Origin of the sequence: Lentibacillus halodurans (genome assembly GCF_900112045.1) — a bacterium.
GTDB classification, from domain to species: domain Bacteria; phylum Bacillota; class Bacilli; order Bacillales; family Amphibacillaceae; genus Lentibacillus; species Lentibacillus halodurans.
The window spans coordinates 436,405-494,075 of record NZ_FOJW01000001.1 but is presented as its reverse complement, the minus strand read 5'-3'; the positions used below and the strand labels follow the sequence as shown (position 1 = coordinate 494,075).

The following is a 57,671-nucleotide window of genomic DNA, read 5'->3' as shown; positions in this document are numbered from 1 at the left end:
TCGTCTTTGTCAGGATAGCAGCATTCTTTGTTACACTGCCATTGTTTTCATATACAACAATCCCGACACCATTCAAGATTGGCTTTACTTTTTTTCTGGCGTTTATCATGTATTATACGGTGGATGGCTCCGCTGTCCCTGTTGATGATACTTACTTATTTTTGCTGATCAAAGAAGCCATGGTTGGTTTGCTGATTGGTTTGCTTGCTTATATTATCCTTTCGGCAGTCCAAGTTGCAGGCGGTTTTATCGACTTTCAGATGGGTTTTGCAATTGCCAATGTCATGGATCCGCAAACAGGTGCCCAAAGCCCGTTAACCGGTCAATATTTTTATATTATAGCCCTGTTGTTTCTATTATCGGTCAATGGTCATCATTTATTAATAGATGGCATTTTCAACAGCTATCAGCTAATCCCGCTGGAAGCTTTTATACCGTTTCAGGATGGTAAGATTGCTGAATTTATTATTCAAATGTTTAATGAAATGTTTTTAATAGCCTTCCAAATGGCTATTCCGATTGTCGGCTGCTTGTTCCTTGTCGATGTGGCACTGGGGATTATAGCCAGGACTGTTCCACAGCTGAATGTATTTGTGGTAGGTCTGCCGCTGAAGATTTTCGTAAGCTTTGTCGTCATTTTGATTTTTCTTAGTCTGTACATGATGCTGGTCGAAAATCTTTTCGAAACGATATTTATAGCGATGCGTGACTTGATGCGTTTGTTCGGAGGTGCTTGAATGCGGTTAAAACTGGATTTGCAATTTTTTGCCGGCGCTGAAGAGAAAACCGAAAAAGCGACTCCGAAAAAACGTCAGGACGAGCGGGAAAAGGGTAAGGTCGCCAAAAGTCAGGATGTCAATACAGCGTTTCTGTTGTTTTTTTGTTTCATGATTTTATTTGTATATGGAAGTTTTATGAAAGATCATATGACTGCCTTGTATCAGCATACATTTACGGAATATATTCATTGGGAAGTCACGATCGATTCGGTAAATCAAGTGATGATGGAAGTGTTCATTGAGGTGGCCACCATATTGGCTCCAGTTATGATTACTGCCATTATTGCCGGACTGGCTGCCAATTTTACACAAATCGGTTTTTTATTTACAACTGAACCCTTGAAATTCGACCTGAAAAAAATTGATCCGATTCAAGGAACGAAGAAGGTTTTTTCTATCAGAGCGCTGGTCGAGCTGTTGAAGTCATTATTGAAAATTGTACTGATTGGGGTCATTACATTTTTTGTCATATGGATCTATAAAGATGACATGATGATGCTGGCTTTTAAAAATGCTGAGAACGCGATTGGCTTTTTTGGAGAAGTTACCATTATGATGGGAATTGCAGCAGCCATTGCGTTACTATTTCTTTCTGTATTTGATTATGTTTATCAAAAATATGACTTTGAAAAGAACATTAAGATGTCCAAAAAAGATATCAAAGATGAGCACAAAAATATGGAAGGGGATCCGCTGATCAAATCCAAAAGAAAAGAAAGACAGCGTGAAATGGCTACAAGGCGTATGATGAGTGAAGTGCCCTCAGCAGATGTTGTTATCACCAACCCGACACATTATGCGATAGCTGTCAAGTATGATGAAGCCGAAGCAACGGCACCATTTATTGTTGCAAAAGGGGCTGATCAGATCGCTCTGAAAATAAAAGATACAGCGAAAGCGAACGATGTCGTTACTGTGGAAAACAAATCACTGGCACGAGCGTTATACGACACTATCGAGATCGGCGATGTAATACCCGAGGCGTTTTATAAGGCAGTCGCAGAGATATTGGCTTATGTATACAGGCTGGAGAAAAAAATTTAAGAGCAGGTTGCTTCTATGCAACGATCAGAACAGTGTATTCATGCTGCGGATTAAATACAACAATCTATACGAAAAAAGACCAAAAAGTAACAATCCGAAGTTTAATAGAATAAGGGGAGTCACCATTCATGAAAGCACGCGATTTATCAGTATTATTAGGCGTCATTTTAATTATTATTATGCTTGTTGTCCCATTGCCGGGATGGCTGTTAAGTGTTCTTATTTTATGTAATATATCGCTGGCGCTTGTTGTAATACTGGTGTCGATGAACACACAGGAAGCATTGCAATTTTCCATATTTCCTTCACTTTTATTACTGCTGACTTTATTTCGGCTCGGATTGAATGTATCCACCACCAGATCCATTCTATCGGAAGCTAATGGCGGCGGTGTGATTGATACGTTTGGTTCATTTGTCATTGGCAACAATCCGCTAGTCGGTTTTGTTGTGTTTGTGATTCTGGTTATTATTCAATTTCTCGTTATTACAAAAGGTGCCGAGCGGGTATCCGAGGTTGCTGCACGTTTTACACTTGATGCGATGCCTGGTAAACAGATGAGTATTGATGCGGATTTGAATGCGGGTCTCATTTCTGAACAACAAGCAAAAGAACGCCGCGAAAAGGTGGAAAATGAAGCTGACTTTCATGGTGCAATGGATGGTGCCAGCAAATTTGTGAAAGGTGATGCGATAGCAGGTATTGTCATTGTTTTAATTAATATTATTTTTGGTCTGGTCATTGGTATGGTTCAAATGGGTTTCACCTTTACCGAGGCTGTCAATACATATATGCGTCTTACAGTCGGTGACGGGCTTGTCAGTCAGATTCCTGCTTTACTGATAGCTACTGCCACAGGGATCGTTGTTACCAAAACGACCACAACAGGTAATTTGGGAACTGACGTATCCAGACAGCTCCTGCAATATCCAAAATTACTGTTTATCGCAGCAGGAACTATTTTCCTGATTGGATTAACACCCATCAATTTTATGCTAACTGCTATAATCGCTTTCTCTTTAGCATTGGGCGGTTATGTATTATTGAAGCAAACGGATGAAACAGAGGAACCTGATATGGAGGAAGAGGAGCAGGCAGAATCATCCTCTATGAATTCACCAGAAAATGTTGTTAATTTACTAAACATGGATCCGATCGAATTTGAATTTGGCTATGCACTCATTCCGCTCGCTGACGCAGACCAGGGTGGCGATTTGCTTGATCGGGTTGTCATGATTAGGAGGCAGCTGGCGATTGAACTTGGTATTGTCGTTCCTGTCGTTCGGATTCGTGATAATATCCAGCTTGAACCGAACGGATATCGGCTGAAAATCAAAGGTAATGAAGTGGCGGCCGGGGAATTATTGCTGAATCATTATTTAGCCATGACCCCTGAAATGGATGACGATGAAATAGAGGGCATTAGTACGAAGGAACCTGCATTCGGATTGCCGGCTAAATGGATTGGTGAAGAACATAAAGATGAAGCAGAACTTTCTGGTTATACAGTCGTTGATCCACCGTCTGTCGTGTCCACACATATTACAGAAGTGATCAAACGACACGCCCATTCACTGTTAGGACGACAGGAGACGAAGCAGCTAATTGATCATTTGAAAGAAAGCTATCCGATTTTAGTTGATGAAGTCACACCTGACCCTTTATCAGTCGGTGATATACAAAAAGTTCTTGCCAAATTGCTGCGGGAAAATGTTTCGGTCCGTAATTTACCGATCATATTCGAGACGCTGGCAGACTTCGGGAAAATGACAAATGATACCGACTTACTTGCTGAATATGTCCGCCAGGCCTTAGCACCGCAAATTACCAGACAGTATGCCGGTGACGATATGGCACTAAACGTGATAACCGTATCAGGGCAAGTTGAAAAAATGATTGCGGAAAACATACAGCAGACAGAACATGGCAATTATTTAGCGTTGGATCCGGAATCACAGGAACAAATTATTAAAACAATTCATGAAGAAGTCGAAAAAATGACATTACAGGAGGAAACAGCAATTGTATTATGTTCTCCGGCTGTCAGGATGTATTTGAAACAGCTCCTGGAACGTTTTCTGCCGCAAGTTGTCGTGTTGTCGTATAACGATCTGGAACCTGGTGTGAATGTACAAAGTGTCGGGGTGGTGAATGTAGCATGAAGGTAAAAAAGTTTGTAGCGCCAACGATGCCAGAAGCGATGAATCATGTCCGGAAAGAACTTGGCCTGGAAGCTGTCATTTTAAATTCAAAAGTGGTTTTCAAAGGTGGTTTTCTGGGGCTTTTCAAAAAAAGGAATATTGAAGTTGTTGCTGCACTGGATCCGCAGCCTAAACCGGTTAAGCGAGAGAAGGAGCCAGTAAAACAAACACCGAGTCATAAAATGCCGGTTATAGATAGTCCTGTGTTAAATGAAATTAAACAGCTGAGAAAAATGGTTGAAGTGCAGACTGTAAACAATGCTGACTACCCCGTCGATTATCAGATCATCTATCACGATTTGCTCGATCAGGAGGTAGATGAAGATCTCGCCAAAAGTCTATTGGATGATGTTGGCCGCAACCATGAAAATACAGATGGTGTCATGCCCGACCGGGATACGATTCTGCAGGATGTGAAGCACGAAATAGAAAATAGATTAAGCGCATTAAATTTTGAAGGTTTGCCCGCAAATAACAAGCTTATCCAGTTTGTCGGTCCAACAGGTGCAGGGAAAACAACGACGATTGCTAAAGTCGCCGCATCAAGCATGATGAACGATGGTAAGCAAGTCGCCCTCATTACGGCTGATACATACCGAATTGCAGCGGTCGAACAATTAAAAACATACGCGAATATACTCAATATTCCGCTGGAAGTTGTTTATAATCCATCAGATTACAAAGCAGCGGTCGACAAGTTTGCATCCTATGATTTAATTCTTGTCGATACCGCTGGGAGAAATTTCCGCGATGAAAAATATGTACGGGACCTGGAAAAAACCATTACCTTTAATCGGAATGTTGAAACCTGTCTTGTTCTCTCTCTGACAGCAAAAACAAGTGATATAATGAAAATATATGATCAATTTCAGCATTTACCAATACAGAACGTTATTTTCACGAAGGTTGATGAGACACGACAATATGGAAGCATTTTGAATATCGCATTAAAGCATAAGTTAGGCATTGCTTTTCTGACAAATGGCCAGGATGTTCCTGACGATATTATGAAACCTAATGCGCAAATGATCAGTGAATTGATAGCAGGTGAACAGAATGATTCATGATCAGGCAGCAAAACTGAGAAGGAAGCTGGGCATGACACAGCGTTTGCGGGAAGCTAAAACCATCTCGGTTGTGAGCGGGAAAGGTGGCGTTGGCAAATCAAACGTCGCACTTAATTTTTCACTGGAACTGTTGCGGCATGGGAAGAAGGTGCTGTTGTTCGATCTTGATATCGGGATGGGAAATGTTGATGTTTTGCTCGGTTTAGACACACATACGACGATTGCAGATATGTTTGCAGAGCAATTATCTGTTCATGAAATTATCAAAACCGGTCCCCGTGGACTCGCATATGTCTCAGGCGGCTCAGGGTTGAATGATCTCCTTACACTCGATCGTACAATGCAGAACTATTTTTTTCAGCAATTTGAAGAACTGATCTACATATACGATTATATTATTTTTGACATGGGGGCAGGAGCAACACATGATTCGCTTTCAATCGTGGCCGCATCTGATGAAGGAATTGTCCTGACGACCCCTGAACCTACAGCCATCACTGACGCATATGGGATGATCAAACATATTGTAAATCATAAGCCTGACCTGCCGCTATCTGTCATCATGAATCGTACTGCCTCTGCTAAAAATGGTCAGCAAGCTCTTGAAAGGTTTCATCGAGTGATTCAGCAATTTTTGAACAAAGAGGTCCGAAAATTGGGGATACTTCCTGATGATAAAACCGTATCTACCGCTGTTATACGCCAAATACCATTTGTGTTGTTAAATGAAAAAGCTGCAGTCTCAAAGGGGATTAAAAAAATTGTCGCCAGTTACCTGGAAGATAAGCCAGAAGCAGATGATAACGCATCTATTTCCTTTATACAAAAGATCAAACAGCTTATGGGGAGATAATTTATGGAACCTTTATATGAAGCAGTTATAGGAATTGGTACTTCAACCGGCGGCCCAAAAGCACTGCAGCGCGTTCTGGCTGATTTACCTGCTAATTTGTCTGCACCTGTTTTAATAGTACAACATATGCCGGCGGGATTTACGCAATCGCTCGCCAAACGCCTGAATCAAACAGCACACATATATGTTAAAGAGGCCGCCCACGGGGAGATTATTGAACATAACACAGCCTACATAGCACCTGGCGATTACCATATGAAAATAAGCGCTGCAGGGAAAAAACATACGATTAAGCTGAATAAAGAAAAACACAGGTTTGGACAAAGACCTTCCGTTGATGTACTTTTTGAATCAATGGCATATTTGCAGCATGTTCATAAAATTGCTGCTGTACTGACTGGAATGGGAGCAGATGGGGCTGAAGGTATCCGCCTGTTAAAAAAATTCAATGTGGATGCTACGGTCATTGCGGAGTCAGAACAGACTTCAGTCGTGTACGGCATGCCCAAAGCAGCAATGGGAACAAATCTAGTGAATCACTGTGCGCCTATACAACAAATCGGGGGTATGATTAACAGGCTGGTGAAGGTGCGTTCATGATCAGTATAAACGCACTAGTCAAATAAAAGTGATTAATGGAGGAATCAAAATGAGTGATGAAACAGTTGCAAACCGCAAAGTAATTGTTTTTCAGCTGAATAATGAAGATTATGCTGTTTCTGTACAACAGGTGAGATCCATTGAGCGAATACAGCTCATTACAAGAGTTCCGCAAACGTCTGATTTTATAAAAGGTGTCATTAACTTACGAGGTGTTGTGACACCAGTTATTGATTTAAGAACCCGTTTTGGTATGGAAAAAATCGACTTTACACCTTCGAGCCGTATCATCATCGTATTTTGGGGTGATATGGAGGTTGGTCTGATTGCAGATGCGGCAAACGATGTTATGGATATCCCTGAAAGTGCGATTGAACCTGCACCGGAAACAGCGGGTGCGGCAAGTGCTGACTATATTGAAGGTGTTGCGAAAACCGATGATCGGCTGTTAATCTTGCTTCATTTAAAACGTGTTCTGTCAGCAGACGAAATAAAGGAATTAGAATTGACGGGGGATTCAGGACATGATAGAACCTAACCGTTTGTCGGATATTCAGTTGGATGTATTGCGGGAAGCAGGGAATATTGGTGCAGGCAATGCAGCCACTTCAATGTCAAAATTAATGGATCATAAGGTTGATATGCAAGTGCCCTCTGTTCATATTGTTCCATTTGATGAAGTTTTGGAATGGATAGGCGGTCCGGACGTTCCTGTTGCAAGTATTATGATTCATATATTTGGAGATGCTCCGGGAAATGTATACTTTTTTCTCAAGGTTAACGAGGCAGAGTCATTGGCAAAAAGTGTTACCAAACAACCACACGTTCAATTAGACAACAGAGGTACCGATCATTTTGCAGCCTCTGCTATTAAAGAAACCGGCAATATCCTTACAAGCTCTTATTTGTCTGCACTTTCTGATTTCACTGGTCTTCACATGCAGCCATCTGTTCCGGCCATGCACATTGATATGGCTGGTGCCATATTGTCCCATGCACTAATTGAAGTATCACAAATGACCGATTACGTGCTGATCATTGATACCGAAATAAGCTATAGCGGGTTTGATCAGCGCATCCAAGGAAATTTTTTATTCCTGCCTGACCCGAAATCGTTTTCCGAATTATTTAAATCATTGGGAATTGAAGAAAATGAGTAAGCTGCAATCGATTGTAAAAGTAGGAATTGCTGATGTGAAAACTGTAAAAGCGCCGGATAAAATCAGAACGTCCGGACTCGGATCTTGTGTTGGTGTCATTTTATACGATTTGGACAAACAAGTTGCCGGTTTGGCACATATCATGCTTCCGAATTCCAGACTGGCCAAACAAGCCAATAAAAATGTTTATAAATATGCAGATACAGCAATTGATATATTAATAGAAATGCTGCATTCAGTCGGTGCTCGGAAATATGCTTTAAAGGCTAAATTAGCCGGTGGTGCACAAATGTTTGAATTTGAATCAGCTCACGATTTGATCCGGATTGGACCTAAAAATGTACAGGCCGTTCGGGAAAAATTGCACGACTATCATATAACACCTGAGGCGATGGATGTAGGAGGAAACTGCGGCAGAACAATTGAATTTGATCCGGCGGCAGGTACCTTGAAGGTTCGTACGATCCATAAAGGTGAGTCAATTATTTAGGAACAATAGCGGATCCACTTTTTTAGAAAGCTAAAGAGGGAGGAGCTGAGCGTATGAGTACAAATGAATCTCCTCTGGTGCAGTCATTGTGGAAACGATGGCTGGAAGATAACGATCAGTCAGCTGCCAATGAATTAATTGACAACTATATGTATCTTGTCAGTTACCATGTCGAAAGAGTTTCCATTAATCTCCCTTCTAATGTGAGCAAGGATGATTTAAAAAGTTTTGGCATGATGGGACTGTTTGATGCGTTAACCAAATTTCAGCATAGCCGCGAATTAAAGTTTGATACATATGCATCCTTTCGTATACGCGGTGCAATTATTGATGGGCTGAGAAAAGAAGATTGGCTGCCAAGATCCATTCGGGAGAAAGCAAAGAAAGTGGAGCAAGCATCACAGGAACTGGAACAAATTTATCAGCGGGACCCGACATCAGAAGAAATTGCCAAAAAACTGCAAATGTCAGCAGAGGAAGTAGAAGAACTCGCACGGGACTCATTGGTTGCTAACATTCTGTCGATTGAGGAGAAGCCGAATAAGGAAAACGAACATAAAGAGGGGATTGGTTATACGATACCGGATCAATCCTCGGTACAGCCGGATGATCATATGCTTCAATCAGAATTAAAAGATGAGCTGATTGAAAGTATGCAGTCACTTAATCAAAACGAACAAATGGTAGTCAGCTTATTCTATCATGAGGAGCTGACATTGACGGAAATAGGTCATATTCTGGAACTGACAACATCCAGAATATCACAAATACATCGGAAGGCGATATTCAAACTGCGTAAATCACTTCAAAAAATACAAGCCAATTTATGAGAGGATTGAAAAAAGACGCTTTTTGTAAATTTTGATCATCGCAGTTGATATAAACTGCGACGCATTAGATGATGGTTCGACTGCCGTTCCGGAAAAATACTGGGTGTTCGTCGTGTTGCAATTTCTTTTTAGTGAAGCAGCACTCCTCGCAACTCGCAGCTTACTTGATGGATATTTCGCTCGTCGCTTTCACTGGTTTGCGATGAGCCTCCTCGTGAGAAAACCGCCCACTGCGATGTCTCATCGTTTTCGCTTTTCCGCAGGAGTCTCCGTGTTTTTCCTCCACTGAGGCTGTGCTTTATAATCATTACTTTTCTGTTGCTTCATTAAATCTCTCTTGTGATTGTTGATTGGAGTGGAGGCCGGTCGGACTCCTGCGGGAAAAGCAACGGCTGAAGACCCCGAAGGAAGTGCTTTTCTACCAAGAGGCTGAAGTGTTGTCCGCGGAAAGCGACTAGCCGGAACGGAAATCAACATAGCACTTACGTCGCTTTTTATAGATTTTGTGGCAAAAGCAACAAACTTTTAGAAAACAGCCAGTAGAAAAAGGAAATAGAACAGTTTTGGCGAAAGTATTACGATGAGTCATTAATCTTATCGTATGAAAGAAGTGATTCTGCATGGGCTGGAAATCAATTGAAATGCAAGTGGCTCTTCCAAGAACACAGGATGCTGGAAAGCTTCAGGATCAAATGTCAAAACAAAACCAGCACTTTCAAGCGTCACTTGCCCAAAGTCAGTTGAAGGAAGCTGAGCAAAAGAGAAATCGTGTACAGGAATTTGAAAAGATTCAAGATGTTAACGAAAATGCCAGGGATCACCATAGACATTCATTGGATGATCAGAAGGGCGAATCTGATGGAGAACAGGATGAATTCGACATAGAGCATCCCTACCTTGGTAAAAAAATTGATTTTAGTGGATAGAGGGATATGATGACTTCAATGTTGCTATTCTTAAGTATGTTACTACACCTCATTACATTAACGGCCATTTTTCAACTGTTTAAACAGTTACAATCGCTGAAACAAAATCATACCGGAGAAATGGCGGAATTGATGGAAGCGTATTTGGAAGATATAAAAGAAGAAAACCGTCTGCTGAAAGATGCTATACCTCAAAAAGACCTGTCGCCTGAAACGGCTGCTGCACAAAAAGCGTCGGATAGTCAGCTGGAAACAAATATCAAAAATGAAAACGGCTATTCTCCCGAAACGGCACATGTGGCAGATGAATCCGAATTGTCACTCGAAGCTCAAATACTGCAGCTTCATGATAAAGGAATCACAGTGGACGAAATTGCACGTCAGTTAAACTGCGGCAAAACTGAAGCCGAACTGATTATAAAAATGAAAAAGAAAGCTCATCATAATGCTTGATTGGTCATGATTGTTATGATATATTTATTTTTGGTGTAAAACTGTGTTTGCAACAAATGTAAGCATGAATACACACGTTTCGTGATTTGTATATTCGGTGCCAAATGGCATTCTTGGTATTCAAAAGATTGGAAACCAGAATGATGGTCTTTATACAAAGATGATCGGAAACGGAGGAAAAAACCATTAGGAGGAATTTTTCATGTCAGTCATTTCAATGAAACAATTACTGGAAGCTGGTGTGCATTTTGGACATCAGACCCGCCGCTGGAATCCGAAGATGAAGAAATATATCTTCACAGAACGGAACGGCATTTATATCATCGACTTGCAAAAAACCGTCAAAAAAGTTGATGAAGCATACAATTATGTGAAAGATATTGCAGCAAACGGCGGTTCGGTTCTTTTTGTAGGTACGAAAAAACAGGCACAGGATTCTGTTCGCGATGAAGCAACCCGTTCTGGAATGTTTTATGTTAACCAGCGCTGGCTGGGCGGAACATTGACAAACTTCCAGACGATCCGTAAACGTATCAATCGCCTGAAGGACATTGAACGTATGGAAGAGGATGGAACGTTTGATGTGCTGCCGAAAAAAGAGGTTGTCGGTCTGTTAAAGGAAAAAGACCGTCTTGTTAAGTTTCTTGGCGGAATTAAAGAAATGAACAATCTGCCTGATGCTTTGTTTGTGATTGATCCACGCAAGGAGCGGATTGCAATTGCTGAGGCGCATAAACTGAATATCCCGATTATCGCTATGGTTGATACAAATTGCGATCCGGATGAAATTGATTATGTCATTCCGGCAAATGATGATGCGATCCGCGCTGTAAAACTGTTAACATCCAAAATGGCAGACGCTATTCTGGAAGTGAAACAAGGCGAAGAAACAGAAGAAGTACAGGCTGAAGAAGTACAACCTGAAGAAGAAGCGGTTGCCGCGGAAACTGAAACAAATAACGAGTAGATTTTAAAAGGACAGGTGATAAGGGGAATAAGAGCCTTTTATCACCTTTTTTAAAAGGAAAAAAACGAATCAATTATTTAAGGAGGATTCATAATGGCGATCACGGCTAAATTAGTTAAAGAACTACGTGAACAAACGGGTGCCGGGATGATGGATTGTAAAAAAGCTCTCCAGGAGACTGAAGGAGATATGGATAAAGCAATCGAGTTCCTGCGTGAAAAAGGAATGGCGAAAGCTGCGAAAAAGGCAGATCGTGTTGCTGCTGAAGGTTTAGCCCATATTGAAATAGACGGGAATTCAGCAGTACTGCTGGAAGTGAATTGTGAAACAGACTTTGTCACGAAAAACGATCAGTTTAAGCAATTGCTCTCGGACTTGGGTAAACATATTGTCAAACAAAAGCCTGAAACAGTTGAAGAAGCACTGCAGCAACAACTGCATGGAGATGGCGAAACAGTTGAAAAATATATCAACGCAACAGTCGGAAAAATCGGCGAAAAAATTTCACTTCGTCGTTTTGCATTGCTGAATAAGACAGATAATGATGCATTTGGCGCATATCTTCATATGGGCGGTTCGATTGGTGTACTGACACTGCTCGAAAGCACTACAGATGAGGATTTGGCAAAAGATATTGCCATGCATGCTGCTGCAGTAAACCCTCGTTACGTTTCCAGAGATGAAGTTCCGGAAGCGGAAGTGAGCAGCGAGCGTGAAGTGCTGAAGACACAGGCACTGAATGAAGGAAAACCTGAACATATCGTTGAGAAAATGGTCGAGGGTCGTCTTGGCAAATTCTTTGAAGAAATCTGCCTGCTGGAACAAGACTTTGTTAAAGATCCTGATCAGAAAGTGAAAAAATATGTTGCCGGCAAAGGTGCATCTGTCAATACCTTTATCCGCTATGCAGTAGGTGAGGGAATGGAAAAACGCGAAGAAAACTTTGCTGAAGAGGTTATGAACCAAATCAATCAATAGCAACAGGGACGGAATGGGGAACGCAGCTGGTGGTTCCCTATTTCGCTAATACATGATAACTATGAAGCAAAAGACCTTTATTGAAGATTAAACCAACATAAAATTCCGATGGAGGTAAACATGACAACAGCTCGATACCGTAGAATTGTGTTAAAATTAAGTGGCGAAGCATTAAGCGGCAAACAAGGCTATGGCATTGAACCGCAAGTAATTCAGTCAATCGCATCCCAGATAAAAGAAGTTGCCGAATTGGGTGTGGAAGTGGCTGTCGTAGTGGGTGGCGGAAATATCTGGCGCGGTAAAGTCGGAAGTGAAATGGGCATGGATCGTGCGACGGCTGACTACATGGGAATGCTGGCAACGATTATGAACTCTCTGGCACTTCAGGACAGTCTGGAGAACAACGGTATCCCGACTCGTGTACAGACTTCGATTGAAATGCGTCAGGTTGCTGAACCTTACATAAGGAGAAAGGCAATACGCCATCTCGAAAAAAAACGTGTTGTCATTTTTGCTGCAGGAACCGGAAATCCTTATTTTTCAACAGATACAACGGCAGCATTAAGGGCTGCTGAAATTGAGGCAGAAGTTATTTTAATGGCGAAAAATAATGTAGATGGTGTCTATTCCGATGATCCGAAAGTAAACACGAAAGCGGAAAAATATACGGAAATTTCCTATATGGAAATGCTGAATGAAGGTCTGGGCGTTATGGATTCTACTGCATCTTCATTATGTATGGATAATGATATCCGGTTAATTGTATTTTCCATAACGGAAGAAGGCAATATTAAACGAGTTGTTCAAGGCGAACCAATTGGTACAACAATAAAGGGGGACTGATCATGTCCGATCAAAGGATAAAGGAAACACGAAGTAAAATGGAACAGGCAGTTCAGGCTTTTTCCAAAAGCTTGGCGACAATACGTGCTGGCCGTGCGAATCCGTCAATTCTGGATAGTGTCGTTGTCGATTATTATGGTGCAGCTACACCATTAAACCAACTGTCGACAATTTCCGCACCGGAGGCAAGACTCTTGGTCATTACGCCTTTTGACAAATCATCGGTGAGTAATATTGAAAAAGCCATTCAAAAGGCTGATTTGGGATTATCTCCGTCAAGTGACGGCAATGTCATTCGGATTAATATTCCTGCATTAACGGAAGAACGCCGCAAGGAATTGGTGAAAGTTGTCGGCAAATATGCGGAAGAAGCACGTGTCCAGGTAAGAAACATCCGGCGCGAATCGAACGATCAGCTGAAGAAAGCCGAGAAAAATGGCGATTTGACGGAAGACGACCTTAAGAAAGAACAGGAAAATGTCCAAAAGGAAACAGATAAACATATCGACAAAATCGATCAGCTCGTTAGGGACAAGGAAAAGGAAATATTGGAAGTTTAAGGATGAAGGTTTAAGTCACATAAGATGCTGCAGCCCTCTTGTTTAAGAGGGCTTTTGTTTCCATCAATGAAAAGTTCTTCAATTGGAAAACGTTACTTTAAGCTATAAGAAAAGCAGAGGCTTATCATGATTAAGCCTGGTTTTTCTTATATTTTAAGGAATTTATCATAAAAAGATTGACTGACAGTGATATAATGGTAATTCATCCTAATAGGATAATAATATCGTATTGTGTTTTGGTCGTCTGCACCAGCATGAAGGATGTAAAATGATATATAAGCTTCATCAATGATATCGGAGGACAAACTATGTCAATGAAACTTCCCTTTTTTAAAAATAGAAAAACGAAGGTAACAAAAGAAGAACGGGAATTGGATAATATCCCGAAGCATGTGGCCATTATTATGGATGGGAATGGCCGCTGGGCAAAAAAACGAGGTCTTCCTCGCATTGCCGGACATAAAGAGGGGATGGATGTTGTAAAAAGAGTAGCTAAAACAGCAGCAAATTGCCATGTTGAAATTCTGACACTTTACGCTTTCTCAACAGAAAACTGGCAAAGGCCGAAATCAGAAGTTGATTACATTTTGGGACTTCCGAAAGAGTTTTTACATATTTATTTGCCCGAACTGATCGATAACAATGTAAAAATTGAAACCATTGGTAACTTCGATGTTCTTCCGGATCATACGAAAGAAGCAATCAATTATGCTAAAGAAAAGACAAAAGATAATGATGGATTATTATTAAATTTTGCTTTAAACTATGGTAGTAGATTTGAAATCATTCAAGCAATCAGGCAAGTTATAACAGATATGGACAGTTCCGGACTGTCACTTGATAAACTGGATGAGCACTTATTTTCGCAATATCTTTATACGACCGGATTAACGGATCCCGATCTCTTAATCCGAACGAGCGGTGAACAGCGGTTAAGCAATTTTTTATTATGGCAGAGTGCTTATTCCGAATTTTGGTTTACAGATGTATTATGGCCCGATTTCACAGAAGAAACGTTTATGAACGCTCTCCATGATTACCAGCAGCGAAAACGGCGATATGGAGGCATTTAAGGTGTTGAATGACGTATGAAACAGCGAATCCAAACAGCAATTATGGCATTTCTTATATTTATACCTGTGGTTGTAATCGGCGGAATGATTTTTAATGTGTTCGTCTACTTGTTGGCAGCTATAGCCTTGCTTGAGTTAATCCGAATGCGGAAAATAGGTCATTATTATATCCCTGTTATGATTGCGGTTATATTATTATGGTTATTATTGGTGCCTGAGTCTGCTGGTATTTTTCAAGGCTTCGAAAAATCAGAACTGATTATGGCATTTGTCTTATTTCTGTTGTCATATACCGTGATGGCGAAGAATAAATTTACATTTGACGACGCAGGTTTTATACTGCTGACGATCATTTATGTAGGAATGGGATTTTTTTACCTGATTGAAACACGGGATGGCAGCAATGCCGCTGCTTTAGCGAATATATTTTATGTTTTAGTCGTGATCTGGGCAACGGATACTGGGGCCTATTTCTGTGGCCGTGCCCTTGGCAAACGTAAATTATGGCCGGAAATAAGCCCGAATAAAACGATTGAAGGGGCAATCGGGGGCGTTGTACTGGCCACAGCAGCCGGAATTATTTTTCATATTGCCTATCCGTTTCCATATGATATGATTATCGTAATAGCGGTGACAGTATTGGTGTCGATTTTCGGTCAAATAGGGGATTTGGTGGAATCGGCTTTTAAGCGTCACTATGGTGTGAAAGACTCCGGTAATTTATTGCCGGGGCATGGCGGAATTCTCGATCGGCTGGACAGCCTTTTATTCGTTTTGCCATTGTTGCATTTTATCAATTTCTTTATGTAATCAGACAGTTTGGAATAGGAACGAATAGATCAGAAGATAATATTTCTTGTATAACCTCTATTATTTAAAGGACGGTGTTGCTATTGACCACAGTTATAGCTTTTATATTCATGTTTGGTCTACTTGTGTTCATTCATGAATTTGGTCATTTAATTTTTGCAAAACGGGCTGGTATGCTGGCCCGTGAATTTGCGATCGGGTTTGGTCCAAAGGTGTTTTCCTTTACGAAAAACGAAACAGTTTATACAATCCGTCTTCTTCCAATAGGAGGTTATGTACGAGTGGCCGGTGAAGACCCGGAAATTATTGAATTAAAAGCCGGACAGCATATTGGTCTGGAATTCAATCAGGATGAAAAAGTGAGCAAAATTATTGTAAACCATAAATCAAAACATCCGGATGCCCGCGTCATTGAGGTGGAACGTGCTGATTTGGATCACGAATTGCTGATTGAAGGGTACGAACCTGATGAAGAGGATGAAAAATTAAACTTTCAGGTTGATCGTAAGGCATTCTTTGTTATGGATGAGGAAGAGACCCAAATTGCCCCGTATGACCGGCAGTTTGCTTCAAAAAGTGTTGGTAAACGGGCCATGCAGTTATTTGCGGGTCCGATGATGAATTTTCTGCTCGCGATTGTCATTTTCTTTATCGTCGGACTCATTCAGGGGGTGCCTGTTGACGAAGCTGAGGTCGCTGGTGTACAACCCGATAGTCCTGCTGATGAAGCAGGTTTTCAGGTAGGCGATGAAGTTGTGCAAATCGATGGGAATTCCATTTCCACCTGGGAGGAATTTACCCAGATCGTCCAGGATCATCCGGAAGAGGAGCTGACCATGACAGTGCAGCGTGATGACGGGACGGAAACGTTAACCATTACACCAGCCAAAGTTGAAGGTCAAGGCATCACGGTCGGACAGGCAGGCGTTCAGCGGGCATTTGAACAGTCATTCAGCGGGACGTTTCAGTATGGTTTTGAACAGACGTATGACACGACAACATTAATCCTGACCAATTTGGGCAAGCTCATCACCGGACAGTACTCGATTGATGCGCTGTCGGGTCCCGTGGGAATTTATGATTATACAGACCAGGTTGTTCAGTCCGGTTTCATGACCTTTCTGATGTGGACGGCTATCTTAAGTGTTAATTTGGGAATCGTCAACTTAGTGCCAATTCCCGCACTTGACGGTGGACGGTTATTGTTCGTTGGGATTGAGGCCATCCGGGGCAAACCGGTTGACCCGCAAAAAGAAGGGATCGTCCACTTTGTCGGTTTTGCATTGCTGATGTTATTAATGATTGTTGTCACATGGAACGATATTCAGCGGTTATTTTTGTAACATCATAAAGCATCCATTATGATTGACTTATCCGGAAGATTTCGGCCCCGCTGTAGGCGAATGCCGTGTTTTTCAATAAGGATTTGATCAGGCTTTACATGTCAAAACCCTTGTCTGCAGTTTTTCGGCAAGGGTTTTCCATCATTATTTTTTTCCAATGATCGGGAGGAAAACGAAATGGGTATCTCAAAACAGGAGAAAATGGATCTGCTGCTGGAACACCTGGCAATTCCCCAAGATTACATCAATACTTATTTTAAAGATAGTCAATTAATCAAGCTGGCAGTTCATAAGCCAACTCAAACCTGGCATTTTCACATCCGTGTCAGCCATTTGCTGCCGACAGAGACCTATGCATTGCTGACGTCCAAACTACAGGAAACGTTTCAGCAATTTGCCCAGGTTGAACTGACCCTATACACAGATAGCAAGCAATATGACAATGAGACAATTGGAGCCTATTGGCAGCATTTCCTCCAGTCAGTATCCAACTTGTCCCCTGCCTATAAAGATCTTGTATTCGATCAGACGCCTCGTATTAACAATAATAAAATTATGTTAACTGCAAGGAATGAAGCGGAAGGAAATGCACTTAAAAAAAGGCTGGAGAAACCATTCCAGGATTTTTGCCAAAAAATTGGTGCTCCATCTTTTTCACTTGAAATTGAAGTGAAAACAGAAATGGCAGAGCTAAAGAAATTCAGGGAACAAAAAGCACTTGAGGATCAAGAACTGGTTTTAAAAACAGTTCAGGAAAAAGAAAAGCGTGACAGGGAAAAACAAAATCATGAACAAAATAAACCGGTTATGCTTGGTTACAAAATTCAGGATGAACCGATTCAGATGGAAGAAATTCAGGATGAGGAGCGGCGCTTAACCATACAGGGGTATGTGTTCTCAGCGGAAATACGACAGCTGCGTTCGGGAAGAAGTCTATTAATTGTTAAAGCGACCGATTATACCGATTCACTGCAAATCAAAATGTTTTCAAAAGGTGATGAGGATGCTGAAAAATTCGAACAGTTAAAAGAAGGCATGTGGGTTAAGGCAAGAGGAAGCATTCAGACCGACATGTATACGAATGAGCTTGCCATGATGGCAAATGATATTCATGAAGTTAAAGTAGAGATTCGCGAGGATACAGCACCCGAAGACGAAAAACGTGTTGAATTTCATGCACATACGACCATGAGCCAGCTGGATGCGGTTGTTTCACCATCAGCACTCATTGAGCAGGCGGCAAATTGGGGGCATAAAGCGATCGCAATTACCGACCATGGCGGTGTGCAAGGTTTTCCGGAGGCACATGCGGCTGCTGAAAAGCACGGCCTTAAAGTGGTCTACGGCGTAGAGGCCAATTTGGTTGATGACGGTGTACCGATTGCGTATAACGAAAGTAATGCCGGCTTGAAAGATGGCACCTATGTCGTATTTGACGTTGAAACGACAGGGCTTTCAGCGGTTTATGATACAATTATCGAGCTTGCAGCAGTGAAAATTCACAATGGGGAAATCATAGATCGCTTTGAATCATTCGCTAATCCGCATCATCCTTTGTCACAAACGACAACTGACTTGACTGGAATAACAGATGATATGGTTAAAGATGCACCTGAAGTTGATGATGTTTTAAAAGATTTTCATGAATGGATGGAAGAAAGTATTCTGGTTGCGCACAATGCAAGTTTTGACATCGGTTTTTTAAATCAGGGATTCCAAAAAGTCGGATACGATAAAACGGACAACCCTGTCATTGATACTCTGGAATTGTCACGGTTTTTATATCCAGAATTGAAAAATCACAGGCTAAACACGATGTGCAAGCATTTGGATATCGAGCTTACCCAGCATCACCGTGCCATATATGATGCCGAAGCAACAGGCTATCTATTATGGAAGCTGGTGGAAGGTTTGCTGGCCAAAGAAATTACCAATCATAATCAATTAAACAATCATATGGGAGAAGGAGATGCCTATAAACGCTCTCGCCCGTCACATTGCATATTGCTCGCCCAGACACAGGAAGGTCTGAAAAATCTTTATAAGCTTGTCTCTTATGCTCATGTGAATTATTTTTATAGAGTTCCGCGCATCCCGAGATCACTCCTGCAAAAACTGCGAAAAGGTATTCTGGTAGGGTCTGCATGTGATCAGGGAGAGGTATTTGAGGCGATGATGCAAAAGTCAGCTGATGAGGCGGAGAAAGCTGCTGAGTTCTATGATTATATTGAAGTGCAGCCGCCTTCCAACTACGCCCATTTAATTGAAAAAGAACTTGTTCAGAATGAAGCACAAATCCTTGATATTATTTCGAAATTGGCAGATATGGGCGCGCGCATGAACAAGCCCGTTATAGTTACGGGAAATGCTCATTATATTGAGGAACATGATAAAATTTACCGGCAAATTTTAATTGCATCGCAATCTGGTAATCCATTAAACCGGCAAACACTGCCTGATACACCATTCCGGACGACCAATGAAATGATTGATAGTTTTGATTTCCTGGGTGAAAATAAAGCAAAGGAAATCGTTGTGGGCAACACCAATGCATTGGCAGATAAAATTGAAGACATTTCACCTGTCAAGGATGGGCTGTTCACACCAACGATTGAAGGAGCCGATCAGGAGATGCGTGATCTCTGTTATAATCGTGCGAAACATATTTATGGTGATCCGGTTCCGGAAATTGTCACCGACCGTCTTGAAAAAGAGCTCTCCAGTATTATTGGGCATGGATTCTCGGTTATCTATCTCATTTCGCATAAACTTGTTAAGAAGTCACTCGATGACGGTTATTTAGTAGGTTCACGGGGTTCAGTCGGATCTTCACTTGTTGCAACCATGTCGGAAATAACTGAGGTCAATCCATTGCCGCCACATTATGTTTGTATGGCATGCCATTATCATGAGTTTATTACGGATGGATCTATCGGCAGCGGCTTTGATTTGAAGGATAAAGCTTGTCCGGACTGTGGCACATCTTTAACAAAAGATGGACAGGATATTCCGTTTGAAACGTTCCTAGGTTTCAAAGGAGATAAAGTTCCGGATATCGATTTGAATTTCTCCGGGGAATACCAGCCAAGAGCTCATAACTATACAAAGGTTCTGTTTGGCGAAGAGAATGTTTATCGCGCTGGAACGATTGGAACGATTGCTGAGAAAACGGCATACGGCTATGTGAAAGGCTATGCATCAGATAAGCAGCTTGTCTATAAAAATGCAGAAGTTGACCGGCTTGTTCAGGGGTGTACCGGGGTGAAACGGACCACCGGACAACACCCGGGCGGCATTATCGTTGTACCAGAAGATAAGGAAATATTTGATTTCACACCGATACAATTTCCTGCAGACGACAGGAACAGTGAATGGCAGACAACTCATTTTGATTTTCATTCCATTCATGATAATTTATTGAAACTGGATATACTCGGACACGATGATCCAACCGTGATCCGAATGCTGCAGGATTTAAGCGGGATTGATCCAAAAACAATTCCGACCGATGATGAAGAAGTGATGAAAATATTTTCCGGAACAGAATCACTTGGTGTAACACCTGAGCAGATAAACTGTAAAACAGGAACACTGGGGGTTCCGGAGTTTGGAACCAGGTTCGTCCGTCAAATGCTTGAAGATACCAAACCGAATACATTTGCCGAACTTGTCATTATTTCAGGCCTGTCACACGGCACAGATGTATGGCTCGGAAATGCCGAGGAACTGATTAATGACGGTATTTGCGAATTGCCGGATGTTATCGGCTGCCGTGACGATATTATGGTTTATCTGCTGCATAAGGGTCTGGAAGCATCACTGGCCTTTACCATTATGGAATATGTCCGGAAAGGCAGAGGGCTGAAAGATGAATGGATCGATGAAATGAAAAAGCATGGTGTACCGGACTGGTATATTGAATCATGTAAAAAGATTAAATATATGTTCCCGAAAGCACACGCTGCCGCTTATGTGTTAATGGCAGTAAGAATCGCCTATTTTAAAGTGCACTATCCGATATACTTTTATGCTGCTTACTTCTCAGTCCGGGCGGGAGATTTTGAACTGGATACAATGGTTAAAGGTTCCAGTGCAATCAGACAGCGTATTGAAGGTATTATGGCCAAGGGAAATGATGCTCCGCCAAAGGAAAAGAGTCTTCTGACTGTATTGGAAGTGGCACTTGAAATGTGTGAAAGGGGCTACTCGTTCCAGAAGGTCGATTTATATCAATCAAAGGCATCGGAATTTATCGTAGACGGTGAAACATTGATCCCGCCATTTGATGCTGTCGATGGTCTTGGGACAAATGCCGCTATTAATATTGTAAAAGCCCGGGAAGATGGCGAATTTCTTTCTAAAGAGGATCTTCGCAAGCGCAGTAAAATATCAAAAACGGTATTGGAGTATCTGGACACTCATGGCTGTCTGGAAGGAATGGCTGAACAAAATCAGTTATCATTGTTTTAATGAAAGAATCATGCTGATCAATTAAAATGTACAAGTCAATATTCTTGCAACTTGATTATACGTATGCTATAGTTTTAAAGGTATGATAAGATCCGGACTGTTAAAGAGTGGGCGCCCCCCACTCTTTATTCATACAGCCATTTTCCGCACGCAGCTTCCCTTGCCAAATCGTCCGGCAGGGGTTTTTATTAAGAAAAAATGCTGTCCGAGTCTTTTCAGAGATGCCAGAGGTCATAGAAGAATAAATCGGTGAGATTACTCATTGCAGTATTTAAATGTGCAAATGAAATGGTGTATGATGGTTCATACTAAGTTAAAACGACAACTGAATAAAGGAGGATATGTTTTGAGCTCTGAAATTGTGAACATAACAGAAAAAATAGCAGAACCGATTCTGCAGGAAAAAGGATTGGAACTGGTTGACGTTGAATATGTAAAAGAAGGCAAGAATTGGTTTCTTCGGGTTTTTATTGATAAGGAAGGCGGTGTCGATATTGACGAGTGTGGCACCGTATCAGAACAATTAGGCGAAAGACTGGACCAGGCAGATCCGATCAAAGGAGCTTATTTCTTGGAAGTTTCATCACCAGGTGTTGAACGTCCGCTTAAGTCTAAGGAGGATTTTAAAAACCATTTGGGAAGTAATGTTTATGTAAAACTTTATGAACCGATTGACGGTAAAAAAGAGTATGAAGGGACATTGCTTGATTTTGCAGATGAAACGGCCGTTATTGCGTATAAAATAAAAACCCGTGAAAAGCAGGCAAAAATACCATATCAAAAAATAGCTAAAGCCCGATTAGCGGTATCATTGTAAAGGGGGAAACGAAAAAGTGAGCAATCAGTTGTTCGATGCGATTGATTACCTGGAAAAAGAAAAAGGAATTGATAAGGATGTGCTGATGGAGGCATTGGAAGCTGCTCTAATCTCTGCCTATAAAAAGAATTTTAAATCAGCAACGAATGTCCGGGTAGATATTGATGAAGAGACGGCATCAATGCGCGTTTTTTCAAGGAAAGTGATTGTAGAGGAAGTTGAAAATACTCAAGAAGAAATCTCATTGCAGGAAGCGAGAGAAATTGACCCGAAATATGAGGTGGAAGACGTTGTTGAAGTTGAGGTAACACCAAAAGATTTCGGCCGAATTGCTGCCCAGGCTGCAAAACAGGTTGTTACGCAGCGAGTCAGGGAAGCAGAGCGCGGCGTCATTTTCAGTGAATATGTCGATCGAGAAGAAGATGTCATGACCGGGATTATTTCACGGAAAGATTCACGTTTCGTTTATGTAAATCTTGGTAAAATCGAAGCAAAATTGGCTGAATCGGAACAGATGCCTACAGAGGATTACTATGTGCACGATCGCCTGAAAGTATTTGTCAATAAAGTGGAAAACACGAGTAAAGGACCACAGATTTATATATCACGTTCACACCCGGGATTGCTGAAACGGTTGTTTGAAATGGAAGTGCCCGAAATATATGATGGTACCGTTGAAATCAAATCGGTTGCAAGGGAAGCGGGCGACCGTTCCAAGATATCCGTTCATGCTGATGATCCGGAAATCGATGCCGTCGGTTCCTGCGTCGGGCAGAAAGGGCAGCGGATTCAAGTGGTTGTCGATGAATTGAAGGGTGAAAAAATTGATGTCGTCGAATGGTCAGACGATCCTGTTGTTTATGTGTCGAATGCACTGAGCCCGTCAAAAGTAGTAGACGTACTGGTTGATGAGGCAGATAAAGCAACGACGGTCATCGTACCGGACTATCAATTGTCTCTGGCAATTGGCAAACGTGGACAAAATGCCCGGTTAGCAGCAAAATTAACAGGGTGGAAAATCGATATAAAAAGTGAAACAGAAGCGCGTGAACAAGGGCTTTTGGATGATCACGATGATCAGGCTGATGAGGATTCCTATTCTGACATTGATGAAGACCTGTTTGAATAAGGGGGCAAACTGATGGCCAAAAAAAGAAAAATACCACAGCGTAAATGTGTTGTAACGAATGAAATGAAACCAAAAAAAGAACTGATTCGCATTGTCCGTAACAAAGAAGGAGAGGTTTTTGTCGATCCGACCGGTAAGAAGAATGGTCGCGGGGCATACCTGTCCAACGATATAGCTGTGATAGAAAAAGCAGAAAAAACCGGTATATTAAACCGGCAGCTGGATGCAGAAATTGGCCCATCCGTTTACGAGGAATTAAAACGATTCGTCGAAGGTCATACTGATGAACAATAGTTATTTAAATATAGTTGGTTTAGCCTACCGGGCAAGAAAGTGTTCGCTTGGGGAAGAAACAATTGTAAAAGATATTCAGCAGAAAAAAGCAAAACTTATATTGCTGGCCAACGATATCGGACCCCAAACACGAAAAAAAATTATAAACAAATGTAAAACCTATGAAATACCATTTGAAATAGTTGATGATAGAGAAACATTATCAAATGCTATTGGAAAGTCCCAAAAAGTAGCTATCGCTATTTTGGATGCGGGATTCGCCGCCAAAATAAAATCGCTGCTGGGATAATTAATCTTGGGGGTGGACTTATGAGCAAAATGCGTATATATGAATATGCAAAACAAAATAATACGACGAGTAAAGAAGTCATTCAGCATCTGAAAGACTTGAATATTGACGTCAAGAATCACATGTCAACGGTTTCGATTGAAACGATTGTTGAACTTGATAAAAAGTTTGGATCAAAACAGCCTAATCAAAATACAAAACCTGAAAATAATCAGCACAACAGAAATACATCCAATCAACCAGGAAAAAACGCAAATCAGCAAAGGAAAAATAACTCAAACAAAAAACCAAAAGGCCAGGATCAGCAACGTAAGGTGCAGCAGCAAAATAAGAATAAAAAGCCAAAAAACAGTAAAAAAAGGAACCATAACCATTCTGCATCAAAGTCGCAGCAACAGAGACATCAGCAAAAGCCTGCTAAAGAAATACCAGGAAAAATCACATATAGTGAAACATTGACCGTTCATGACTTGGCTGAAAAATTAAACAAAGATACATCCGAAATCATCAAAAAATTGATGTTTTTGGGCGTAATGGCCAACAAAAACCAGGATCTTGATGATGATACGGTTGAATTATTATGTGATGAATTCGGTGTCGAAGTTGAAAAAGAAATCATTTTGGAAGATACCGATTTTGACAAGTATCTTGAGCAAGATGACCAGGCTGATTTAGTTGAACGTCCTGCAGTTGTCACCATTATGGGACACGTTGATCATGGTAAAACAACGTTACTGGACGCAATCCGTCATACGAAGGTGACAGAAGGGGAAGCTGGAGGCATTACCCAGCATATCGGTGCCTATCAGGTTGAAAATGACGGAAGAAGAATAACATTTCTTGATACACCTGGCCATGCTGCATTTACCAGCATGCGTTCTCGTGGAGCTCAGGTGACGGATATTGCGGTGTTAGTCGTTGCAGCAGATGATGGTGTCATGCCGCAGACAGTGGAAGCAATCAACCATGCCAAAGCTGCAGAAGTCCCGATTATTGTAGCAGTAAACAAAATGGATAAGGAAGGAGCTAACCCCGATCGTGTGATGCAGGAATTGACGGAATATGAATTGATTCCCGAAGATTGGGGAGGCAAAACCATTTTCGTTAACCTGTCAGCAATCAAGCAGGACGGTATAGATGATCTGCTGGAAATGTTGGTGCTTGTATCCGAAATGGAAGAATTGAAGGCAAATCCGAATGCCAATGCATTTGGTACTGTTATCGAAGCTCAGCTTGATAAGGGCAGAGGGTCTGTCGCAACCCTATTAATTCAGAATGGCACATTGCATGTTGGTGATTCAGTTGTTGTTGGTAACACATTTGGCCGTGTTCGTGCCATGGTAAACGATGAGGGAGTACGTGTTAAAACTGCTGAGCCATCTACACCTGTAGAAATCACGGGTTTAAACGATGTCCCGCAGGCAGGTGATCAGTTCCTTGTGTTCTCAGACGAGAAAAAAGCACGTCAGATTGGTGAAGCACGCCAGCAAAAGCATATTCAGGAAAATCGGGCAGAATCATCGAAAGTGAGTCTGGATGATTTGTTTGAACAAATTAAACAGGGTGATATGAAAGAAATTAATGTTGTCATTAAAGCAGATGTTCAAGGTTCAGCGGAAGCCCTGGCATCCTCACTTGAAAAAATTGATGTAGAAGGCGTTAATATTAAGATTATTCATACCGGAGTAGGTGCCATTAAAGAATCAGACATCATTCTGGCATCAGCATCGAATGCTATTGTAATCGGATTTAATGTTCGGCCTGATGCCAATGCGAAAAAAGCTGCTGAATCTGAAAAAGTCGATGTACGTCTGCATCGTGTCATTTACAAAGTAATGGAGGAAATAGAATTTGCCATGAAAGGGATGCTTGATCCGGAATATGAAGAAAAAGTTATCGGGCAGGCAGAAGTCCGGGAAACGTTTAAAGTATCCAAAATCGGAACCATTGCCGGCAGCTACGTAACTGATGGCAAATTGACACGTGATTCCGGAGTACGGCTGATCCGTGATGGTGTTGTTCAATTTGAAGGTGAAATTGACTCTTTGAAACGCTATAAAGATGATGTGAAAGAAGTCGCACAAAACTACGAATGCGGTATAACAATCAAAAACTTTAACGATATTAAAGAAGGAGATATACTTGAAGCATTCGTGATGGAGGAAATTGAGCGTACATGATAACGTATGCTGAAGTGGAATGCATGCTGTATGAAAGTCATTCACTGAAACAGAAACGTTCCGTCATCAAACGCATCATGGCAAAATTGCGGAACGATTTAAATGTAGCCGTCACAGAATTGGACTATCACGATTTGTGGCAGCGGACAAAACTTGGAATCGTTACGCTTTCCAATGAACAAAAACATGCCGAACAGGTGATACAGGCAGCACTGAAAATCATAGACACATTTACCGAATTAGAACGTACGATCACAGAGGTTGAGTCTCTGTAGCTTGGAGGCAGGAAGACCGTCCCATTGATTGAGGTGATTCAAAATGAGTGATATTCGTGCAAATCGTGTAGCAGAACAAATGAAAAAAGAACTGGGTGAGCTGATCGGTCAAAAAATAAAAGATCCGCGCATTGGATTTGTGACGGTTACAGATGTGGAAGTTACCGGTGACCTGCAGCAGGCAAAAGTATTTATTTCCGTACTTGGAAATGAAGACGAAAAGCATGACACGCTGGTCGGTCTTGCAAAAGCAAAAGGGTTTATCCGTTCGGAAATTGGTAAACGTATACGATTAAGAAAAACACCTGAAATAACATTTGAATTTGACGAAGCCTATGAATACGGCAATCGTATTGAAGAAATATTGCGTGATTTGAACAAATGAACAGTATAATAAGCTGGTTAATCTGACTCGCCAATGAGTCAGATTTTTCCATGCGTACTGTTTAACTATGGGAGCTGGTGAGATGAATGGTATTTTACCTTTATGGAAACCAAAAGGAATGACTTCACACGACTGTGTCATGAAAGTACGTCAATTGTTTCGTATTAAAAAGGTCGGTCACACAGGCACGCTTGATCCGGAAGCAGAAGGGGTTTTGCCGATTTGTATTGGCCAGGCGACTAAAATTGCACCCTTCCTGACGGATACAAAAAAAACATACATAGCAGAAGTTAAGCTCGGTATTGCAACAGAAACTGAAGACAGCCACGGAAAAGTGATCAAAACCAGGCAAGTGACAACACCTCCATCTCAACAGGCAGTCGAAAACGTGTTACAATTGTTTCGGGGACAAATAACTCAAGTTCCTCCTATGTACTCTGCCATAAAAGTTCATGGAAAGAAATTGTATGAATATGCTAGGAATAATGAGCAAGTAGAACGTCCGAAACGGCAGGTTGTCATCTATCAGCTGCAATTGGCAGACCACGATCATCATGACCGTTTTTGGTTTAAAGTCGTTTGTTCGAAGGGAACTTATATTCGAACGCTATGTGTCGATATCGGAAACCGTCTTGGATACCCGGCACATATGTCTGCTCTTTACAGAACAGAAACAGGTGCCATCCATAAAGAAGACACTGTAAATTTCACTGATATCGAACAAGCAGTGAAACGAAACAGACAGGATCAATTATTGCTGTCAATCAGCAGCTGTCTGACACACATGGAGCGAACTTACGTTGATGAACATACAAGAAAACGGGTTCTTCATGGGCAAAAACTGGCAAAACACGATAATCTCCCCGATACAGAGCCCTTTCTGGTTATGTTTGAAAACCGGGTCCTTGCTGTTTATGAAACACATCCGGAAAATAATACGGTCATAAAACCGGTGCGTGTATTTAGTGATGAATAAGAAAAGTGCAGGTGACATAATGTGCGGACAATCAGATTAACATATCCACATTCATTATTATTGGAGGAATTGCCGGAAACAATTGCTGCCATCGGATTCTTTGATGGTATTCATAAAGGACATCAAAAGGTCATTCAAACAGCTGTCAACAAGGCAGATGATGAAAATATGGAAAGTGCTGTCATTACCTTTCACCCGCATCCGTCAGTCGTATTGAAAAAAGATGTACAGCATGTTCAATATATTACACCATTGCAGGAGAAACAGAAAATAATGCAGCAGATCGGTGTTGACCGGCTTTATATCATTACATTTGATAAAACATTATCTTCCCTTGAGCCGCAAGCATTCATTGATCATTTTATCATTCATTTAAACATTAAACACCTCGTTTCCGGGTTTGACTTTTCCTACGGGTATAAAGGCAAGGGAAATGTACAAACGATCCAGGAACATTCGAGAGGTATTTTTGACTTTACGGTGATTGATCAAGTTCAGTCCGGTCATCAAAAAATAAGTTCTACAAGAATCAGAAAACTGCTGCAATCCGGACATATTGAAAAAGCTCATGAATTATTGGGCAGACCGCTGATTGTGCGCGGAATTGTCAAAGAGGGAGATAAACGTGGCAGGGAAATAGGATACCCGACTGCAAATTTAGACGTTTCTTCGGAGGCATTGCTGCCGAAAATAGGCATTTATGCCGTTAAAGTGCTTTTTAAAAATGAGGTATATGAAGGAATGGCGAGCTTAGGTTACAATCCAACATTCACAGATAACAGGGAAGATCCTGTTATTGAAGTTAACATATTTGATTATAACAATGATTTATATGGGGAAGAACTTGTGCTTGAATGGCATCGGTATATCCGGGGCGAGGTAAAATTCGACAGCGCTGGTGAGCTTGTTGAACAAATTGAGGACGATGAGCGGCGTATCAGGGATTATTTTCACCTTTAAAATTCCCGCTTCCACTTGCATTTTATACGAAAAAGTTGTACCCTTGAGTATGTAAACCATCGCTCGGCAAATCGTAACTCCGGCGATTGCTGGGGGATTGGGGATATTTATTCATAATGGAGGTGAGCCGGATGGCTATCACGCAAGAACGTAAAAATGAAATTATCAGCGAATATAAGGTTCATGATAATGATACTGGCTCCCCGGAAGTACAAATTGCTGTATTGACCGAGGAGATCACCAAATTAAACGAGCATTTACGCGTTCACAAGAAAGATCACCATTCACGCCGCGGGCTTTTAAAAATGGTAGGTAAACGCCGTAACCTGCTGAACTACTTACGTAACAAAGACGTTACCCGGTATCGTGAATTAATTAAAAAACTCGGCATCCGCCGGTAAGGATTAAAGCAGGAGAAATCCTGCTTTTTTTCTTCTTGCACACATAAAATTTACATTTACGCTTATTAACTATAAAATGAAAGCAGTAAGTGTTTTTGGAAGGGAGTTTTCATACGAATGACAGAAGAAAAGAGAGTGTTCTCCACGGAAATAGCCGGTAAACCATTTACCGTAGAAACCGGAGAACTTGCGAAACAGGCAAACGGCGCATGTATGATTCGTTATGGTGATACTGCCGTGCTGTCGGTGGCAACTGCATCAGACGAACCAAAAGACCTGCCATTTTTTCCATTAACCGTTAATTATGAAGAGCGGTTATATGCTGTAGGTAAAATTCCCGGAGGATTTATTAAGCGGGAAGGTCGTCCGAGTGAGAAAGCAACATTAACATCCCGATTGATAGACCGTCCCATCCGTCCGCTCTTTCCTGATGGGTACAGAAACGAAGTACAGGTGATCAGCACAGTGATGAGCGTTGATCAGGACTGTTCGACTGAAATTGCAGCGATGATTGGTTCATCAATTGCACTCTCCGTTTCGGATATTCCATTTTCCGAACCGATCGCGGGTGTACATGTGGGACGAGTTGATGGTGAATTTATCATTAATCCGACCGTCGAACAGGAGGAAAAAAGCGATATTGATTTGACTGTAGCCGGTACTAAAGATGCCATTAACATGGTTGAAGCCGGTGCAGATGAAGTACCTGAAGATGTTATGCTTGAAGCGATCATGTACGGTCATCAGGAAATTATCAGGCTGATTGAATTTCAGGAAACCATCATTGAGGCAGTCGGTATGACGAAACAGTCATTCCATGCTGAGAGAGCAGATGCGGAACTCGTTGACAAACTGGAGGCAGAAGCAAGGGATAAATTACTTGAAGCGATCCGGACAGAAGGTAAAAAAGCGCGCGAGGAAGCAATCAGTCAAGTGAAAAATGATGTGCTGGCTGCCTATGAAGATGAGGAAGAAACGGTCATCGATTCCGTTAAATCTATTTTGAATGATATGGTCAAAGAAGAGGTCCGCCGTCTGATTACAAAAGAAAAGATTCGTCCTGATGGGCGTCAAGTTGACGAAATTCGCCGATTATCATCAAGAGTTGGTGTTTTACCGAGAACACACGGATCCGGATTATTTACGCGTGGACAAACCCAGGCATTAAGTGTGTGTACTTTAGGTGCGCTTGGTGATGTACAAGTATTGGACGGACTTGACCTGGAAGAGTCTAAAAGGTTTATGCATCATTACAACTTCCCGCAATACAGTGTTGGGGAAACGGGGCCAATCAGAGGACCGGGCCGTCGGGAAATTGGTCACGGTGCACTCGGTGAGCGCGCCCTTGAAAAGGTTGTGCCATCGGAAAAAGAATTCCCATATACCATTCGGCTCGTATCAGAGGTGCTGGAATCAAATGGTTCAACATCACAGGCAAGCATTTGCGGAAGCACACTGGCGATGATGGATGCAGGTGTCCCCATTAAAGCTCCAGTCGCAGGTATTGCAATGGGACTTGTTAAATCAGGTGATGACTACACCATTTTAACTGATATACAGGGCATGGAAGATGCACTTGGTGATATGGACTTTAAAGTCGCCGGAACTGAACAAGGTGTAACTGCACTGCAAATGGATATTAAAATTGAGGGCCTGTCCAAAGAAATACTGGAAGAAGCATTGTCACAGGCTAAAAAAGGGCGCATGCAGATTCTCGAATCCATGCTGGCAACGATCAAGGAGCCACGTGTAGAGTTGTCACAATATGCACCTAAGATTCTGACGATGAATATCAATCCGGATAAAATTCGTGATGTGATTGGACCGAGTGGAAAACAAATTAACCAAATCATTGATGAGACCGGTGTGAAAATTGATATCGAACAGGATGGAAGTGTCTTCATTTCGTCTCCTGATGCAAATATGAACCAACATGCAAAACAAATTATTGAGGATCTTGTCCGGGAAGTTGAAGCAGGTCAGATCTATCTAGGAACAGTCAAACGGATCGAGAAATTCGGAGCGTTTGTTGAACTGTTTAAAGGGAAAGATGGTTTAGTTCATATCTCAGAACTTGCAGAAGAACGCACCAAGAAAGTTGAAGATGCTGTATCCATAGGTGATCAGATTATGGTAAAAGTAAAAGAAATTGACAACCAGGGACGTATTAATCTTTCACGTAAAGCTGTATTAAAAGAAGAACGCGAAAAAAATGAAAAATCACGTTCATAGTTACACGAAACAAGAAGCTGGAAAACCAGTTTCTTTTTTTATTTCCGGCTTCCGCATCAAAGTTCATAACCTGTCCACCCATCTCATATGAATAAATGAGGGGGGATATGGAATGCATCGCTATCGCTTATTTGTACATGTTTGTGTATTTATCTTGATTGTCGCCGTATCGTTCGATTATACGTATAACCCGTTTGAATCAAATGAGACGGTCACATTTTCCGATGCAGTTAATGACGTTACAAAAATGGAGGATTCGCTTTATGATGAAATCCGGACGAAAAGCGAGAATTATGAAGAAGCTCCCCAAAATGCTGTCATTGATAAAGTCTGGAAAAAGATGCCCGGGCGTAACGGCGTGAAAGTCAATGTGGACAAATCCTATGAGCAAATGAAAAAGAATGAGGTATTCGATGAAACACTGCTCGTTTATGAACAGATCCCGCCGGAAATAACGAGGGAAGATTTACCGGCTGCACCGATTTACCGCGGCCACCCGGATAAAGACATGGTTGCATTGTTAATCAACGTATCGTGGGGAACAGAACATATCCCGGTGATCTTGAATATTTTAAAGGAACATAACGTAAAAGCAACTTTTTTTATTGAAGGAAAATGGGCGATGGAAAACACGGATTACGTTAAAATGATTCATGAGCAGGAACATGTAATCGGGAATCATGCCTATAACCATCCTGTCATGTCTCGCCTGGCCAGGCAGGATATGATCGAACAAATTAGTCAAACCAATGAAATCCTGGAAGCCATAACAGGTGAAACCCCTAAATGGTTTGCCCCGCCCAGTGGAGATTATAATGATCAGGTAGTCGAAACAGCCGATGAGCAAAATATGGAAACCATTCTTTGGAGTGTCGACACGATTGATTGGAAGAATCCATCTGTTTCTGTTATGATGAATCGAGTAAACAACAACATTCATCCTGGTGCAACATTGTTAATGCATCCAACTTCTTCAATCGTTGAAGGGCTGGATTCATTGATTAAAAGTATAAAAGAAAAAGGTTATAAAATCGGAACTGTCGACACTTTATTAAGTGCGGAAAGATAGCCTTCAGGATCGACTTAGGAGGAAAAACATTGATCGAAAAACATACAAGTAATAACGGATTGCGAATCGTTCTGGAAAATATACCTGCTGTCCGATCGGTAACAATCGGTATATGGGTGAAGACTGGTTCACGGAATGAAACAGATGAGATAAATGGTATTTCGCATTTTTTGGAGCACATGTTTTTTAAAGGGACCAGTACCAGATCGCCGCAGGATATAGCCGAAGCGTTTGATGCCATCGGCGGACAGGTTAATGCGTTTACGTCAAAAGAATATACCTGTTTTTATGCCAAAGTGATGGATACACACAAAGAAGATGCTCTGGAGATACTGGCAGATATGTTTTTTAACGCTTCTTTTGATGAAGAAGAGATGGAGCGTGAAAAAAAAGTCGTTTTAGAGGAAATTAAAATGTATGAAGATACTCCGGATGATATTGTCCATGATATTCTGGCACGTGCATCATTCGGAGACCACCCATTGGGCTATCCAATTCTTGGGACAGAAAAACAGCTGCAATCATTTACCGCGGATACACTAAGGAATTATATACATGAGCGTTATACGCCGGATAATGTTGTTGTGTCAATTGCCGGCAATGTGGATGAAACGTTTATCCAAAAGGTTGAAAGTTATTTCAGCGAATTTCAATCTGACTTCAAACATACAGAAGTCCAGCAGCCGGAATTTTTAGCCAATCAGATCGAGCGCCGCAAAGATACGGAACAGGCGCATTTATGCCTGGGCTATAAAGGCTTGCCCGTGGACGATGAAAATATGTACAGTCTGATCATTTTGAATAACGTTCTTGGCGGCAGTATGAGTTCAAGGCTTTTTCAGGAAGTCAGAGAGAAACAGGGTCTGGCATATGCCGTGTTCTCGTATCATTCATCATTTCTGGATAATGGCTTGTTAACGATTTATGCTGGTACCGGAAAAGACCAGCTGCCACAGTTAAAAGATACAATAAATAGAACGGTTGACGGTTTAATACAAAAAGGTTTAACAGATAAAGAACTGATCAACAGTAAGGAACAATTGAAGGGCAATCTGATGCTGAGTCTGGAAAGCACCAGTAGCAGGATGAGCCGCAATGGAAGAAATGAATTACTGTTAAATGAGCACCGTTCGCTTGATGATATGATCAAGCAAATTGATGCGGTCAACCATGAAAAGATGCAGCAAGTGATTGATTCTGCTTTCCGGCATGCACCAGCGAGTGCACTGATTGCACCGGACTCCATTTCATAGGTATAGTTTTCAGCCGCTGATCATATATATGCCAAAAATGCATGATCATGGAGGCGGTTTTATGCGATATAAGGATATCAGCTCCAAAGAGATTGTTGATATTAATCAGGGAGCACGGCTTGGAGTACTGGGCCAGACCGATCTTGAAATCGATGAAAAGACTGGGCAAATCGAGTCGTTCATTATCCCCAATTACAAATGGTTCGGTTTGAAGAAGGAAGGTGCCGAAACCAAGATCAGGTGGCGTTCCATACGGAAAATCGGTGAGGACATGATTATGATTGAATCAGATTAATACGATGCAGCTTAAGGCTGGTGTCATTTTGATATGATGCCAGCCTTTTTTGGTATGGATAATCACTAACTTACGTGAAAGACATAAACTATTTTGAACACCCATTTATAAGCAGCAGTACGGAGGGATTGTAAAATTATGACGCAACAAATCGCTGTAATTGGCGGGGATGCCCGGTATTTGGAGCTAATACGCCAGCTGCAGGCATTGTCTGAAATAACCATTACATTAGTAGGGTTTGACAAACTGGAGCAAGGGTTTACGGGATTAAACCAAACCGATTTTGCAGATTTGGATCAGGGAAATCTTGACGCAGTCATTTTACCTATCACCGGAACAGACCAGCAGGGATATGTGGAAACCGTTTTTTCCGATCAGACGGTTCAACTGACAAGTGAGTGGTTTGAGGGACTGGATGACAATACGGTTATTTTTACAGGCATTTCCAATGGTTATCTGGATGCGGCGAGTGAGGCAGCAAATGTAGAGCTGATTCCATTACTTAACCGTGATGATGTAGCGATTTATAATTCAATTCCCACAGCTGAGGGAATGATTATGATGGCCATTGAACATACGGATTATACTATCCATTCATCACGTGTGATTGTTGTCGGGTTTGGCCGGGTCGGAAACACTGTGGCCAATAAGTTTGCAGCACTAGGGGCTGAAGTATCAGTTTGTGCAAAAAGCATTATGGATCTGGCGAGAATAACGGAGTTAGGGCATACTGCTATCCCGTTTGATCAATTGCATGAACATACACGTGACTGTGATTTATTAATTAATACAGTACCAGCCCAGGTTGTCACGAAAGATGCTATCCAGCATTTGCCGCCGCATGGCATTATTTTTGACCTTGCCTCAAAGCCTGGCGGAACAGATTTTGAATATGCCAAGCAACGTGGCATCAAAGCGATTTTGGCCAAAAGTCTGCCGGGTATTGTCGCTCCGAAAACGGCCGGGAAGATTCTGGCCGATGTGATTAAACAATTTTTGCTTCAAAGAGAGGAGAAGATATGATGGGACTAGAAGGGAAACGAATCGGATTTGGTGTAACCGGATCACACTGCACATATGATCAGGTATTTCCACAGCTTGAAAAACTGATGGAAGCCGGTGCAGAAGTGATACCAGTCGTATCCTACACGGTACAGCATACGGATACTAAATTCGGTAAGGCGGATGATCATGTGGCAAAAATTGAATCGATTACCGGAAAACACGCTATCAAGACCATTCCGGAAGCAGAACCGCTGGGACCGCAGCTTCCCCTGGATTGCATGGTTGTTGCACCATTAACTGGGAATTCCATGAGCAAGCTCGCCAACGCTTTAACAGATACACCAGTGCTAATGGCTGTTAAGGCAACCATTCGGAATCAAAGCCCGGTTGTATTGGGTATTTCAACAAATGATGCCCTAGGATTAAATGGTGTCAATCTGATGCGGTTAATGGGAGCCAAATTCTATTATTTTATTCCGTATGGTCAGGATAACCCGTATAAAAAGCCCAATTCGCTCGTTGCCGATATGGACTTACTGCTTGATACCATTGAATCAGCACTAAATGATCAACAACTTCAGCCCGTGATAATTCCTCATAAAAATGATAATATGATAGAATGAACAAAAACAATCTTTTTAGCGAGGTGTCTTACAGCATGGCAGAAAATAATCTTGTTAACGTTGCAGTAGTCGGTGCTACTGGAGCAGTCGGAGAAAAAATCATCGAAATACTCGAACACAAGAATTTTCCAATTAATGAAATCAAATTATTGTCATCTAAACGATCAGCAGGGAAAAGAGTTGTTTTTAATCAACAAGAATTAACTGTGGAAGAAGCTAAACCGGAAAGTTTCAGTAACATAGATATCGCCTTGTTCTCAGCCGGCGGATCTGTTTCCAAAAAATTGGCGCCGGAAGCAGTGAAACGGGGGGCAGTAGTCGTTGATAATACAAGTGCCTTCAGAATGGATGAGGACGTTCCGTTAGTTGTGCCTGAAGTGAATGAGGATGATCTTCAATCACATAACGGTATCATTGCAAACCCGAATTGTTCCACCATTCAGATGGTTGCCGCCTTAAAACCGATACAAAAAGCGTTTGGACTTAGCCGTGTTATCGTATCAACTTATCAGGCTGTATCAGGGGCAGGAAACCAGGCAAATCAAGAGCTGGAACAACAAACCAGGCAATATTTAAATAACGAGGAGATGACAGCAGAGCTGCTGCCTGTCAAAGGGGATGAAAAACATTACCCGATCGCCTTTAACGCACTGCCGCAAATTGATGTCTTTCAAGATAACGGCTATACATTTGAAGAAATGAAAATGATCAATGAATCGAAAAAAATTCTCCATGCACAGGATTTGGCCATAGCAGCAACCTGTGTCAGACTGCCGTTTTTCACATCACACGCAGAGAGTGTTTATATTGATGTTGAAAAAGGCGGTTTAACAGTGGAGGATATATGGAGTGCACTTAGGGGCGCTGATGGTGTGATTCTTCAGGATGACCCGAATACACAAACTTACCCGACACCACTCAATGCATCCAACAAAGAGGAAGTTTTTGTCGGTCGTGTCCGCAAAGACCTGGACAATACGAAAGGCTTCCATTTATGGATTGTGTCTGATAATCTGATCAAGGGCGCTGCATGGAATACGATTCAGATTGCAGAACACTTAGTGATGAATAAATGGCTTTAAAATAGAGGTGGAAGAATGCAGATATTGGTTCAAAAATTCGGCGGCACATCCGTACAGACAGCAGAAAATCGCACTCATGTTATTCAGCATATTAAAAACGCGCTCATGAACAATTACAAAATCGCAGTCGTTGTATCTGCATTAGGCCGGAAACCTGCACCCTATGCAACCGACTCATTGCTTGATCTTGTTCAGTTCCCGAAAAATTATAATTCCGATCGTGAATTGGATATACTAATGTCGTGTGGTGAAACAATCGCATCTGTTGTATTATCCAATGAGCTGCAAAAAAACCATATAAGTGCCACCGCTTTAACAGGGGCACAGGCAGGATTCATTACAAATGATGATTTTAACCAGGCGAAAATTAAAGAGGTAAAGCCCGATCGTGTCCTGGAAGAATTTAAGGAACATGATGTGGTTGTTGTAGCCGGTTTTCAAGGTCAGACATCCACCGGTGAAATAACAACCATTGGCAGGGGCGGCAGCGATACAACAGCAGCCGCAATTGGCGCAGCACTGAATGCCGAACGGATCGAAATTTTCACAGATGTAAATGGCATTATGACTGCTGATCCGAATATGGTTTCATCAGCAAGGCCACTGGATATTGTAACCTATACGGAAATATGCAATCTTGCCTATCAAGGGGCAAAAGTGATCCACCCAAGGGCTGTGGAAATAGCGATGCAGGCTGAAATACCAATGCGTGTGCGCTCCACTTATGTCGAGGACGAAGGAACATTGATTACAGCATCCAGAATACAGGAGATGGGAACGGATATTCCGGATCGCCTGATTACCGGTATTGCTCATATGTCATCTATTACACAAATAAGTGTACAGACGAAAGATGAAACACACCGAATACAGTCCGATGTATTTAAAGCAATGGCTGAAGCAGGCATATCCGTTGACTTTATCAATATTTCACCGACAGGGGTCATCTATACGGTTCCGGATACACACACTAAAAAAGCTGTACACATCCTAAAAACACTCGGTTTTTATCCGGAAATCACTGAAAACTGTGCCAAGGTTTCTGCAGTTGGTGCAGGGATGACCGGTGTCCCGGGAGTCGCATCAAAAATTGTACAATCGCTGACAAACGCCGGTGTGCAAATATTGCAATCGGCAGACAGTCACACAACCATTTGGGTGCTAATTCATGATAAGGATTTAAAACCAGCTGTAAATGCACTGCACGATGTTTTTGCACTGAGCGTCAATGATAAAGATCTTGTATGAGTGCTTATACAGAAGACGGTAACGACGGCTTTTGTATAACACCTGCATACAATTTTTAAAGAAAGGTGTTTATGATGGACTTTGGTAATATTTTGACAGCGATGGTAACACCGTTTGATGCGAATGGTCAAATTGATTTTGATAAAACGACTGAATTGATAGAATATCTGCTGGACAATGGAAGTGAAGGCTTAGTTGTCGGCGGCACAACAGGTGAATCACCTGTACTTACAAAAGATGAAAAAATTGCGCTTATCAGTCACACTGTCAAAACCGTCAATAATCGGGTGCCGGTCATAGCAGGTACAGGAAGCAATAGCACACAAGCTTCCATTGAGCTGACCAATGAAGCTGAAAAGTCAGGGGCGGATGGCATCATGCTTGTGGTGCCCTATTATAATAAACCAAATCAGGAGGGACTTTACCGGCACTTTGCGGCGATTGCCAGCGAGACGGGACTGCCGGTCATGCTCTACAATGTCCCTGGCCGCTCTGTCGTGAATCTGAACTCCGAAACTACGATCAAACTGAGTAAAATCAATAATATTGTATCAGTGAAAGAAGCAAGTGGAAATCTTGATCAGATAGCTGACATCATTGAACGTACTGATGATGATTTTAGTGTATACAGTGGTGAGGACAGCATGACGCTGCCAATGCTTTCTATCGGCGCTGATGGTGCTGTATCGGTTGTATCCCATATTGCCGGACTTGAACTAAAGGAAATGGTTACTAAGTTTCAATCGGGTGATGTGACGGATGCAGCATCTATACACCGCAAATTGCTTCCGATCATGAATAGATTATTTGCACAGCCTTCCCCGGTACCGATCAAAACTGCACTGAATATGAAAGGGATTGACGTCGGCAGTGTTCGGCTTCCATTAGTATCTCTGACTGATTTTGAGCGCGAAAATTTAAGAAGATTAATTGAAAGTTAAAAATATCGGCTGGGAATGCCGATATTTTTATTTATCTTGAATGGTTCATTTTTATTCAGTTCATACTAATCCATAGAGATTGTTCAAAATGGAAGTTTAAAAAGAAGGAGTGTCCATAAATGGAAAAGGAACCATCAAAGAAAGACGATCAGAATCAGGGGCAGGGCGACCAAACCAATAATTCCTCTCTGGTTCAAAAAATTCAGCAGCTTGGCCAGAGCAATGTTCCACAAGCACCTGATTCCAATATTCATGTGCTGTCTATTATTGGACAAGTTGAAGGGCATGTACAATTGCCTGCACAAAATAAAACAACCAAATATGAGCATTTATTGCCACAGCTTATCGCGGTCGAACAAAACCCTAAAATAGAGGGACTGATTGTCTTATTAAATACAGTAGGCGGTGATGTGGAAGCAGGTCTGGCCTTGTCCGAGATGATTGCTTCCATTTCCAAACCGACTGTTTCAATTGTATTGGGCGGGGGGCATTCCATTGGTGTTCCAATAGCTGTTTCAGCCGACCACTCTTTTGTAGCTCCTACTGCGACGATGACAATCCACCCGATTCGGCTGAACGGTCTCGTCATTGGTGTTCCGCAAACGTTTGAGTATATGGATAAAATGCAGGACCGGGTGATTGATTTTGTCGTCCGTCATTCAAATATTGAGGAAGAAAAATTTAAGGAGCTCATGTTTGCAAAAGGCAATCTGACCAGGGATATCGGAACGAACATTGTAGGAAACGATGCTGTTGATTATGGCTTGATTGATGGAATTGGCGGGGTTGGTCAGGCAATGGTCAAAATAAATGAAATGATCAAGGATAATCAGGGACCGGAAGATCAGGTGATTCAATGATATTGTATACACCTTTATCGGAAACAGATATTTTTCCATCTGCAGATCAGGACTTTCAAAAACGGCATTGTGTTTCTTATAATGGAAAGCAGATGTATGTTGAAGAGATGGAGGATGGACAATTTCAAGTGCTGCAACTACTTTCTACCGATCCACATGATTTCATGAATGTTGACTACACCCCTGGTACCATTTTACGGTAAAATCAGCGCTAAATATTGGAAACTGTGCTATAATGGAACTAATGTTCAGGAAAACCAGGCTTTCACTAGAAATATTTTATCGTGAAAGCCCAGTTTTTCTTACAGCGTTATCCATAATGGATGATCTTTGATGTTGCTAGTATCCCCTTGTCTGCAAATCGGCAGGGTTTTACTGATAAATGAAGAAATTATAAATTACTGGCTAACATTGAAATGATAATTTCACCGATTTTAATAGTAGTCATGCCTAAAGTAAGTGAGGTGATCAATTTGGCTAAGAAAAAAAGAAGAAAAAAGAAAAATCAATTAAATAAACAGGTGAAATTTGAGCTGCTTGGACTTTTGTTTATTTTTCTGGCTATTTTTGGAAGTGGTGCCAGTGCAATCAGTGATGGCGCAATTCCAGGCGGTCTTGAACACATCTTTCGATTTTTTCTCGGAATCTGGTATTTTATCGCTTCACTGTTTCTGCTTGTGACGGGAGTCGTTCTAATGATTAAACGGCGTTATCCTTACTTTTCCAACAAGAAATTGATAGGTTTTTATATTATATTTGCCGGCATATTACTGCTTACCCACATACAGACATATGAAAGATTGCTTGTTTCATCTGAAGAGACATCCATTCTTAGAGCGACATGGGATCAATTTTTTGCGTTTGTAGATGGCAGCGGTGAGGCGTTGCAGACGGGTGGCGGAATGCTTGGAGCCATCTTGTTTACGTTCTGCTATTTTTTATTTTCTTCCGCCGGTGCCAAGATTGCCGCTGTTTTTTCTATTTTAATAGGTATTATTTTTATGACCGAGTTTTCGTTGGCTGAGTTCCTTTCCAAATGGACTAAACGTGTGACAGAGATGGCGAAATCGATAAAAGAACGAATCATGACAGCACGTGTGAAGCAGGGACAGCCGGACCATGATGATATTGCTAATCAGCCGCCGCCTAATCAAGAACCTGAACAGGACGAGCCTGTTATTCAGGATTTCACAGATGTGGCTTATTCATTTGACGCACATGAATCGGAACATGACACCAGCGTCCCATCCGAAACGGACCATACGGACAAAACGGAAATAAAAACGGATCAGGAAACGCCGCTCCCAATGACCGAAGCGGAAAACCATGAATATGTATTGCCATCACCAAACCTGCTGGCTGAACCGACGCAAAGTTCACAGCAACAGGAAAAATCACAAATACAAGCAACCGTGCGGAAACTGGAGCGGACGTTTAACAGTTTTGGTGTAAAGGCAAGAGTCACGAAGGTGCATGTCGGGCCTGCCGTTACCAAATATGAAGTATATCCGGAGGCAGGGGTCAAGGTAAGCAAGATCGTCAATCTGCATGATGATTTGGCTCTTGCCCTGGCGGCAAAAGACATTCGCATTGAAGCACCCATCCCGGGCAAATCAGCTGTCGGTATTGAAGTTCCCAACCAGGAAATAGCGATGGTTTCATTGCGGGAAGTATTGGATACGACGGTATCGAAACAATCTTCCAAACTATTATTTGCACTTGGCCGTGATATCTCCGGGGATGCCGTTGTTTCCGAACTGAGTAAAATGCCGCATATGCTGATTGCCGGTGCAACCGGAAGCGGGAAAAGTGTTTGTGTAAATGGGATTATTACGACGATTTTAATGCGTGCTAAACCACATGAAGTGAAAATGATGATGATCGATCCCAAAAAGGTAGAGTTAAATGTGTATAATGGCATCCCGCATTTGTTGACGCCGGTCGTAACCGATCCCAAAAAAGCATCAAAGGCATTGAAAAAAGTGGTAGCCGAAATGGAAAGAAGATATGAACTATTTTCAGAAACAGGTACACGTAATATCGAAGGGTATAATGAATACATTCAGAGGTTTAATCAGACGTCATCAGAGGAAGAAAAACAGCCAAATTTGCCATATATTGTTGTTTTAGTGGACGAGCTGGCAGATTTGATGATGGTAGCCTCCAATGATGTTGAGGATGCCATTACGAGACTTGCCCAAATGGCAAGGGCAGCCGGTATCCATTTGATTCTTGCGACACAGCGTCCATCGGTGGATGTTATTACAGGTGTCATTAAAGCCAATATCCCATCTAGGATAGCTTTCAGTGTCTCCTCGGCAACCGATTCGCGGACCATTCTGGATGCAGGTGGTGCTGAAAAACTATTAGGCCGCGGCGATATGCTGTTCATGCCGGTTGGTTCCTCCAAACCAACGAGGGTGCAGGGGGCATTTCTGTCCGATGAAGAGGTGGAGCGAATTGTCGATCATTGTATTGACCAGCAAAAGGCTTCATATCAGGAAGAGATGATCCCGGAAGAAACAAGTGAAGTGGCGTCAGAAGTTGATGATGAATTATACGATGAAGCAGTACAGCTGATAACCGAAATGCAAAGTGCCAGTGTTTCCATGCTGCAGCGGCGCTTCCGGATTGGATATACAAGGGCGGCACGTTTAATCGATGCCATGGAAGATCATGGGATTGTCGGTCCGTATGAAGGCAGTAAACCGCGAACTGTACTTGTATCGCAGCCAAATGAGGAAAAAACTTCATAATCATGTTATGGAAACGGACATACCTTGTTTAAAGGTGTGTCCTTTTTCATAATGTTAGAAGAAATGAAACGCAATTTAGCGAGGTTTCAGCAGACAGGACTTGCTAGCGCTAGCGTTATCACAAGGCACGAACTTAGTTTGGCGGACAGCAGATCCTCCTCATATCTTCTTGATTTTGCCTCAAATATTGTAGCAGGGATCCTGCTGCCCGTTACATGTGTGATAAGACAAGGGCATGGGGACCCAAGTTTTTCAAATAATTAGGACTATCTTCTTAAAAAATTTTAAGAAACTTCACTATATCTATTTATTTATCTGGTAGAACATGTTATATTTATGTCGAACTTGATAGTCATACGTCAGATGTCAGATTTCTTATATGTGTTACATACCAAAAATATGAATCTTAAGGAGGAGGCACCATGTCGCTGAAAATAGATTCGCGTCACTTATACTTGCAAGTAATTGATCAAATCAAACGTGATATCGAAAATGGTCGATATAAAACGAATCAGAAGCTGCCATCCGAATTTCAGCTTTCAAAGGACATAGGGGTCTCTCGTGCGACATTGCGTGAGGCATTACGTATTCTGGAAGAGGAAAATATCGTGACGCGCCGGCATGGTGTGGGTACTTTTGTCAATCCCAAACCCATTTTCTCATCAGGAATTGAACAGCTGAACAGTGTTACATATATGATCGAACAGTCTGGCAAAATACCGGGTTCACAATTTTTATCCACTGAGTTTCTGGAACCGACAGAGGATGAACGGTTAAAATTTGCACCAATAGAAATCAATACACTGGCAAAGATCGAGCGTGTCCGGACAGCAGATGATCAGCCAGTTGTGTTTTGCATTGATAAGCTGCCGGACGGATTAATACCTTTGGATCGAGTACACAAAACCGATTCCATATTCAAACTAATGGAGCAGTATTCCGGTAAAAGAATAACTTATGCGGTTACATACATCGAACCTGTCAGTTATCATGACCGAATCTATGAAGTTTTAAAATGTGATCCTGAGCAATCAATATTATTATTGAAACAAATGCACTATACGGATGAGGATGAGCCGGTGCTGTATTCAGCAAATTTCTTCCGTTCTGATATATTCAGCTTTCATGTTTTAAGAAAGCGTATGTAAGTGGTTTCATGATGCCGGAGGATGGCAGGGTCGGTTTTCCGGCCGGTCATAACGTGAACGTTTCAATTAATTTAGGGAGGTGATGGCAGCGTTATAAAAAGTGGTTGTTGATTCAGTCAATCCTGTTTATCATTATTTATTTTAATTGAGGGGGTACTAAATCGTGAAAAATCGCAAGTTACTTATGTTATTTGCTTTACTGTTAAGTATTGGAATGTTGCTGGCAGCTTGTGGCGGCAGTGATTCTGAAGAAGATGCGGGGTCTGACAATGGCTCAGATAATGAAAGCAATGAATCAGACGAAGAGACACCTGAGTTTACATCAGCAATGGTAACAGATGTCGGCGGTGTTGATGACAAATCATTTAACCAATCTGCATGGGAAGGATTGAAAGCGTGGGGAGAAGAGCATGGTCTTGAAGAAGGTGAAGGGTATGATTATGCGCAATCAAACAATGATTCAGACTATGCCCCAAACTTAAATCGTCTTGTACGTGAAGATTACAATCTTGTGTTCGGAATCGGATATAAATTGGAAGATGCCATTAGTGAAGTTGCCGGACAATATTCGGACACAAATTTTGCCATCGTGGACTCTGTCGTGGAAGGCGATAACATCGCAAGCATTACATTTGCCGACCATGAAGGTTCATTCCTGGCAGGTGTTGCAGCGGCCAATAAAACAAATACAGACAAAGTCGGATTTGTCGGTGGTACGAACTCCGATTTGATTAATAAATTTGAATCGGGATTTGTAGCGGGGGTTCATACAGTAAATCCTGATATTGAAGTGGATGTACAGTACGCAGGTGCTTTCGATGCTCCTGATGATGGCAAATTGATTGCAAGCAACATGTTTAACAACGATTTCGATGTCATTTATCACGCATCAGGTGCAACGGGCAACGGCGTATTTGCACAGGCAAAAGATATCAAAAATAATGATCCGGACCGTGAAGTTTGGGTCATCGGTGTTGACCGTGACCAGTATGAAGAAGGACAAATCGGCGATCATAATGTGACATTGACGTCCATGGTCAAACGTGTTGACAACTCTGTGCAGCAGGTAAGCAACATGGCGATGGATGGCGAATTCCCAGGCGGTGAAGTGCTTGAATTCGGCGTTGAAGATGAAGGTGTTGGACTGGCGGATACGCACGAAGAGGCTTACACCGATGACATCGCACAAGCTGTTGATGAGTGGAAACAGAAAATCATTGACGGTGAAGTAGAAGTACCACAAACACATGAAGAGCTGGATGAATATCTGGATTCATTGTAGAACTTATAGGAAAAGGCTGGTAAAAGGCCAGTCTTTTTCTTCTGAATTTACGCTCAAATATTTAAAAATTTTCAAATGAAAAGCTATCTTTCCGCCCCTTTTCATTTGGGAGTTTTTTAAGTCAGCAATCCAGGAGTCAACTATCTAGAGTCAAAGGAGTGATCGAACGTGGATTATGTTGTCGAAATGTTAAACATACGCAAGGAGTTCCCTGGTATTGTCGCCAACGATAATATAACGCTTCAAGTAAAAAAAGGCGAAATTCACGCTTTATTAGGTGAGAACGGCGCCGGAAAATCAACATTGATGAATGTGCTGTTCGGGCTGTATCAGCCGGAAAAGGGAGAAATTCGTGTCAATGAGGAACCAGTGAAAATTACAGACCCGAATGTTGCAAATGATTTAGGGATAGGGATGGTTCACCAGCACTTTATGTTAGTGGAACCGTTTACCGTCACACAAAATATTATTTTGGGCAGTGAACCGACAAAATTCGGTAAAATCAATTTAAAAGAAGCTGAAAAAAAGGTTCAGGAACTATCTGACAGGTATGGCCTGCGTGTTGATGCGAAGGCCAAGATCAGTGATATATCAGTAGGCATGCAGCAGCGTGTCGAAATTCTCAAAACACTATACCGTGGTGCAGAGGTGTTAATTTTTGACGAACCGACTGCCGTATTGACACCACAGGAAATAACCGAATTGATGGAGATCATGCATTCGCTGACTGCAGAAGGCAAGTCAATTATTTTAATCACCCATAAATTGAAAGAAATCATGGAGATCAGTGAACGGTGCACGGTCATCCGGAAAGGTAAAGGGATTGACACATTAAACGTGGCTGATACAAACGTAACCGAGCTTGCATCACTGATGGTCGGCAGGAATGTCAGCTTTAAGACTGACAAGACACCTGCTGAACCAAAGGAAACCGTGCTAAAAATCCAAAATTTAAAGGTAAGAGATAAACGAAAAGTCGACATGGTCAAAGGCATGGATTTGGAAGTGCGTGCCGGGGAAATTGTCGGGGTTGCAGGTGTGGATGGCAATGGACAATCAGAACTGGTGGAAGCCATTACCGGCCTGCAAAAGTCTGAATCTGGAACGATCCAATTTAATCATAAGGATATTACAAATTTATCGCCGCGAAAAGTTACAGAAAGCGGGGTTGGGCATATACCGCAGGACCGTCACAAATACGGGCTTGTCCTGGATTTTACAATTGGAGAAAATATGGTGCTGCAGACGTACTATCAGAAACCATACTCTAAATATAAGACACTCAATTATAAGGAAATCTATCAAAAAGCTGAAGGGTTAATTGATGAATATGATGTGCGGACGCCTAGTGTCTATACGAAAGCACGGGCTTTATCGGGCGGAAACCAGCAAAAGGCAATTATCGGCAGGGAAATTGACCGGTCTCCGGATCTGTTAATAGCAGCCCAGCCGACAAGAGGATTGGATGTTGGCGCTATTGAATTTATCCACCATCGTTTAATAGAAGAACGGGACAAAGGCAAAGCTGTTCTATTAATCTCATTTGAGCTAGATGAAATATTGGATTTGAGTGACAGGATTGCTGTCATGTTTGACGGAAAAAATGTCGCCGAAGTGAAACCGGAGGAAACGGATGAAAATGAATTAGGTTTATTAATGGCAGGAAGTACGAAGGAAAAGGCAGGTGATCAGCAGTGAACACGAATCGGCTTTTTAATATACTTGTGCCTCTTATATCTGTTGTAACTGGTTTGCTGGCCGGTGCCTTTATCATGCTCGGTTTCGGCTATAATCCGATTACAGGATACATAGCGTTATGGAATGGTGCCCTTGGTGATGTTTACTATTTTGGGGAGACAATCAGGCAAGTAACACCGTATGTTCTGACCGGTTTGGCTGTCGCGTTTGCCTTCAGATCCGGTTTGCTTAACATCGGCGCGGAAGGTCAGGTTATTGTTGGCTGGCTTGCTGCGGTATGGATCGGTACTGCGGTTGAAGCACCAATGTATATTCATTTGCCTCTGGCGATCATCGTTGCAGCATTGGCCGGAGCTTTTTGGGGATTCATTCCTGGTCTTTTGAAAGCAAGCCGTGGCGTACACGAAGTTATTATCACAATTATGTTGAATTACACAGCCTTATATTCTGCTAATGCGGTTGTCCGCAGTGTCCTTTCCGACAATGAAGATAAAACACCTGACGTGGCAGCAACGGCTTCACTGGCTTCGGAATGGTTTCAGAATATGACATATTTTTCTCGCATGCACTATGGCATTTTTATTGCTTTATTTGCAGCTGTTATCATGTGGTTTATCATTGAACGGACGTCATTGGGATATGAACTCAAGTCAGTTGGTTTTAATGAGTACGCTTCGAAATATGCAGGGATGAGCGTAAAACGAAATATTATATTATCCATGGTCATTGCTGGAGCATTTGCAGGCCTGGCAGGTGCCATGGAGGGATTAGGGACATTTGGCTATATGTCCGTTCAATCAGGATTCAATAATCTTGGTTTTGATGGCATAGCTGTAGCATTGTTGGGCGCCAATACGGCTATTGGTGTCGTTCTTGCCGCTTTTCTGTTTGGAGCACTCAAAGTAGGAGCTTTAAATATGCCGACTGAAGCAGGTGTGCCTACTGAACTAGTTGATGTTATTATCGCACTGATTATTTTCTTTGTTGCCTCAAGTTATATAATTCGCTGGGTCATACTTCGCTTTAAAAAGGAGGAGAAATAAATGGGATTTGTTGATCTATTACAGTCGATTATTCCACCGGCACTTTTCTTTTCGGCACCCTTAATATTTACAGCATTGGGCGGAGTATTCAGTGAACGATCCGGCGTCATCAATATCGGGCTGGAAGGTCTGATGGTCATGGGTGCATTTGTTGGCATTGTCTTTAACCTGACATTTGCTGATGTATTTGGAAGCTGGACACCATGGGTATCAATTATAGCCGCCGCGATTGTATCAGCCATTTTTTCACTCATTCATGCAGTGGCTGCTGTTTCATTTCGTGCTGATCAGGTCGTCAGCGGTGTGGCTATTAACTTTTTAGCTTTAGGTTTAGGTGTGTTTCTGACAAAGCAATGGTATGACAGAGGTCAAACCGATATGGTATCGCAGCAATTCTTTACCCGTGACTTCTCGTTGCTTGGAGATATACCCATTATTGGCGAGATCTTTTTCCAGGGTATTTACTTAACATCTTATTTAGCTATCGTGCTGGCTTTTGTTGCATGGTACGTGCTATATAAAACACCGTTTGGTTTGCGTCTCCGTTCTGTCGGGGAGCATCCAATGGCAGCCGATACAAATGGCATAAATGTTTATAAAATGCGCTATGTTGCTGTTATTTTATCTGGTGCCCTTGGTGGTCTGGGCGGATCGGTATTTGCCTTGACGATTGCATTAAACTTCTCCCACGCAACGATCGTCGGACAAGGTTTTATGTCCTTGGCCGCCGTCATTTTTGGAAAATGGCATCCGTTAGGGGCAATGGGAGCTGCATTATTCTTTGGTTTTGCCCAAAGTTTGAGTGTCATTAGTGGAGGTGTACCAGTACTTGAAGATGTACCGCAAGTATTCCTGCTGATTGCTCCATACGTATTAACGATTCTGGCATTGGCAGGATTTATTGGGCGTGCTGAAGCACCAAGAGCTAATGGTGAGCCTTATATTAAAGGGACAAGATAGTGTTTTCATTTTATAAGCCTGAGTTGTTTGGACGATAAGCAACTCAGGTTTTTGCTATAATTATGGATATATGAGCCACACTAAGTACTGTATATGACAAAAATATATCGTGCATGTAACTGTTCGATAGGTTCATCCGGCAATCAGCAGGAAAAAGTTATTCGCCACTAATGGAGGGCTCACTTTATACATAAAGGAGGATTTCTGAATGATAGGGACTAATGAGAACATAATGGAAGCAAATGGATTTTATTTGCATACTGTACCAACCAAAAAGTTTAAAACGATTTCCATTACGGCTAAGTTTAAAGCACCTTTATCACGTGAAACGATCACACAGCGTGCATTACTGCAACAGGTTCTTCAGCAGGGAACACAATCTTTTCCGGATCGAAGTGCCCTTCAAATGAAATTGGATAGTTTGTACGGAGCTGTTTTAACAATGGACAGCTCCAAAAAAGGTGATTACCATATGATGACCGTTCGTCTTGAAACAGCCAACCAAAAATTTATTTCGGATGAATCTGCCATCATGGATGAAACGATCGAGTTGCTTAAAGAAGTTGTTTATAATCCACTCAGTGAAAATAATGCATTTATCCCGTCAGTTGTAGCCAGGGAAAAAGATACGCTAAAACAAAAAATAAACGCTGTTACCGACGACAAAATGCGTTTCGCCAATATGCGCCTGCTTGATGAGATGTGCAGTGATGAACGGTATAGATTGCATGTACAGGGGTATGAAGAAGATCTTGAAGCCATTACACCTGAAAGCCTGTATGCGTATTATCGATCGATGTTACGTGAAGACCAGCTGGACGTCTATGTATCAGGTGATGTGGATGTTAACGCAATGGAAACGAAAATAAAATCTGCATTCATGCGTGATGAGGAGCAAAACTCAGTGGCCGTAATAACGGAATCGATGAAAAAGCAAGACCATCCGCAAGTTATTATTGAAAAGCAGAACATTCAGCAGGCAAAATTGCACTTTGGCTACCGGACGAACATAGCGTTCGGGGATGATGACTATTTTGCCCTGCATGTCTTTAATGGGTTGTTTGGCGGGTTCCCAAGTTCCAAATTATTTATTAATGTCCGGGAAAAGAATAGTCTTGCTTATTATGCTGCATCAAGATTTGAAAGTCATAAAGGATTATTGTTTGTTTTCAGCGGAATTGCTCCTAAGGATTATCAGCAGGCAAGGGACATCATTGAACAGCAAATGGATGTCATGAAAAACGGTGATTTTACAGAAGAAGAGATGGCCAATACGAAAGAATTGATCATCAATCAGCTGCTTGAAACGATGGACAATTCAAAAGGGATGATTGAACTCTTGTACCAGCAGGTTGTGGCCGATACAGAGCGGTCGCCGGAGACTTTGATTGAGGGCATTCAAAACGTCAGCAAAGATGACGTGATACAAGTCGCCAATAAATTATATTTGGATACGATTTATTTACTGACCAACGAGGGGACCGATACCGATGAATAAACTGACCTATGACCATATTGAAGAAGTTATCTATAAGGAAAAGCTGCCAAATGGCCTGACTGTTTTTCTGCTGCCTAAACCTGAAATGGCCAAAACGTATGGCATTTTCTCCACGAATTATGGTTCGATTGACCAGACATTTGTGCCCATCAATGGAAGAGAGCGGATCACGGTTCCAGAAGGCGTCGCCCATTTTCTGGAGCATAAAATGTTTGAAAAAGCGGATCGCGATGTGTTTGCTGACTTTGGCAAACAAGGGGCATCGGCTAATGCGTATACCTCTTTTACTAAAACAGCATACTTGTTCGCAGCTACCAATCATATTGAAAAAAACGTCAAGACATTGCTTGATTTTGTTCAGGATCCATATTTTTCAGAGGAATCAGTTGAGAAAGAAAAGGGTATTATCGCTCAGGAAATCGAGATGTACAATGATCAGCCGGACTGGCAAACGTTCATGGGAACACTGAAGGCCATGTTCCATCAGCACCCGGTAAAAATTGATATTGCGGGTACGGTTGATTCCATTCATACGATTACAAAGGATGACTTGTATACGTGTTATAATACCTTTTACCACCCGGAAAATATGACACTATTTATTGCCGGCAACTTTAACGTACAGCAGATGGCGGATTTGATCAAACACAACCAGGCATCCAAAGATTTTGCCAGCATGGAAGATGTTAAACGGACATATCCTGATGAACCCACTTCGGTTGCTGAAAGAGAGCGTAAATTAACCATGCCTGTATCGATTCCGAAATGTACAGTTGGTATTAAAGAATCTTCTGCTGAACTTACCGGTGATGTTTTTTTGAAGAAAGATTTGCTGCAAAGTATGGTTGTTGATTTTTATTTTTCCAAAGGTGGACCGTTTTACCGGCAGTTATATGATCAGCAGCTAATTGATGCAAGTTTTTATTTTGAAACGAATTTGGAGAAAAATGTTGGTTTTACATTTATCGGCGGCAATACAAGTGATCCGGATCGTTTTGCCGATCAAGTCCGGGAGTTGCTTCAATCGACTAACCAGGCTGAATTCAATGCTGAAGAAGTCGATCGCATGAAGAAAAAGAAAATCGGGCTGTTATTGCGGGCAATGAATTCATTGGAATTTATCGCAAACAAATATATTCATTATGATACAGTAGGTGTTGATTTGTTTACGATTATTCCTGTTATTCAGTCTTTGACGGTTGAGGACTTTAACACATTTGTACAAAACTGGATTGACGATAAGCGTATAGCAGTTTGCAAAATCATGAATGAATAGGGGATTTTAATGGGGAGAAATGTATTGATTATTGGTGCAAGCGGTGATATCGGTACAGCGATTGCTAAACAGCTCGCTGGAGAAGGCTATAGGCTGATTTTGCATTATTATCAAAATAAACAGGCCATAACAGCCCACAGAGCCGGTTTGGATAAGGAATCCATCCTAATGGAAATCCAAGCTGATTTAAGTGAAACTGAAGGCATAAACCACCTTATAAGGCAGCTTGTTTTTCCAGTTGATGCTGTTATTTTCGCTGGTGGCAAAGCACATTACGGATTGTTTCAGGATACGGACGAAGGTGCTATGGACTTGATGCTCACACTTCATGTAAAGGCACCTTGGACGATTACAAAACACCTGCTCCCTTCAATGATTAGGCGTAAACAAGGGAGAATTATTTTGATTACGTCCGTGTGGGGAGAAGTTGGTGCCGGACATGAAGTGGTTTATTCATCCGTTAAAGGAGCACAAAACAGTTTCGTCAAAGCACTGGCCAAGGAAGCTGCCCCTTCTGGTATAGCAGTGAATGCAGTCAGCCCCGGTTTTATTGATACAAAAATGAATCAGCATTTACTGTCTGAAGAAAAAGCACAGATTATTCATGATATTCCGGCAAACCGAGCCGGAACATCAAAGGATGTTGCCCACACTGTCAGTTTCTTGATGAGTAAGCAGTCTGATTATATTCATGGAGAAATCATTCATGTCAGCGGCGGCTGGAGATCCTGAAAAGAAAAATCCTATGCATAAACGGGCTCATAAATCAAATACTAACCATGTAAAAAAATTGAGGGAGGCAGATTTATATGTCCGTTCTTGATAACTTTGACACATGGAAGGCATTTTTGGCCGACAGACTTGAACAGGCTCAGTCTCAGGGAATGGGGCAGGAAACCATATCAAGTATGGCCTATGAGGTTGGAGACTATCTGGCAAACAATTCAAGTGCTAAAAACAGCGAAGAGGCAGTTTTGCAAGAGATTTGGAGTGCTGCATCCGAGGATGAAAGACATGCATTGGCCAGTGCAATGGTTAAACTCGTACAAAATCAGGGAAATGCATAAATGGACGATTAATAAGGAAGCTGTATTCCAATGCAGCTTCCTTATTTTTTACTGGTTATTGCAATATCTACTTTTCTTCATACCTAAAATACTTTATTATAGTAATATAAAGTGAAACTTCATTCAGTGGGTGTTTTCCCCGCTGAATGTTAGTAGAACTTATCGGGCCCTGTACAGGAAGTTGTTCCCTTATATTTTTATGATTTCTGCATTTGAATCGAGGGAACTTACTGCCTGTTGAGCCGGGATAAACAGTTTGAATTTAGCATGCATGTAAAAGGGGTTTACGATGGAGAAAACAGAATGGTACCTTGAATATGAAATACAACATAATCGCCCTGGTTTATTAGGTGATATTTCCTCATTATTGGGAATGCTCTCCATTAATATCATTTCGATTAACGGTGTAGCGGCTTCGAGAAGGGGTATGTTATTGCTTACCAGGGAAGAGGAACAAATCATAAGATTAAAGTCCATCATGCAAACGATGGATACTATAAGGATAACAAAAATGCGTAAACCGAAACTGCGTGATAAACTGGCAGTAAGGCATGGTCGTTATATCCAAAGTGATCGGGATGACAGAAAAACATTCCGGTTTGTCCGGGATGAACTGGGAATTTTAGTTGATTTTATGGCAGAGCTGTATAAAAAAGAGGGTCATAAACTAATTGGAATACGTGGGATGCCGCGGGTCGGAAAGACTGAATCAATTGTAGCCGCCAGTGTCTGTGCCAATAAACGGTGGTTGTTCGTATCAAGCACCTTATTGAAGCAAACCATCCGAAGTCAGCTTATTCAAGGTGAATACAATAGTGATAATTTATACATTATTGATGGCATTGTTTCAACGCGACAGGCTAACGAAAGACATTGGCAGCTTATCCGGGAGATTATGCAGCTCCCGGCCATCAAAGTTGTTGAACACCCTGATATGTTTGTACAATCTACCGAATATAAAATGGATGACTTTGATTATATCATTGAACTTCGCAGCGATGAAAACGAGGAAATTACATACGAACCAGTTCAACGTAATCAATTTAGTCAGGAAGATGGTTTTTCGATGTTTGATTTTTAAAATGGATGGTGTTATGCATGGAGATCGGTCAAAAGCTGAGAGAAGCGAGAGAAGAACAAAATTTGTCGCTTGAAAGCTTACAGGAGACAACGAAAATACAGAAACGATATCTCGAGGCAATTGAACAAGGAAATTTCAAAATTTTGCCGGGAACTTTTTATGCGCGTGCTTTTATTAAAGAATATGCGACAGCAGTAGGACTCGACCCTAATACGCTGCTTGAGGAATATAAAGCAGAACTCCCCCAGACAGAAGAGGAGAGTACGGCACAATATTCACATATTCACCGATCACGCAAAGACAATCAACCAGCTAAAAATACAACTGTATTTTCATTTATACCAACTGTCATTGTTGTGTTGCTCGTGATTGGGATCTTTTTTGTAGTATGGCTTTTTTTACAGGGGTCATTTTCTGAAGAAAGTACAAAACCTGCAGAAAAGGATGATAATGAAGTGATCCGAGATACTGATGATGGCAGTCAGGAGAATGAGCAAACAGAAGATGACGGTTCTGGTCAGGACAATGAAGCGGGAGATGAGTCCGGGTCAGAGGATGAAAATGCGGATTCACAAGCAGAACAATCGGATGATCCGCAGCCTGTATTAACCGTGGAGGAAGAAGGAACAGGAAGCCCCCCTGAATCCACATTGACACTGGAAAATGCAGTTGACGATGTCCAGGTTACGATTGAGGCGAATGGAGATTCCTGGCTTGATGTGGAGAATGGTGATGGGGAAGTGCTCTTTTCAAATCCGGTCACTCCTGAGGATTCACCGATTGAACTGGACTTATCCAGTTTCGACCGCGTATGGTTCAATGTTGGCAGTGCACCAGCCCTTGATATTACAATTGATGGAGTCCCATTAGAATATCCGGTTAACCCTGAGGAAGAAGTATTTCAAAAAATTTGGATTAACCTGAACAAAGCAAGTGAACAGTCAAGTTAAAATGGAAGTTATTGACGAAAGCCCTTCCTTAGTGTGAACAGGGAAGGGTTTTACATGCAGGAGGTAAAGCTGTGAATATACCAAATAAGATGACACTTTCACGAATCCTTTTAATCCCGATTTTTATTATTTTGCTAACTGTTCCATTTAATTGGGGTGAATGGAACATTGGCGGAACGGTATTGCCTGTTTCTCACTTTGCTGCGGCATTATTGTTCATAATTGCTGCAGGCACTGATTGGATTGATGGGTATTATGCGAGAAAATATAACCTGGTTACGAACTTGGGGAAATTTTTAGATCCCCTGGCAGATAAACTGCTCGTAGCTGCGGCATTGATTTTACTGGTGGAACTGGGACTCACCCCGGGGTGGGTTGCGATTATTATTATCAGCAGAGAGTTTGCAGTAACCGGTCTGCGCCTAGTTGCGGCGGGTGAAGGAATTGTGCTGGCAGCAGGAAGTATGGGAAAATTAAAAACTGCAACGCAAATGATTGCAATTGCTGCATTACTGTTACATCATTTTCCCTTTTCCTATATCGGAATTCCGTTCGGCACGATTATGCTGTATGCAGCACTGTTCTTCACGGTTTTATCAGGCTATGACTATTTTGTGAAAAATTGGCACGTCATGGGGGATTCCAAGTAATGAAAAACATAAGTGCTGAAATTGTTGCAGTTGGTACGGAGTTATTGCTGGGTCAAATTTCCAACACCAATGCGCAATGGATATCTGAACAATTAGCTTCAATTGGAATTAATGTACATCATCATGCCGTAGTTGGTGATAATCTCACGCGCGTTGAAAACCAGTTTCGGACATCCGCAAGCAGAGCTGATGTCGTAATTGTTACCGGCGGGTTGGGACCGACAGAGGATGATCTGACCCGAGAAGCTTTTCAGCAAATAACCGGTATGGATATTGTTGAACATGAAACTTCCATGGCGAAAATTAAAACCTATTTTCAAAAACAAAAAGCGGGCATGACACCCAACAACCGAAAGCAGGCACGGATTTTTGCAGGTGCTGATGTTATTGAAAATCAAACAGGCATGGCTCCGGGGATGATTGTTTCACATGAAGGCAAATCATGGATTTTTTTACCCGGAGTTCCACGAGAAATGAAACGGATGATGACGGATGACGTGATACCGTATCTGCGGCAACTGACGGGAGAAAGCAGGGTGATCAAATCAACCATGCTCCGTTTCATTGGAATTGGTGAATCACATCTTGAACATAAACTGAGAGATTTAATTCACTATCAATCAAATCCGACAATCGCTCCTTTGGCCCAAAATGAAGGTGTAGCTATTCGGCTGACGGCAAAAGCGAATACTGACGATGAGGCCGCAGCCTTGATTAATCAGACTAAACAGGAAATCCTTAACAAGGTTGGCCATCATTACTATGGGGCTGACGAGGAAACAATTGAGAAAAAGGTTTTGACATTACTTCAGCAGGCGAATAAGTCAGTCGGTGCAGCCGAAAGTTTAACAGGCGGCAAATTTACGGACAAATTAATCTCGATTCCGGGAGCTTCCCATGTATGCCGTGGCGGAATTGTCTGCTATGATACGGAAGTGAAAGAAAATGTATTGCGTGTTTCTCCGGAGCTTATTCAGCAGTATGGAACTGTGAGTGAAGAATGTGCTTTGGCAATGGCTGAAAACGTCTGTACACTTCTTGATACACATGTCGGAATCAGTTTTACCGGCGTTGCAGGACCGGACAATGTAGAGGGGCATCCGGCAGGAACAGTATTTATTGCAGTCCATGAGCGATCCGGAAAACAACTGTCGCAAAAATATACGTTTCAGGGTGATCGTCAGACGATACGAAAACGAACGGTTTTAAAAGGTTATGAACTTTTATATAATTTGTTAAAATGAATATTCTGAACGGAAATAATATGTGAAAATTAATTTTTGTGTTGCGTGACCATTTAAAAATTCCTTTTTGTATCATATAAACTCCTAAAAAGACGGGAACATTTATTCGTTTTTTCTTGGCAAATTGATAAAAAAAGAGTATGATGTAACTAGTTCATTATTAAGGGAGGTAAGCTCGTTGGGAGAAAAAAAACAAGCTTTAGATATGGCGTTAAAACAAATTGAAAAACAGTTTGGAAAAGGTTCAATCATGAAACTTGGTGAGCAGGAAGGCCAAAAAGTTGCCACGATTCCAAGCGGGTCACTTGCTTTAGATGTGGCTTTGGGAATTGGCGGGTACCCAAGAGGGCGTGTTGTCGAAATTTATGGTCCGGAATCTTCCGGTAAAACGACAGTCGCACTCCATGCGATTGCTGAAGCTCAGCAGCAGGGGGGACAAGCGGCATTTATTGACGCTGAGCATGCGCTTGATCCGACATATGCACGGGCACTTGGTGTAGATATTGAGGAATTGCTTTTATCACAGCCGGATACCGGAGAACAGGCATTGGAAATTGCCGAAGCACTGGTACGCAGCGGTGCAGTTGACATCATTGTAGTAGACTCGGTGGCGGCGCTGGTACCGAAAGCGGAAATTGAGGGTGAAATGGGAGATTCACACGTCGGACTGCAGGCACGTTTAATGTCTCAAGCATTAAGAAAACTCTCTGGTGCTATTAACAAATCTAAAACAACCGCTATTTTCATCAACCAAATCAGAGAAAAAGTTGGGGTTATGTTCGGCAATCCAGAAACCACTCCTGGTGGACGAGCACTTAAATTCTATTCATCTGTCAGACTTGAAGTGCGTCGTGCCGAAACGCTCAAACAAGGAAATGACATGGTCGGGAATAAAACAAGATTAAAAGTTGTTAAAAATAAAGTGGCTCCACCATTCAAACAAGCAGAGGTAGATATTATGTATGGTGAGGGAATTTCCAAAGAAGGTGAAATACTGGATATTGCTTCGGATCTCGATATTATTAAAAAAAGTGGTGCCTGGTATTCCTATAATGAAGAACGGCTTGGCCAGGGACGTGAAAATGCCAAGCAGTTCCTGAAAGAAAATGAGGATGTTAAACTGGAAATACATCAGACCGTCCGCAGCCATTATAGTTTGGATGATGCTCCAGAGGATGAATCGGAAGCAGAAGAAGCCAATCAGGAAAGCCTGGATGTTTAGCTGATATCATGTTACATGTGGGATAAACCCTTTGC

The 57,671-nt window shown here is 41.8% G+C and carries 56 protein-coding genes (1 of these 56 running past the window's edge); all 56 read left to right on the top strand.

Features of this window, described 5'->3' with window-relative positions:
- Positions 1 to 737: the 3' portion of a flagellar biosynthetic protein FliR gene (gene fliR, locus BM195_RS02565; protein WP_090233062.1), read on the top strand. The gene continues 43 nt to the left of window position 1, outside the view; 737 of the gene's 780 nt are visible here — the last part of the coding sequence; its start codon lies off the left edge, out of view; its stop codon occupies positions 735 to 737.
- Positions 738 to 1,823 (top strand): flagellar biosynthesis protein FlhB, encoded by a 1,086-nt coding sequence (flhB, locus tag BM195_RS02560; RefSeq protein WP_090233059.1) that lies wholly within the window; start codon positions 738 to 740, stop codon positions 1,821 to 1,823.
- A gap of 128 nt (positions 1,824 to 1,951) precedes the next feature.
- Complete coding sequence (flhA, locus tag BM195_RS02555) at positions 1,952 to 3,985, top strand: flagellar biosynthesis protein FlhA (protein WP_090233056.1); 2,034 nt, start codon at positions 1,952 to 1,954, stop codon at positions 3,983 to 3,985.
- Entirely contained in the window at positions 3,982 to 5,091 is a 1,110-nt protein-coding gene (flhF, locus tag BM195_RS02550) for a flagellar biosynthesis GTPase FlhF (protein ID WP_090233051.1), read from the top strand. Before flhA ends, flhF begins: the two co-directional genes overlap by 4 nt.
- The gene (locus BM195_RS02545) at positions 5,081 to 5,944 is read left to right on the top strand and encodes a MinD/ParA family protein (RefSeq protein WP_090233047.1); all 864 of its coding nucleotides are present in this window, start codon (positions 5,081 to 5,083) and stop codon (positions 5,942 to 5,944) included. The genes flhF and BM195_RS02545 overlap by 11 nt, the downstream gene beginning before the upstream one ends.
- A gap of 3 nt (positions 5,945 to 5,947) precedes the next feature.
- Positions 5,948 to 6,544 carry a CheB methylesterase domain-containing protein gene (locus BM195_RS02540; protein ID WP_090233045.1) on the top strand — a complete coding sequence of 199 codons (597 nt, stop codon included), beginning with the start codon at positions 5,948 to 5,950 and terminating at the stop codon, positions 6,542 to 6,544.
- 49 nt (positions 6,545 to 6,593) lie between these two features.
- On the top strand, positions 6,594 to 7,082 hold the full coding sequence (locus BM195_RS02535; RefSeq protein WP_090233043.1) for a chemotaxis protein CheW: 489 nt from the start codon (positions 6,594 to 6,596) through the stop codon (positions 7,080 to 7,082).
- Positions 7,069 to 7,704, top strand: coding sequence for a chemotaxis protein CheC (locus tag BM195_RS02530; RefSeq protein WP_342028004.1), 636 nt, complete (start codon positions 7,069 to 7,071; stop codon positions 7,702 to 7,704). Before BM195_RS02535 ends, BM195_RS02530 begins: the two co-directional genes overlap by 14 nt.
- The gene (locus BM195_RS02525) at positions 7,697 to 8,194 is read left to right on the top strand and encodes a chemotaxis protein CheD (protein WP_090233041.1); all 498 of its coding nucleotides are present in this window, start codon (positions 7,697 to 7,699) and stop codon (positions 8,192 to 8,194) included. Before BM195_RS02530 ends, BM195_RS02525 begins: the two co-directional genes overlap by 8 nt.
- Before the next feature lie 53 nt (positions 8,195 to 8,247).
- On the top strand, positions 8,248 to 9,024 hold the full coding sequence (locus tag BM195_RS02520) for a FliA/WhiG family RNA polymerase sigma factor (protein WP_090233038.1): 777 nt from the start codon (positions 8,248 to 8,250) through the stop codon (positions 9,022 to 9,024).
- A 620-nt stretch (positions 9,025 to 9,644) separates the two neighbouring features.
- Positions 9,645 to 9,950 (top strand): hypothetical protein, encoded by a 306-nt coding sequence (locus BM195_RS02515; protein WP_090233036.1) that lies wholly within the window; start codon positions 9,645 to 9,647, stop codon positions 9,948 to 9,950.
- Between the two features lie 9 nt (positions 9,951 to 9,959).
- Positions 9,960 to 10,403 (top strand): DUF6115 domain-containing protein, encoded by a 444-nt coding sequence (locus BM195_RS02510; RefSeq protein ID WP_090233034.1) that lies wholly within the window; start codon positions 9,960 to 9,962, stop codon positions 10,401 to 10,403.
- Positions 10,404 to 10,605: 202 nt separating this feature from the next.
- Entirely contained in the window at positions 10,606 to 11,370 is a 765-nt protein-coding gene (gene rpsB / locus BM195_RS02505) for a 30S ribosomal protein S2 (RefSeq protein ID WP_090233033.1), read from the top strand.
- Positions 11,371 to 11,463: 93 nt separating this feature from the next.
- Entirely contained in the window at positions 11,464 to 12,348 is an 885-nt protein-coding gene (gene tsf / locus BM195_RS02500; protein WP_090233031.1) for a translation elongation factor Ts, read from the top strand.
- Between the two features lie 120 nt (positions 12,349 to 12,468).
- Positions 12,469 to 13,191: a UMP kinase gene (pyrH, locus tag BM195_RS02495; protein ID WP_090233029.1), complete on the top strand. Its 723-nt coding sequence runs from the start codon at positions 12,469 to 12,471 to the stop codon at positions 13,189 to 13,191.
- 2 nt (positions 13,192 to 13,193) lie between these two features.
- A complete protein-coding gene (gene frr / locus BM195_RS02490; protein WP_090233027.1) occupies positions 13,194 to 13,751 on the top strand; it encodes a ribosome recycling factor in 558 nt (185 codons plus the stop codon).
- Positions 13,752 to 14,059: 308 nt separating this feature from the next.
- Positions 14,060 to 14,824: an undecaprenyl pyrophosphate synthase gene (locus BM195_RS02485; protein WP_090233024.1), complete on the top strand. Its 765-nt coding sequence runs from the start codon at positions 14,060 to 14,062 to the stop codon at positions 14,822 to 14,824.
- A gap of 15 nt (positions 14,825 to 14,839) precedes the next feature.
- On the top strand, positions 14,840 to 15,634 hold the full coding sequence (locus BM195_RS02480; RefSeq protein WP_090233021.1) for a phosphatidate cytidylyltransferase: 795 nt from the start codon (positions 14,840 to 14,842) through the stop codon (positions 15,632 to 15,634).
- An 83-nt stretch (positions 15,635 to 15,717) separates the two neighbouring features.
- On the top strand, positions 15,718 to 16,977 hold the full coding sequence (rseP, locus tag BM195_RS02475; protein WP_090233019.1) for an RIP metalloprotease RseP: 1,260 nt from the start codon (positions 15,718 to 15,720) through the stop codon (positions 16,975 to 16,977).
- Positions 16,978 to 17,154: 177 nt separating this feature from the next.
- The gene (locus BM195_RS02470; protein WP_090233017.1) at positions 17,155 to 21,447 is read left to right on the top strand and encodes a PolC-type DNA polymerase III; all 4,293 of its coding nucleotides are present in this window, start codon (positions 17,155 to 17,157) and stop codon (positions 21,445 to 21,447) included.
- Positions 21,448 to 21,793: 346 nt separating this feature from the next.
- On the top strand, positions 21,794 to 22,264 hold the full coding sequence (gene rimP / locus BM195_RS02465) for a ribosome maturation factor RimP (protein ID WP_090233015.1): 471 nt from the start codon (positions 21,794 to 21,796) through the stop codon (positions 22,262 to 22,264).
- A gap of 16 nt (positions 22,265 to 22,280) precedes the next feature.
- Positions 22,281 to 23,393, top strand: coding sequence for a transcription termination factor NusA (gene nusA / locus BM195_RS02460; RefSeq protein ID WP_090233012.1), 1,113 nt, complete (start codon positions 22,281 to 22,283; stop codon positions 23,391 to 23,393).
- Between the two features lie 12 nt (positions 23,394 to 23,405).
- Entirely contained in the window at positions 23,406 to 23,687 is a 282-nt protein-coding gene (rnpM, locus tag BM195_RS02455) for an RNase P modulator RnpM (protein WP_090233010.1), read from the top strand.
- Positions 23,677 to 23,976 carry a L7Ae/L30e/S12e/Gadd45 family ribosomal protein gene (locus tag BM195_RS02450; protein ID WP_090233007.1) on the top strand — a complete coding sequence of 100 codons (300 nt, stop codon included), beginning with the start codon at positions 23,677 to 23,679 and terminating at the stop codon, positions 23,974 to 23,976. Before rnpM ends, BM195_RS02450 begins: the two co-directional genes overlap by 11 nt.
- 20 nt (positions 23,977 to 23,996) lie before the next feature.
- On the top strand, positions 23,997 to 26,156 hold the full coding sequence (infB, locus tag BM195_RS02445; RefSeq protein ID WP_090233004.1) for a translation initiation factor IF-2: 2,160 nt from the start codon (positions 23,997 to 23,999) through the stop codon (positions 26,154 to 26,156).
- Complete coding sequence (locus BM195_RS02440; protein WP_090233001.1) at positions 26,153 to 26,431, top strand: DUF503 domain-containing protein; 279 nt, start codon at positions 26,153 to 26,155, stop codon at positions 26,429 to 26,431. The genes infB and BM195_RS02440 overlap by 4 nt, the downstream gene beginning before the upstream one ends.
- 43 nt (positions 26,432 to 26,474) lie before the next feature.
- Positions 26,475 to 26,816: a 30S ribosome-binding factor RbfA gene (rbfA, locus tag BM195_RS02435; protein WP_090232999.1), complete on the top strand. Its 342-nt coding sequence runs from the start codon at positions 26,475 to 26,477 to the stop codon at positions 26,814 to 26,816.
- An 82-nt stretch (positions 26,817 to 26,898) separates the two neighbouring features.
- The gene (gene truB / locus BM195_RS02430; RefSeq protein WP_090232996.1) at positions 26,899 to 27,792 is read left to right on the top strand and encodes a tRNA pseudouridine(55) synthase TruB; all 894 of its coding nucleotides are present in this window, start codon (positions 26,899 to 26,901) and stop codon (positions 27,790 to 27,792) included.
- Between the two features lie 21 nt (positions 27,793 to 27,813).
- The gene (locus BM195_RS02425; RefSeq protein ID WP_090232993.1) at positions 27,814 to 28,752 is read left to right on the top strand and encodes a bifunctional riboflavin kinase/FAD synthetase; all 939 of its coding nucleotides are present in this window, start codon (positions 27,814 to 27,816) and stop codon (positions 28,750 to 28,752) included.
- Between the two features lie 131 nt (positions 28,753 to 28,883).
- Complete coding sequence (gene rpsO / locus BM195_RS02420; RefSeq protein WP_090232991.1) at positions 28,884 to 29,153, top strand: 30S ribosomal protein S15; 270 nt, start codon at positions 28,884 to 28,886, stop codon at positions 29,151 to 29,153.
- Between the two features lie 117 nt (positions 29,154 to 29,270).
- Positions 29,271 to 31,385 (top strand): polyribonucleotide nucleotidyltransferase, encoded by a 2,115-nt coding sequence (pnp, locus tag BM195_RS02415; protein WP_090232989.1) that lies wholly within the window; start codon positions 29,271 to 29,273, stop codon positions 31,383 to 31,385.
- Between the two features lie 112 nt (positions 31,386 to 31,497).
- On the top strand, positions 31,498 to 32,454 hold the full coding sequence (locus BM195_RS02410) for a polysaccharide deacetylase family protein (RefSeq protein WP_090232986.1): 957 nt from the start codon (positions 31,498 to 31,500) through the stop codon (positions 32,452 to 32,454).
- Between the two features lie 29 nt (positions 32,455 to 32,483).
- Positions 32,484 to 33,707 (top strand): M16 family metallopeptidase, encoded by a 1,224-nt coding sequence (locus BM195_RS02405; protein WP_090232983.1) that lies wholly within the window; start codon positions 32,484 to 32,486, stop codon positions 33,705 to 33,707.
- A 61-nt stretch (positions 33,708 to 33,768) separates the two neighbouring features.
- A complete protein-coding gene (locus BM195_RS02400; protein ID WP_090232980.1) occupies positions 33,769 to 34,002 on the top strand; it encodes a YlmC/YmxH family sporulation protein in 234 nt (77 codons plus the stop codon).
- A gap of 138 nt (positions 34,003 to 34,140) precedes the next feature.
- Entirely contained in the window at positions 34,141 to 35,025 is an 885-nt protein-coding gene (gene dpaA / locus BM195_RS02395; RefSeq protein ID WP_090232977.1) for a dipicolinic acid synthetase subunit A, read from the top strand.
- The gene (dpaB, locus tag BM195_RS02390) at positions 35,025 to 35,630 is read left to right on the top strand and encodes a dipicolinate synthase subunit B (protein ID WP_090232972.1); all 606 of its coding nucleotides are present in this window, start codon (positions 35,025 to 35,027) and stop codon (positions 35,628 to 35,630) included. The genes dpaA and dpaB overlap by 1 nt, the downstream gene beginning before the upstream one ends.
- A 35-nt stretch (positions 35,631 to 35,665) precedes the next feature.
- Positions 35,666 to 36,712, top strand: coding sequence for an aspartate-semialdehyde dehydrogenase (gene asd, locus BM195_RS02385; protein ID WP_090232969.1), 1,047 nt, complete (start codon positions 35,666 to 35,668; stop codon positions 36,710 to 36,712).
- Positions 36,713 to 36,727: 15 nt separating this feature from the next.
- Positions 36,728 to 37,960 (top strand): aspartate kinase, encoded by a 1,233-nt coding sequence (dapG, locus tag BM195_RS02380; protein WP_090232966.1) that lies wholly within the window; start codon positions 36,728 to 36,730, stop codon positions 37,958 to 37,960.
- Between the two features lie 71 nt (positions 37,961 to 38,031).
- Complete coding sequence (gene dapA, locus BM195_RS02375) at positions 38,032 to 38,901, top strand: 4-hydroxy-tetrahydrodipicolinate synthase (RefSeq protein ID WP_090232964.1); 870 nt, start codon at positions 38,032 to 38,034, stop codon at positions 38,899 to 38,901.
- 119 nt (positions 38,902 to 39,020) lie between these two features.
- On the top strand, positions 39,021 to 39,761 hold the full coding sequence (locus tag BM195_RS02370; RefSeq protein WP_090232960.1) for a ClpP family protease: 741 nt from the start codon (positions 39,021 to 39,023) through the stop codon (positions 39,759 to 39,761).
- A complete protein-coding gene (locus BM195_RS02365) occupies positions 39,758 to 39,964 on the top strand; it encodes a YlzJ-like family protein (protein WP_244535644.1) in 207 nt (68 codons plus the stop codon). Before BM195_RS02370 ends, BM195_RS02365 begins: the two co-directional genes overlap by 4 nt.
- A 270-nt stretch (positions 39,965 to 40,234) precedes the next feature.
- Positions 40,235 to 42,517, top strand: coding sequence for an FtsK/SpoIIIE family DNA translocase (locus tag BM195_RS02360; RefSeq protein ID WP_090232958.1), 2,283 nt, complete (start codon positions 40,235 to 40,237; stop codon positions 42,515 to 42,517).
- 422 nt (positions 42,518 to 42,939) lie between these two features.
- The gene (locus BM195_RS02355) at positions 42,940 to 43,665 is read left to right on the top strand and encodes a GntR family transcriptional regulator (RefSeq protein WP_090232956.1); all 726 of its coding nucleotides are present in this window, start codon (positions 42,940 to 42,942) and stop codon (positions 43,663 to 43,665) included.
- A 163-nt stretch (positions 43,666 to 43,828) separates the two neighbouring features.
- On the top strand, positions 43,829 to 44,947 hold the full coding sequence (locus BM195_RS02350; protein WP_090232953.1) for a BMP family lipoprotein: 1,119 nt from the start codon (positions 43,829 to 43,831) through the stop codon (positions 44,945 to 44,947).
- Positions 44,948 to 45,115: 168 nt separating this feature from the next.
- The gene (locus BM195_RS02345) at positions 45,116 to 46,645 is read left to right on the top strand and encodes an ABC transporter ATP-binding protein (protein WP_090232950.1); all 1,530 of its coding nucleotides are present in this window, start codon (positions 45,116 to 45,118) and stop codon (positions 46,643 to 46,645) included.
- Entirely contained in the window at positions 46,642 to 47,688 is a 1,047-nt protein-coding gene (locus BM195_RS02340; protein ID WP_090232947.1) for an ABC transporter permease, read from the top strand. Before BM195_RS02345 ends, BM195_RS02340 begins: the two co-directional genes overlap by 4 nt.
- A complete protein-coding gene (locus BM195_RS02335; RefSeq protein WP_090232944.1) occupies positions 47,689 to 48,648 on the top strand; it encodes an ABC transporter permease in 960 nt (319 codons plus the stop codon).
- 208 nt (positions 48,649 to 48,856) lie between these two features.
- Entirely contained in the window at positions 48,857 to 50,146 is a 1,290-nt protein-coding gene (yfmF, locus tag BM195_RS02330) for an EF-P 5-aminopentanol modification-associated protein YfmF (RefSeq protein ID WP_090232941.1), read from the top strand.
- On the top strand, positions 50,139 to 51,422 hold the full coding sequence (gene yfmH, locus BM195_RS02325) for an EF-P 5-aminopentanol modification-associated protein YfmH (RefSeq protein ID WP_090232939.1): 1,284 nt from the start codon (positions 50,139 to 50,141) through the stop codon (positions 51,420 to 51,422). The genes yfmF and yfmH overlap by 8 nt, the downstream gene beginning before the upstream one ends.
- A 9-nt stretch (positions 51,423 to 51,431) precedes the next feature.
- Positions 51,432 to 52,154 carry an elongation factor P 5-aminopentanone reductase gene (gene ymfI, locus BM195_RS02320; protein ID WP_090232936.1) on the top strand — a complete coding sequence of 241 codons (723 nt, stop codon included), beginning with the start codon at positions 51,432 to 51,434 and terminating at the stop codon, positions 52,152 to 52,154.
- A 77-nt stretch (positions 52,155 to 52,231) separates the two neighbouring features.
- Positions 52,232 to 52,489 carry a DUF3243 domain-containing protein gene (locus BM195_RS02315; protein ID WP_090232934.1) on the top strand — a complete coding sequence of 86 codons (258 nt, stop codon included), beginning with the start codon at positions 52,232 to 52,234 and terminating at the stop codon, positions 52,487 to 52,489.
- Between the two features lie 289 nt (positions 52,490 to 52,778).
- Positions 52,779 to 53,570: a YmfK family protein gene (locus tag BM195_RS02310; RefSeq protein WP_090232931.1), complete on the top strand. Its 792-nt coding sequence runs from the start codon at positions 52,779 to 52,781 to the stop codon at positions 53,568 to 53,570.
- 17 nt (positions 53,571 to 53,587) lie between these two features.
- Positions 53,588 to 54,520 carry a helix-turn-helix domain-containing protein gene (locus tag BM195_RS02305; RefSeq protein ID WP_090232928.1) on the top strand — a complete coding sequence of 311 codons (933 nt, stop codon included), beginning with the start codon at positions 53,588 to 53,590 and terminating at the stop codon, positions 54,518 to 54,520.
- 71 nt (positions 54,521 to 54,591) lie between these two features.
- A complete protein-coding gene (gene pgsA / locus BM195_RS02300; RefSeq protein WP_090232926.1) occupies positions 54,592 to 55,170 on the top strand; it encodes a CDP-diacylglycerol--glycerol-3-phosphate 3-phosphatidyltransferase in 579 nt (192 codons plus the stop codon).
- The gene (locus BM195_RS02295) at positions 55,170 to 56,414 is read left to right on the top strand and encodes a competence/damage-inducible protein A (RefSeq protein ID WP_090232924.1); all 1,245 of its coding nucleotides are present in this window, start codon (positions 55,170 to 55,172) and stop codon (positions 56,412 to 56,414) included. The genes pgsA and BM195_RS02295 overlap by 1 nt, the downstream gene beginning before the upstream one ends.
- 178 nt (positions 56,415 to 56,592) lie before the next feature.
- Entirely contained in the window at positions 56,593 to 57,636 is a 1,044-nt protein-coding gene (recA, locus tag BM195_RS02290; RefSeq protein ID WP_090232922.1) for a recombinase RecA, read from the top strand.
- Positions 57,637 to 57,671 lie beyond the last annotated feature (35 nt).

Excerpts from the sequence above, each read along its gene's own strand:
- flhB (WP_090233059.1), top strand. The coding sequence starts at position 738 with ATGCGGTTAAAACTGGATTTGCAATTTTTTGCCGGCGCTGAAGAGAAA.
- flhA (WP_090233056.1), top strand. The coding sequence starts at position 1,952 with ATGAAAGCACGCGATTTATCAGTATTATTAGGCGTCATTTTAATTATT.
- flhF (WP_090233051.1), top strand. The coding sequence starts at position 3,982 with ATGAAGGTAAAAAAGTTTGTAGCGCCAACGATGCCAGAAGCGATGAAT.
- BM195_RS02545 (WP_090233047.1), top strand. The coding sequence starts at position 5,081 with ATGATTCATGATCAGGCAGCAAAACTGAGAAGGAAGCTGGGCATGACA.
- BM195_RS02540 (WP_090233045.1), top strand. The coding sequence starts at position 5,948 with ATGGAACCTTTATATGAAGCAGTTATAGGAATTGGTACTTCAACCGGC.
- BM195_RS02535 (WP_090233043.1), top strand. The coding sequence starts at position 6,594 with ATGAGTGATGAAACAGTTGCAAACCGCAAAGTAATTGTTTTTCAGCTG.
- BM195_RS02530 (WP_342028004.1), top strand. The coding sequence starts at position 7,069 with ATGATAGAACCTAACCGTTTGTCGGATATTCAGTTGGATGTATTGCGG.
- BM195_RS02525 (WP_090233041.1), top strand. The coding sequence starts at position 7,697 with ATGAGTAAGCTGCAATCGATTGTAAAAGTAGGAATTGCTGATGTGAAA.
- BM195_RS02520 (WP_090233038.1), top strand. The coding sequence starts at position 8,248 with ATGAGTACAAATGAATCTCCTCTGGTGCAGTCATTGTGGAAACGATGG.
- BM195_RS02515 (WP_090233036.1), top strand. The coding sequence starts at position 9,645 with ATGGGCTGGAAATCAATTGAAATGCAAGTGGCTCTTCCAAGAACACAG.
- BM195_RS02510 (WP_090233034.1), top strand. The coding sequence starts at position 9,960 with ATGACTTCAATGTTGCTATTCTTAAGTATGTTACTACACCTCATTACA.
- rpsB (WP_090233033.1), top strand. The coding sequence starts at position 10,606 with ATGTCAGTCATTTCAATGAAACAATTACTGGAAGCTGGTGTGCATTTT.
- tsf (WP_090233031.1), top strand. The coding sequence starts at position 11,464 with ATGGCGATCACGGCTAAATTAGTTAAAGAACTACGTGAACAAACGGGT.
- pyrH (WP_090233029.1), top strand. The coding sequence starts at position 12,469 with ATGACAACAGCTCGATACCGTAGAATTGTGTTAAAATTAAGTGGCGAA.
- frr (WP_090233027.1), top strand. The coding sequence starts at position 13,194 with ATGTCCGATCAAAGGATAAAGGAAACACGAAGTAAAATGGAACAGGCA.
- BM195_RS02485 (WP_090233024.1), top strand. The coding sequence starts at position 14,060 with ATGTCAATGAAACTTCCCTTTTTTAAAAATAGAAAAACGAAGGTAACA.
- BM195_RS02480 (WP_090233021.1), top strand. The coding sequence starts at position 14,840 with ATGAAACAGCGAATCCAAACAGCAATTATGGCATTTCTTATATTTATA.
- BM195_RS02470 (WP_090233017.1), top strand. The coding sequence starts at position 17,155 with ATGGGTATCTCAAAACAGGAGAAAATGGATCTGCTGCTGGAACACCTG.
- rnpM (WP_090233010.1), top strand. The coding sequence starts at position 23,406 with ATGGCCAAAAAAAGAAAAATACCACAGCGTAAATGTGTTGTAACGAAT.
- BM195_RS02450 (WP_090233007.1), top strand. The coding sequence starts at position 23,677 with ATGAACAATAGTTATTTAAATATAGTTGGTTTAGCCTACCGGGCAAGA.
- infB (WP_090233004.1), top strand. The coding sequence starts at position 23,997 with ATGAGCAAAATGCGTATATATGAATATGCAAAACAAAATAATACGACG.
- BM195_RS02440 (WP_090233001.1), top strand. The coding sequence starts at position 26,153 with ATGATAACGTATGCTGAAGTGGAATGCATGCTGTATGAAAGTCATTCA.
- rbfA (WP_090232999.1), top strand. The coding sequence starts at position 26,475 with ATGAGTGATATTCGTGCAAATCGTGTAGCAGAACAAATGAAAAAAGAA.
- truB (WP_090232996.1), top strand. The coding sequence starts at position 26,899 with ATGAATGGTATTTTACCTTTATGGAAACCAAAAGGAATGACTTCACAC.
- rpsO (WP_090232991.1), top strand. The coding sequence starts at position 28,884 with ATGGCTATCACGCAAGAACGTAAAAATGAAATTATCAGCGAATATAAG.
- pnp (WP_090232989.1), top strand. The coding sequence starts at position 29,271 with ATGACAGAAGAAAAGAGAGTGTTCTCCACGGAAATAGCCGGTAAACCA.
- BM195_RS02410 (WP_090232986.1), top strand. The coding sequence starts at position 31,498 with ATGCATCGCTATCGCTTATTTGTACATGTTTGTGTATTTATCTTGATT.
- BM195_RS02400 (WP_090232980.1), top strand. The coding sequence starts at position 33,769 with ATGCGATATAAGGATATCAGCTCCAAAGAGATTGTTGATATTAATCAG.
- dpaA (WP_090232977.1), top strand. The coding sequence starts at position 34,141 with ATGACGCAACAAATCGCTGTAATTGGCGGGGATGCCCGGTATTTGGAG.
- dpaB (WP_090232972.1), top strand. The coding sequence starts at position 35,025 with ATGGGACTAGAAGGGAAACGAATCGGATTTGGTGTAACCGGATCACAC.
- asd (WP_090232969.1), top strand. The coding sequence starts at position 35,666 with ATGGCAGAAAATAATCTTGTTAACGTTGCAGTAGTCGGTGCTACTGGA.
- dapG (WP_090232966.1), top strand. The coding sequence starts at position 36,728 with ATGCAGATATTGGTTCAAAAATTCGGCGGCACATCCGTACAGACAGCA.
- dapA (WP_090232964.1), top strand. The coding sequence starts at position 38,032 with ATGATGGACTTTGGTAATATTTTGACAGCGATGGTAACACCGTTTGAT.
- BM195_RS02370 (WP_090232960.1), top strand. The coding sequence starts at position 39,021 with ATGGAAAAGGAACCATCAAAGAAAGACGATCAGAATCAGGGGCAGGGC.
- BM195_RS02365 (WP_244535644.1), top strand. The coding sequence starts at position 39,758 with ATGATATTGTATACACCTTTATCGGAAACAGATATTTTTCCATCTGCA.
- BM195_RS02355 (WP_090232956.1), top strand. The coding sequence starts at position 42,940 with ATGTCGCTGAAAATAGATTCGCGTCACTTATACTTGCAAGTAATTGAT.
- BM195_RS02335 (WP_090232944.1), top strand. The coding sequence starts at position 47,689 with ATGGGATTTGTTGATCTATTACAGTCGATTATTCCACCGGCACTTTTC.
- yfmF (WP_090232941.1), top strand. The coding sequence starts at position 48,857 with ATGATAGGGACTAATGAGAACATAATGGAAGCAAATGGATTTTATTTG.
- yfmH (WP_090232939.1), top strand. The coding sequence starts at position 50,139 with ATGAATAAACTGACCTATGACCATATTGAAGAAGTTATCTATAAGGAA.
- ymfI (WP_090232936.1), top strand. The coding sequence starts at position 51,432 with ATGGGGAGAAATGTATTGATTATTGGTGCAAGCGGTGATATCGGTACA.
- BM195_RS02315 (WP_090232934.1), top strand. The coding sequence starts at position 52,232 with ATGTCCGTTCTTGATAACTTTGACACATGGAAGGCATTTTTGGCCGAC.
- BM195_RS02310 (WP_090232931.1), top strand. The coding sequence starts at position 52,779 with ATGGAGAAAACAGAATGGTACCTTGAATATGAAATACAACATAATCGC.
- BM195_RS02305 (WP_090232928.1), top strand. The coding sequence starts at position 53,588 with ATGGAGATCGGTCAAAAGCTGAGAGAAGCGAGAGAAGAACAAAATTTG.
- BM195_RS02295 (WP_090232924.1), top strand. The coding sequence starts at position 55,170 with ATGAAAAACATAAGTGCTGAAATTGTTGCAGTTGGTACGGAGTTATTG.